The following is a 55188-nucleotide window of genomic DNA, read 5'->3' as shown; positions in this document are numbered from 1 at the left end:
GGGCTCCGGACGTCGTCACCGACGGCACGGCGCCCGAGCGGGTCATCGCCTCGCACATCGCCCGCTCCCCGGCGATCCCGCCGACGAAGCTGCCGGAGGTACAGGCGTAGGCCACCACCTCGGGGGTGACCGCGATGAGCGCGCGGACCGCGTCGCCGAGTGTCTCGTGCTCGCTGACCAGGCGGGCCAGGTCGAGGCTGACCTCGACCGGCACGTACGGCGTCCGGGTCAGGTGCAGCGAGACCTCGTCGGGGACCCAGCGCCACAGCTCGCGGTCCAGCGCGAAGTCGAAGGGGGCGACGACACCGACCCCGCGCTGCGGGCGTGGGCCGCCGAGAAAGGAGATGTCCATGGCGTCCATGACAGGCACCGGCCTCACTCTGGGAAGCGGGAGGACAACGGACCGTACGCGCGCCCGTGTTGACGAAGGTAGGTTCGGGTGCGAGCGTGGTCAATCCGCGCCTGTCAGACGGCCCGCCACCTGGAGATACGGTTCCGTATGGCCGATCCCGCTCCCGTCCCCACGCTCCTGGTCCTCGACGCCGACCCGCTCCCCCGGCTCGGCCGGCTCACCGGCCGGGCCCGGATCGAGCACGCGAACGAGTCGACCCTCGCCGCACTGCTGCCGTACGCGGACGTGCTGCTCGTGTGGGACTTCACCTCGCACGCCGTCCGCGCCGCCTGGCCCGGCGAGGGCCCCAGGCCGCGCTGGGTGCACACGGCGAGCGCGGGCGTGGACCACCTGCTCTGCCCTGAGCTGGCCGCCTCCGAGACGGTGGTGACCAACGCCCGCGGCATCTTCGACCAGCCCATCGCCGAGTACGTCGCCTCCCTCGTCCTCGCGATGGCCAAGGACCTGCCGAGGACCTGGGACCTCCAGCGGGAGCGGACCTGGCGCCACCGGGAGTCGCAGCGGGTGGCCGGCACCCGTGCCTGCGTCGTCGGGTCCGGCCCCATCGGCCGCGCGATCGCCCGCACGCTCAGGGCACTTGACGTGAAGACGGCGCTCGTCGGGCGCGCCCCGGCCACCGGTATCCACGGGCCCGAGGACCTGGACCGGCTGATGGCCCGCGCCGACTGGGTGATCGCGGCCGCGCCGCTCACGGAGACGACGTACGGCATGTTCGACCACCGCCGGTTCGGCGTCATGCAGCCCTCCGCGCGGTTCGTCAACGTCGGCCGGGGGCAGCTCGTCGTCGAGGAGGCGCTCGTCGAGGCGCTCACCAAACGCTGGATCGCGGGCGCGGCGCTGGATGTCTTCGCGGCCGAACCCCTGGGTCACGACAGCCCGTTGTGGCAGGTGCCGAACCTGATCGTGTCCCCGCACATGAGCGGCGACACGGTCGGCTGGCGGGACGAACTGGGCGCCCAGTTCGTGGAGTCGTACGAGCGCTGGGAGGCGGGCAGACCGCTGCCGAACGTGGTCGACAAGCAGCGCGGATACGTGCCGGGACGCTGAGCCGCCCCGCCCCTCACGGTTGGAGAGCGCATGACGGACGACCTCACCGAGCTGACCGCCGGACGACTCCTCGAGGGCTACCGCAAGGGCGAGTTCAGCCCTGTTGACGCCACCCGCGCGGCCCTGGAGCGGGCCGAGCGGATCCAGCCGGAGGTGAACGCGTTCGTGCGGCTCACCGCGGCCGAGGCCCTGACCCGGGCGCGGGCGTCGGAAGAGCGGTGGCTGCGCGGTGAGCCGTCCGGACTGGTGGACGGCGTCCCGGTCACGGTGAAGGACATCCTGCTGCAACGCGGCACACCGACCCTGCGCGGCTCCAGGACGATCTCGGCGCAGGGCAGTTGGGACGAGGACGCCCCCTCCGTGGCGCGGTTGCGCGAGCACGGCGCCGTCTTCCTGGGCAGGACGACGACCCCCGAGTTCGGCTGGAAGGGCGTCACGGACTCGCCGCTGACCGGCATCACCCGCAATCCGCACGACCCGGCCCGCACCGCGGGCGGTTCGAGCGGGGGCGCGGCGGCGGCCGTGGCGCTCGGCGCGGGACCGCTCGCCCTCGGCACCGACGGCGGCGGCAGCGTCCGGATCCCGGCGTCCTTCTGCGGGATCTTCGGCCTGAAACCGACGTACGGCCGCGTGCCCCTGTATCCGGCGAGCGCCTTCGGCACCCTGGCGCACGTGGGGCCCATGACCCGGGACGCGGCCGACGCGGCGCTGCTCATGGACGTCATCGGTGTTCCGGACGCCCGCGACTGGTCTGCCCTCGCCCCGGCCCCGGGCTCCTTCACCGCGGGCCTGTTCGGCGGGGTGCGGGGTCTGCGGGTCGCCTACTCACCGTCCCTGGGCGGTCAGGTGGCGGTGCGGCCGGCGGTCGCGGCGGCGGTACGGCGGGCGGTGGAGCGGCTGGCCGGGCTCGGCGCGTACGTCGAGGAGGCCGACCCCGACTTCACCGACCCGGTGGACGCCTTCCACACCCTCTGGTTCAGCGGGGCGGCCCGAGTGACCCAGCATCTCGGGCCGCAGCGGCGGAAGTTGCTCGACCCGGGGCTGCGGGAGATCTGCGCCCTGGGGGCCCGGAGCAGCGCGCTCGACTATCTCGGGGCGGTCGACGTCCGGATGGAACTCGGCCGGCGGATGGGCCGCTTCCACGAGTCCTACGACCTGCTGGTCACCCCGACCCTGCCGATCACCGCCTTCGAGGCGGGCGCCGAGGTCCCGGCGGGCTCGGGACAGCGCCGCTGGACGGGGTGGACCCCGTTCACCTACCCCTTCAACCTGACCCAGCAGCCGGCGGCGACCGTCCCGGTCGGCTCGGACGGGGACGGTCTGCCGGTGGGCCTGCAACTGGTGGCCGCCCGGCACCGGGACGACCTGGTGCTGCGGGCGGCGCACGCGCTCTACGAGGCCGGCGTCACGTCCGCCGGAGGCTGAGGGTCAGGTCCGCCGGAAGCTGAGGGTCTCCCCCGCCGCGCCCGTTCGCCACAGGTCGTTGCAGCCCTCGGCCATCTCCTCCAGCCCTTCCACCACCTGGCCCCAGACGATGCCGGGGACCCAGCCCACGTCACCGTTGAGCAGGAGGTTGTTGCGTTCGTAGAAGAGCGCCAGGTCGACCAGGGTCGTCCCGGCGTGGACCTCACGGTCGTAGCCGTAGGCCTTCGTGCCCAGTTCCGCGCCCGCGAAGGAGAAATAGCAGAGATCTCCGGGGATCGGGGTGACGGTCGGATTTTCCAGCGGTGGCTCCTTCTCCGCGAACGGCGGGAACAGCGCATAGATCTCGTTGCGCGCGTACTTCGCGTGGTAGACGTCACCGGACAGCGGAAGCGCGTTCCACACGGCGGCGCAGGTGAGCGGCGCGCGGTCGTCCAGCAGCTTTGCCGTACACGTGATTCCACGCCTGACCAGCGAGATTTCCAGATATCGGTCGGCCATGGGTTCCATGGTGCATACATCGCATGCTCTCGGGTAGCGGCGTCGCCATGGCTCCACCACTGGAACATGGCAGACACACATCCGGGCCCGGCCGCCGATCGCTGCTCGCGGGGGTGGCGGCGCTCGGCGCGCTGGGCGCGGCCGGCTGCTCCCGCGTGGCGACCGCGTCCACCACGGAGGGCGGTGACCTCCTCGACCGGCTGCGGGCGCAGGGCGTCGTACGGCTGGGCATCGCGGGCGAGATCCCCTTCGGGTACATCGACCGGGACGGCGAACTGACCGGCGAAGCTCCCGAGTTGGCGCGGGTGATCTTCAAGCGGCTCGGCGTGGACAGGGTGCAGCCCGTACCGACCGAGTTCGGGTCGCTCATTCCGGGACTCAACTCGCAGCAGTTCGACGCCGTGGCCGCCGGGATGTACGTCAATCCCGAGCGCTGCGAGCAGGTCGTCTTCGCGGACCCCGACTACCAGATGCTCGACTCCTTCATCGTGCGGAAGGGCAACCCGAAGGGGCTGCACGACTACAAGGACGTCGTGGAGAAGAAGGCGAAGTTCGCCACCGGGACCGGGTATGCCGAGATCCAGTACGCCGTCGAGGCCGGTTACAAGGAGAGCGACATCCTCGTCGTGCCGGACCAGGTCGCCGGACTGAACGCCGTGGAGGCGGGCCGGGTCGACGTCTTCGCCGGGACGGCGCTCACCACCCGCGAAGTGGTGAAGAAGTCGGGCAAGGCCGAGGCCACCAAGGCCTTCACCCCGATCGTCGACGGCAAACCGCATGTCGACGGGGGCGCCTTCGCCTTCCGGCCGACCGAGACGCGGCTGCGGGACGCCTTCAACGTGGAGCTGCACAAGCTGAAGAAGAGCGGGGAGCTGTTCCACATCCTCAGACCCTTCGGATTCACCGAGGCCGAGATGACCGATCTGACCGCGAAGGAGCTGTGCGGCGGATGACCTCGGGACTCTGGGAACTCGTACTCAAGGGGATATGGACCACCCTCCAGCTCCTCGTCCTCAGCGGCCTGCTGGCCGCCGCCGTGTCCTTCGTCGCCGGGGTCGCGCGCACCCACCGGCTGTGGATCGTCCGCTTCCTCGCGGGCTTCTACACCGAGGTGTTCCGCGGAACCTCCGCCCTGGTCATGATCTTCTGGGTGTTCTTCGTGCTGCCGCCCGCCTTCGGCTGGCAGCTGGTGCCGATGTGGGCGGGCACGCTGGCCCTCGGACTGACCTACGGGGCGTACGGCTCGGAGATCGTGCGCGGCGCGCTCGCCGCGGTCGACCCGGCGCAGCAGGAGGGCGGGATCGCGCTCAGCTTCACGCCCTGGCAGCGGCTTCGGCTGATCCTGCTGCCGCAGGCGGTGCCGGAGATGATCCCGCCGTTCTCCAACCTGCTGATCGAACTGCTCAAGGGCACCGCGCTGGTGTCCGTCATGGGCATGGGCGATCTGGCGTTCAGCGGCAACCTGGTGCGCCTCGCGCTACAGGAGAGCGCCGAGATCTACACGTACGTCCTGCTGATCTACTTCGTGATCGCCTTCCTGCTCACCCGTGTGATGCGCGGACTGGAGAAGCGGCTGAAGGCCGGGGTCGGCAAGGCGCCGGAGCGTGGTGTGACCGCGCATGAACTCAAGCGCGCCGAGACGACCGGCGTGGGAGGTGGGGTCGCGTGAAGTGGGACTGGAACGCGGTCGGTGACTTCATGCCGCTCTTCTGGGACGGGCTGCTGGTCACCCTGCAGGCTCTGGTGCTCGGCTCGCTGATCTCCTTCGCCCTCGGGCTGGTGTGGGCGCTGCTGATGCGGACGCCCTCGCGGTGGGTGCGCTGGCCGGTGGGCGTGGTGACGGAGTTCGTGCGCAACACCCCGCTGCTGGTGCAGTTGTTCTTCCTCTTCTACGTGCTGCCCGAGTGGGGTGTGACCCTCTCCGCGCTGGCCACCGGTGTCATCGGGATCGGGCTGCACTACTCGACGTACACGATGCAGGTCTACCGGGCCGGCATCGAGGCGGTACCGGCCGGCCAGTGGGAGGCGGCCACGGCCCTCAACCTGCCGGTGCGCCGGACCTGGACGGCGGTGATCCTGCCGCAGGCGATCCGCCGGGTCGTGCCGGCGCTCGGCAACTACGTGATCGCGATGCTCAAGGACACCCCGCTGCTGATGGTGATCACCGTGCTGGACATGCTCGGCCAGGCGCGGCTGTTCTCCCAGGAGCACTTCCAGTTCACCGAGCCGCTGACCGTGATCGGCGTGGCCTTCATCCTCATTTCCTATCTGGCCTCCCTTCTGCTGCGAGCCATGGAGCGACGTCTTGTCCGTTGACACCGATCCCCGTCCCGAGATGAACCCCGAGAAGCACACCGGCGAGCTGATCCGGCTGGAGCAGGTCACCAAGCGGTTCGGCGACAACACCGTCCTCGACCACCTGGACTTCTCCGTGGCGGCCGGCAAGCACGTCACCCTGATCGGGCCGTCCGGGTCCGGCAAGACCACGATCCTGCGGCTGCTGATGACGCTGACCAAGCCCGACGAGGGCACGATCACCGTCGACGGCCAGCAGCTCTTCCCGGCCCCCGAGAAGCAGGTCCGGGAGGTCCGCAAGAAGATCGGGATGGTCTTCCAGCAGTTCAACCTCTTCCCGAACATGACGGTCCTGAGGAACCTCATCGAGGCCCCCGTCACCGTCCTCGGCCTGTCCCGGGACGAGGCGGAGGCCCGCGCCCGTGAGCTGCTGGACCTGGTGGGCCTGGCCGACAAGTGCGACGCCCGCCCCACCCAGCTGTCCGGTGGCCAGCAGCAGCGGGTGGCGATCGCCCGCGCGCTGGCGATGCGACCGCAGGTGCTGCTCCTCGACGAGGTGACCTCCGCGCTGGACCCGGAGCTGGTCGCGGGCGTCCTGGACGTGCTGCGGGACATCGCGCGCAGCACCGACATCACGATGCTCTGTGTGACCCACGAGATGAACTTCGCCCGGGACATCTCGGACCAGGTCCTGATGTTCGACAACGGCCGCATCCTCGAGTCCGGTCCGCCGGACAGGATCTTCAGCGACCCGGAGCACGACCGGACCCGGGAATTTCTGAGCGCGGTCCTCTGACTAGGAAGTGAAGCCGCCAACACCCGAGGTCCACGCACTGGGTCATGACGTTGGCATGTGCCAGAGTGTCTTCGCCCCTGTTGAGAGCGCCGCATTCTCGTCAACACCCGCTCCAAACAGGCCTCTTGCCCGTTATCGTGGGTGGTGATTCGCTGTCCGGATTACGGCCCAAGAAGCGAGCGCAGGGGGAAACACCGTGGCGCTGATGCACGAGCCGACCGCGCCGTACCACTCGGCCCAGGACGCCCTGCGCGTCCTGGAGACCGTGGCACGGCACACCACCGGAGTCACCGACGCCGGACTCGCCCGGCACACCGGCCTCAGCCCGGAGCGACTGACCACGCTCCTGAGGATGCTGCGCCGCGAGCGATACGTCGACCAGGGCGCCGACGGGGCGTACGTCACCGGCGACGCCCTCACCCGCCTGGGTTCCACGCACGACCGCGAGGCGGCCCTGCGCGAGAAGCTCCAGGCCACCCTCGACCGGCTGCGCGACTCGATCGGCGCCGCCGTGTACATCAGCAGGTACGTCGACGGCGAGGTCACCATCTCCCAGTACGCGGACGGCCCCGCCACTCCCTCGGTCAACGAGTGGGTCGACTTCCGGCACTCCGCCCACGCCACCGCGCTCGGCAAAAGCCTGCTCGGCCAGCTCGACCACAACGGCCGCCGCGACCACCTCTCCCGGCACAAGATGGCCCGCCTCACCTCGCGCACCATCACCAGCGACCGGCTGCTGCTGTCCCGGCTGGAGTCCCAGCCGCCCACCGTGCCCCACCTGGACCTCCAGGAGTACGCGGTCGGCACGGTCTGCGCGGCCGTCCCGATCACGGCCGGCTCCTCGGTCGGCTGCCTGGCGCTGTCACTGCCCGTCGAGCACGCCCACCGGCTGCGCCAGGCCGCGGACGCGCTGAACCGGAACGCGGCACCGGTACTGCTGTCCCTGGCGATCTAGTGCCCCGACAGGCAACGTTCGCCCCGTCGCGCGGACGTTGCCTGCCGCGGCACCGGTCCGCGACGCACGACCGGATCCGGGCGGCCACGGGGCCGCACCGGAAATGGTCGGGAGCACCCCCGGGCAGCGGGTAGTATTTTTCCGTCGCCGACCGCGAGAGCGGACGGCGAGGGTCACGCGCCGCTAGCTCAGTTGGTTAGAGCAGCTGACTCTTAATCAGCGGGTCCGGGGTTCGAGTCCCTGGCGGCGCACAGAACGAAGGGTCCTCGCGAGAGCGGGGGCCCTTCGGCTATGTACGGGGAGCGGGGCCCTTCGGCTGTCCGGCGAGCAGCTCCGCCCGCCCGTGCTCCCTGTACTCGGCCACCAGCTTCTCCGCGTCCTCCTCCGTCAGCCTCCGGTAGGCGCACTCCCCGGGCGGCCGCCACCACACCGGATCGGCGCAGCGGAAGCCCTCCCGTCTCAGTCCCGCGCGGTGGATCTTGTTCGTGGCGGTCACCGGCATCCGCTCGACCACGCGCACGAACCGGGGGGCCATCTTCGTCCCCAGATCCGGCTGCGCGAGCAGGAACTCGGCGAAGGCCGGCGGGGCGAAGTTACCGGCCAGTGTCACCATCACCTGGTCCCCGGCCACCGGATCCGGCACCGCGTACACGGCGACGGCGGTCGCGCCGTCGTACCGGGCGAGGATGTTCTCGATCACCGCGGCGGCCAGGTTCTCGCTGTCGACGCGCAGGCGGTCGTCGGCGCGGCCGGCGAAGTGGAGGTAGCCGTCGGCGTCCCGGTAGAAGAGGTCACCGGTCCAGTAGCCGCCTTCCCGGCGGCGGGCCGCGTCCGCCTCGGGGTTGCGCCAGTAGCCCTCGAAGGGGTTGGGCCCGCGGTTCACCAGCTCGCCTATGGCCTCGTCCCCGTTGAGCAGCCGCCCGGCCCCGTCGAAGGCGGCGGGTGGGCACTCGACGCCCGTGTCCGGGTCGAGGACCACCAGACCGGGTGTCGCCCGGCCGACCGCGCCGGGCGGTGTGCCCGGCGTCCACTGGATCGCGGCTCCGCCCTCCGACGAGCCGTATCCCTCCACCAGCCGCACCCCGAACCGCCGCTCGAAGGCGGCCGCGTCCACCGCCCCGGCCTCGGTGCCGAAGCCCAGGCGGAGCGGGTTGTCCCGGTCGTCGGGGCGCGGTTCGGTGGCCAGGACGTACTGGACGGCCCGGCCCACGTAGGTGAAGTACGTCGCCCGGTACGCCCGTACGTCCGTCAGGAACCGGGAGGCCGAGAAGCGCCGCCGCAGGGCGACGCCCGCTCCCGCGGTGAGGGCGGGGGCCCAGTCGGCGATCACCGCGTTGCCGTGGAACATCGGCATGCAGATGTAGTGCACGTCCTCCGGCCGCACCCCGAACTGCTCGACGAGCGAACGGCCGGCGGCGGCCAGGCGGCCCTGGGTGCAGATCGCGGCCTTGGGGGCCCCGGTGGAGCCGGAGGTGAAGTAGAGCAGCAGACGGTCGCCGGGAGCGGCGCGGGAGGTGTCCGGCTCCGCGCCGGCGTAGGGCGCGAGGAGGTCGTCGTACTCCTCGGTGCCGGTCACCAGCAGCCGCAGCCCCGGGAGTTCGAGGCCGGCGAGGAGGGGGAGGTGGGTGCGCTCGGTGACCAGGATCCGGCACTCGGTGTGCAGGATGTCCCGGGCGAGTTCGGGGCCCCGGCGGGTGGGGTTGATCCCGGCGACCGCGGCCCCGGCCAGGGCGGCCGCGCTCAACCACAGGGGATATTCGGGGGTGTTGTCGAGGAGGACACCGATGTGCGGTTCGGCGTCCGGTGGCAGCAGGTCCGCGAGCAGGGCCGCACGCGCCGCGGCCTCGGCGGTGACCTGGTGACGGGTGAGCGTCCGCTCCTCGGACCACAGTCCCGGCCGGTGGTCGCCCCACCCCTGCCCGACGAGCTCCGCGACGGTGGTGCGCCTCGTGGACTCCATGGGCGCGCACAGTAGTTGACGTACCGTCAGAAGTGGAGGGGTGTACCGTGCCCGCCCGTTCCCGAGCGGCTCTCAGAAGCCCGAGACGTCGGAGTCCAGGAAGACCACCGTGTACTGGACCATGAAGCCGACGCAGAACACGACGACCACGCCGAGGAAGGCCAGGATGCCGAGGGTGGCCGCCGCCTGCTTGACCCGGCTCGGCTCGTGCGCCGTGGCCACCACGTCACGGCCGTCGGTGTAGTAGACCGTCACGTAGTCGCCCTCCACCGTGGTCGCCCGGCCGCCCTCCTCGTCGAACCGCACGACACGGCCGTCGCGCGCGGTGAACTCGTAGACGTGGTGCAGCGCGGTGCGCACGGACGTGTCACCGCCGCCGCCGTGGGTCGTCGTGAACGCCCGCAGACAGCGCGCCTCCGCGGTGAGCCCGCTGTTCCAGGCGCCGCGCACCTGGAGCCAGCGGCGCACCACGCGGTACGCCATGAACAGGGCCAGGGCCATGATCAGGCCCGGAATGAGGTAGAAGAACACGTCCATTGAGCTTCCCCCGCGGTCAGTTGCTTCCTGTGGGGGGAACCTACCCGCCTGAGCTGCCGGATTGTCTCAAGAAAGGCTCAGTTCCGAGCCACGGCCGGGCGCCGTGCGAGGCGCGCCCGGGCCGTGACCCACGGGCCCTGCCGGACGACGGTCAGAACGTGACGTCGGAGCAGGCGTAGAACGCGTTGCCGGTGTCCGCGATCGTCCACACGGCGACGACGACATGGTGACCGCTGAGCCCGGTCGGCAGCGTGCCGCTGTGGGAGAGCGTGGACGGCGGGCGCTGCCCGTTGTACGGCACCGTCAGGAACGGTGTCGTGTTCAGGTCGGAGCGGGCGAGGTTGTGGTTCTGGTTCCAGCCCTGCCTGGTGACGTAGTACTTGAAGTCGGTCGTGGAGTGCATCGCCGTGAACTGCCAGCGGAAGGTGTAGCCCTGACCACCCGTCACCCTCGTGGTCGGCCAGGCGCCGCCGGAGGGTGTTTTCGGACTGTCGAGCTGTGCGAAGCGCGTGTTGTTGCCGGAACATATCCGGCCGTCCGCCGCGCCGCCGGCCGGGAAGCCCTTCGGGCCCTCGACGCTCTGCGGCTCCCACTGGATGTCACCGCAGTTGGCCACCGTGCCGTTCTGGCAGAGCTTCTGCCGGCTGATGGGGAGATCGGTGTAGCCGTGGCTGCTGGCACCACCGGAGGAGAGCACGAGGGCTCCGGTGGTGGCGAGGCCCACCACGGCGGCATACAACCTGGTCTTTTCGCGCATACTGCCGCTCCTGGAGAACGTGGGGGAGGTTCTGTGAGCCGTGCAGGTCTAGACCAAGTCCCAGATTATTGCGGCCTCTTGAACATGTCCATACCAATCGGAGAACGTGTTCGAGGGGTCGTCAGGGCGCCGGTTCCCCCCGCCCCGAACAGAACGCCACCGTCAGGTCCTTCACCAGCACCTTGCGTTCGTAGTCGTCGAGTTCGACCAGGCCGCGCATGGTCAGCCGGGTCACCGTGTCCTCGACCGAGTCGACGACCGAGGTGAGCACCGTCGCCCGCTGCTGGGCGTCCAGCGCGGCGATACGGCGGCGGGTCATCGCGGCGGCCACCTCCGGGGCGTACTCGACCCGTACCGGCTGCACCGAGAACACCTCGACTCCCACCGGTGCCGCGTCCGCCGCGACCAGCCGGGTCAGCGCGTCCCCGGCGACACCGACGGAACCCCGGGCGGACCCCGGCAGCTCCACCGGCACCCGGACCAGCGCCGCCTCCACACACTCCCGCAGATACGTCTCGTGGTCGTCGACACCCAGCGTGGCCCGCGCGGTGTCCCGCACCCGCCAGACCACCAGGACCACGACCCGCAGCGCGACCCCGTTGCCGTCCGCCGCCGGCATCGGCTCACTGCGCCAGTGCCGCAGCCGTACGTCGACCCGGCGGCGCAGCAGCAGTGGGTTCACCCACATCAGCCCGGTACGCCGGACCGTCCCCCGGTAGCGGCCGAACAGATCCAGCACCCAGGCCCGCCCGGTGCGGCCGCGGGCCAGCCCGCCGAACCCGAAGAGGCCGAGCGCCGCGGCACCCGTGTACGCCGCCCATTGCGCCGGGCCGAGTCCCGCCCCGGCGTACGACGGCAGCCGCAGTGCCCGCGTCGCCAGCGACGGCAGCTCGCCCGCCCACCACGAGACGACCACGCAGCCGGCCAGACCGCAGGCCCCGGCGAGCACGCCCACCGCCCCGGGCAGCACCCGCGCCGGCCGCTCCACCAGAGCGGGGTCGACCTGAGGCACGGGGCGCGTCGTCGCGGCCGCGGGTCGCCGCAGTCGTGGCTGCTCCCCCGTGCCCTGCCGGCGCCCGACGACCGCGGGTCCGAGCGGCACCGTGGTCGAGGGCACGGGCTCGTCACGGAACAGCAGGTGGACGGGGATCTCGGTGGTCGCCTCGTTCTGGATGAGCCGGCCGGTCCTGGCCGGACCCTCGGTGGGCCCCTCGGACTCGGGTGTGTGTGAAGTGGTCGTACTCATGCGTGCCTCCAGCCTCCGCGCCAGATACGCCGTGACGTGAGCGGTTTCCGCGAGACCGCGGGCCGCGGGGTGTGGGGTGGTGCGATGCGGTTCGTTCATGTGCGGGTGGGTTGTCGGGGACCCGGGGTGTCGCGCAGTTCCCCGCGCCCCCTCGCCCCTGAGAGGGGGGCTCTGCTCGGGTGTCGGGTGCGGGTGCGTTGTGGCTGGTCGCGCAGTTCCCCGCGCCCCTGAGGCTGGTTGCCGTGCGGTTGTCGGGAGGGGCTCGCAGTTCGCCGCGCCCCTGAGGCTGGTTGCCGTGCGGGTTGTCGGGAGGGGCTCGCAGTTCGCCGCGCCCCTGAGGCTGGTTGCCGTGCGGGTTGTCGGGAGGGGCTCGCAGTTCGCCGCGCCCCTGGGGCTGGTTGCCGGGTGGGGTTGTTGGATGGTCGGGCAGAGCCCGGCCGGGGGCCCTCGTTTCCTTGCGGGTCATGAGAAGAGGCGGCGCCAGGTTTCCGGGCCTGGGTAGCCGTCCGCCGCGCCGCCCCGCCAGCCCTGGGCGCGCTGGAACGCCTCGACGCTCCGCCGGTCGGCCTCGCTCCAGCGCGGTCCGGGACCGGTCGTGTAGTGCTTGCCGTACCCCTTCTTCACGAGTTGCCGGCCGAGCCGGGTGACGTACTCGTTGGCCGCGCCGGGCCGGAACAGCGCCCGTCCGGGATAGCCGGGCACCCCGTGCGAGGAGGGTGCGGTGGGTCCGGCCGCCCCGGCGGCGATGTTCCTGCCCGTTCCCGTGGCCAGCAGCGTCCAGGTCCGTGGACCCGGGTAGCCGTCCGCGTCCGCTCCCGACCAGCCCTGGGCCCGCTGGAACGCCTGGGTGGCCCGCCGGTCCGTGTCCGACCAGCGCGGGCCGGGACCCGAGGTGTAGAAGGGTCCGGCCCCGTGCCCGACGAGCATCCGGCCGAGCTCGGTGACGTACTTGTTGTTGGCGCCGGGGCCGAAGTAGGCGGCCCCCGGGTACGCAGTCGCCGTCTTCCCGGCGCCCGGTTTCGCGTTGCCGGAGTCGGGCTTCGCGCCGCCGGAGTCCGTTGACGCGCCCGCCGTGCCGCCCGCGAGCCCCTTGTAGCGGTAGGCGAGGTAGTCGTCCGAGTGACTCCAGTAGGCGTAGGGGGTGGACTGGAGGCGGGTGGTGGGGCGGGTCTGCTCGTAGGCGGTGTAGTAGGTGTGGGTGTCGTCCGTCCAGCCGCCGAAGAGGACGACGTGGGAACCCTGCTCCGGGTTGACCGGGTTGTGGAAGAGCAGGATGTCGCCGGGCTGCAGGTCGTCCTTGGCGATCCGGACGCTGTACTGGTCGAGGCTGCCCGTCCACTCGTTCCCCGGCAGGTTCCAGGCCATCGAGACGTAGCCCGAGCAGTCCTGGCGGTAGCCGTCGAACCAGTAGTCGTACATGCTGTACGGCACCTTCGCGGCGACCCAGGTCCTGGCCCGCTCGATGATCTCCGCGCGGGTCGTCGCGGGCGTCTTGACCGGCCCCGTCGGCTTCACCGGGGTGCCGGCCGGACCGTGCAGCGGGGCCTTGCCACCCTGCGGCGTGTCGGGCTCGTCACCTGCGGGAACGGCCGGCCGGTCGGGGGCGAGCGGGACAGCCGCGGCCGGTACCGCGTGCCCGATGCCGAGGGTGGCGGAGGCCGCGGCCGCCAGGATCACGGCCCGGTGGGCCGCCGGGTGGCCGCCGGTGCGGCCGGTCCGGGAGTGCGGCAGTACGCGCCGCCAGTGGACGCAGCCGGGGCAGTCGCAGTCGCTCGCGGGATCGACTTCCTCGAATACCGCAGTCTCCATGCGACGCCCCTTACGCTCCGGGTGGAAATGTCCGCAACTGTGCACGTTCGACAGTTTCCCAACTGTGTTCCCGACGCGCATGCTGACGGTCCGAATGATGTACAGGGACCTGCCGGAGAGGTTCGGCCGGCCGGGTCGACCCCCCGGACGAGTGGACGGAGCACTCTCGGACGTCGGGTAGAGTTGTGCAGGTCAGCAGGCGCCGCTAGCTCAGTTGGTTAGAGCAGCTGACTCTTAATCAGCGGGTCCGGGGTTCGAGTCCCTGGCGGCGCACAGACAGAGCAGGCCCCCCGTTCACCCGGGGGGCCTGCTGCTTTTCGGCGCGGCGTGAGCCGGTGATCAGTTCCGGGTGGATAAAAGCCAAAAGAAGGCACTTCCGTAACTTCTCCGTCCGATCGAACACAAAGGCTCCACAAGCTCCCCACAGGCCCCACAATGAGCGCGTATCACCGGTAAACACCGCGTTTCGCGTCTTGCGATCATGATGGACGCCGTAGAACCCTGGCCTTCAAGCTGCCGTGGATTCGCGGCAGTTGGGGGGACAAGGGCCGGTTGCCGGTGATGCGGGGAAAGGGGCCCCGTTGCCGAAGGATGCCGAGGGGGGCATTCCGCAACCTGCTGGTCACAGTCCGTGTCTCCATGTGCGCGACGTGTGCTGACTGTGGCTCACCGTGGACGCGCCTGCCAGGGCCGAGGGGGGTCCGACCAGGCGTGAGGAACCGACGAACACGCGTTGACCCGCGTGTTGGGGGGATGACTCATGACGTCGACGCCGACGGGCGCCCGGCAGAATCTCGAACCAGCTCAGACCGTTCAGCTCAGCAAGCCCTCGCACCACACCGGAGCATCGCATCGGATCACGACCTCGCTGCCGAAATACGACTACGAGCACTACAGCCGACTGGCGGGACCCCTCACCCAGCCCGATCCGAACAAGCCGTACCGGGTCCGGTACCGCTCCCTGATCTCGCAGGAGCCGCACCGCGTCAGGGTCGCCCTGATGCTGGCCGCCGCGCCGCTGCTCTCCCTGGTCCTGCTCGGCTGGCTGCTCCAGCCCGAACACTGGACCGAACGCGACTACCCGGCCTTTTCCTGGCTGCCCGCCCTCGACCTCGTGATGCTGGTCTCGATCGGTCTGATCGAGTTCTTCCGCTGCATGAACGTGCTGTCGAACGCGCACGCCACCCTGGTCGCCCGCGACCCGGTGCCGGTGGTGCCGGAGACCGGCACGAAGGTCGCCTTCCTCACCTCGTTCGTGCCCGGCAAGGAACCCCTGGAGATGGTCACGCGGACCCTGGAGGCGGCCGTCAGGATCCGCCACCGGGGCCTGCTGCACGTCTGGCTCCTCGATGAGGGCGACGACCCCGGCGTGAAGGCGGTCTGTGAGCGCCTCGGCGTGCACCACTTCTCCCGCAAGGGCGTCGCCAGGTGGAACCGGCCCACCGGCCCGCACCGCGCCAGGACCAAGCACGGCAACTACAACGCCTGGCTCGAGGCACACGGCGACGACTACGACTACTTCGCCTCCGTCGACACCGACCACGTGCCGCTGCCGAACTACCTGGAGCGGATGCTCGGCTTCTTCCGCGACCCGGACGTCGGCTTCGTGATCGGCCCGCAGGTCTACGGCAACTACGACAACCCGATCACCAAGGCCGCCGAGTCGCAGCAGTTCCTCTTCCACGCGCTGATCCAGCGCGCCGGCAACCGGTACGGCGGCCCGATGTTCGTGGGCACCTCCAACGCCGTACGGATCAGGGCGCTCAAGCAGATCGGCGGCCTGTACGACTCGATCACCGAGGACATGGCGACCGGCTTCGAGATGCACCGCGCGAAGAACCCGGTCACCGGCAGGAAGTGGCGGTCGGTCTACACCCCGGACGTGCTCGCGGTCGGCGAGGGGCCGGGCGCCTGGACGGACTTCTTCACCCAGCAGCTGCGCTGGTCGCGGGGGACGTACGAGACGATCCTCAAGCAGTACTGGAAGGGCTTCTTCTCACTGCCGCCCGGCAAGCTCCTCAACTACACGATGATGATCATCTTCTACCCGATGTCGGCGCTCAACTGGATCCTGGCGGCACTGAGCTGCGCGCTGTTCCTGGGCCTGGGCGCCTCCGGGGTGAACATCGACCCGACCGTGTGGCTGATGCTCTACGGCAACGCCTCCGCGCTGCAGATCGGCCTGTACGTCTGGAACCGCCGGCACAACGTCTCCCCGCACGAGCCGGAGGGGTCGGGCGGTGTGGCGGGCATGGTGATGTCGGCCCTGTCCGCGCCGATCTACGCCCGCTCCCTGATGGACACCGTGCTGCGCCGCAAGAGCGGGTTCGTGGTGACACCCAAGGGCGACTCGGCCAGCCCGGACACCCTGTTCGGGACCTTCCGCATCCACCTGTTCTTCATCGCGGTCTTCGGCGTCTCGATCACCGCCGGGTTCGTCTTCGGGCACTCCCACCCCGCGATGGTCACCTGGGCCTCCTTCGCCCTGCTGGTCACCGCCTCGCCGATCCTCGCCTGGCGGTGGACGCTGCGGACGGCGAGGAAGCGGGCGGCCGCCCCCGCGGCGGCTGAACCGCAGGACGCGGTGCCCCCGCAGGTACCGGCTCCCACGGTGGTGGCGCCACCCCCGGCGGGGTCGTCGCCGCCGCCCGGGGGCGCGCCCCCGCCTCCGGGTGTGACCTCGCGGGCCGCGGGTGGGTCGGCGCAGGCTCCGGCCGGGACATCCCCGGCCCCACCGGTGACGTCGCCGTACGCCCAGCCGGGCCCGGCGCGTCAGAACGGCCCCGCGCACCAGCCGAACTGGGCCGCCTCGGGCGGGGCGGGCGATGCGACCGTGCGGATCGCGCTCGGCGGATCGGGGGGACGTAAGGAATGAACGACCGCACCGGACACCGTCGGGTCCGTCGTTTCGCGATCGCCACGGCGGTGGTGCTCGCCCTGGCCGGGACGAACGGGCCGTGGGCCTACCGCTTCGGGACGGAGAAATACCACGCGTACGTGATCAACAAGGCCGAGTACAAGGCGGACAACGGCCACTGGGACGTGCTGGAGTTCCCCGAGGAGTACCGCCAGGACACCATCCACGCGGCCCTTCTGCGCACCGGCAAGGTGCTGCTCATCGCGGGCTCGGGCAACAAGCAGGCCAACTTCGACGCGAAGAGGTTCGACACCCGGATCTGGGACCCCGTCGACAAAACCGTCAAGAAGGTCCCGACACCCAAGGACCTGTTCTGCACCGGCCACACCCAGCTCGCCGACGGCAGGCTGCTGATCGCGGGCGGCACCAAGCGGTACGAGAAGCTCAAGGGCGACGTCACCAAGGCCGGCGGCCTGATGATCGTGCACAACGAGAACCCGGACGGGCCGGTCACCCTGCCCGCGGGTACCCGGTTCACCGGAAAGGAGAACGGCAGGACCTTCCTGTCGAAGGACCCGGTCCTGGTGCCCCGCGCCAAGAAGGTGTTCGACCGGAAGACCGGGAAGTTCCTGCGCAACGACCCGGGTCTGGGCCGTATCTACGTCGAGGCGCAGAAGAAGGGCTCCCAGTACGAGACGGGCACCCAGGACAACTACCGGATCGGCGGACTGAGCGGGGCCGAAGCCCGCAACACCTACGGCATCGCCCAGAAGCTCGCCCTCGACAAGAAGGACTTCCAGGGCATCCGGGACGCCTTCGAGTTCGACCCGGTCGCCGAGAAGTACATCAAGGTCGACCCGATGAACGAGGCCCGCTGGTATCCGACGCTCACCACCCTGAGCGACGGCAGGGTCCTCAGCGTCTCCGGGCTCGACGACATCGGCCAGCTGGTCCCCGGCAAGAACGAGACCTTCGACCCGGCGACCAGGAAATGGACGTACATCCCGAAGATCCGGCAGTTCCCGACCTACCCGGCGCTGTTCCTGATGCAGAACGGCAAGGTCTTCTACTCGGGTTCCAACGCGGGCTACGGGCCCGACGACGTCGGCCGGGACCCCGGCGTCTGGAACGTGGACACCAACCGGTTCACCAGGCTGACCGGGCTCAGCGACCCCGACAGGCTGGAGACGTCCGGCACCGTCCTTTTGCCGCCGGCGCAGGACGAGAGATTCATGGTGATCGGCGGCGGCGGGGTCGGCGAGTCCAGACTGTCCAGCAAGCGGACCCGGATCATCGACCTCAAGGCCGACAACCCGAGGTTCGTCGACGGCCCCACGCTGGAGAAGGGCACGCGGTACCCGCAGGCCTCGGTGCTGCCCGACGACACCGTGCTGGTGTCGGGCGGCTCGGAGGACTACCGGGGCCGGGGTGACTCCGACATCCTCCAGGCGCGGATCTACCGGCCGGACACCGACACCTTCGACCGGGTCGCCGACCCGCTGGTGGGCCGCAACTACCACTCGGGCTCGATCCTGCTGCCCGACGGGCGGGTGATGTTCTTCGGCTCCGACTCGCTCTACGGCGACAAGGGCAACACCAAGCCCGGCGAGTTCGAGCAGCGCATCGAGATCTACACGCCGCCGTACCTCTACCGGGGGGCGCGGCCCGACCTCTCGGGCGGCCCGCGGACCATCGCACGCGGCGGGTCCGGCACGTTCACCTCACGGCACGCCTCCTCGGTCAGGAAGGTGAGGCTGATCAGGCCGAGCGCGTCCACCCATGTCACCGACGTCGACCAGCGCTCGATCGCGCTGGACTTCACGACGTCGGGCGACAGGATCACGGTGACGGTGCCGGGGAACAGAAACCTGGTGCAGTCCGGGTGGTACATGCTGTTCGTGGACGACGGGCGGGGCACGCCCAGCAAGGCGCAGTGGGTGAGGGTGCCGTAGCCGATTCCCCGCGCCCCTGCTGGGGCGCGGGGATCGTGCGTCAGTGCGTCAGCCCTTCAGTGGTCGACCGTCAGCCGTCAGCCGGAGGACTCGGCCAGCTTCCGGGCGTAGGCGGGCCACCACTCCCCCGCCTTCGGGCCGCCCTTGCACGTGCCGTCGGACTCGCCCGGCCGCTTGATCCACAGGTACGCGTCCGCCAGGGCGTCGGCGGTCTTCGTCGTCGGTGTCTCGCCCAGCGCCCGGCCCGGCGGGTTGCACCAGCGTTCGTCCGGATCGCCCCCGGTGTAGGGGCCGTTGCCGTTGCGGCTGGTGTCGACCACGAAGTGTTTGCCGCCGACCTTCGCGGACAGCTGCCTGCCGTACGCGACGGAGTCCTCGGTGGAGTAGAAGTTGGAGACGTTGACCGCGAAGCCGTCGGCCCGGTCGATGCCCGCCCGCCGCAGCGGTTCGAAGATCTCGTCGGGGTGGCCCCAGCCCGCGTTGCCCGCGTCGAGGTAGACCTTGGCGTTCTTCAGGGACGTGAGCTTGGTGACGGCGTCGTTGAGGAGGGCGTAGCGCTCCTCGTGGATGTTTTCCGGGGTGCAGCCGTCCACCAGGTGCAGTACGGCGTCCGGTTCGAGGACCACCGTGACGGGCCGGTCCGCGACGCCCGCCACGACGCCGTCGATCCAGGCGCGGTAGGCGTCCCCGTCGGCGGCGCCGCCCTGGGAGTACCGGCCGCAGTCGCGGTGCGGGATGTTGTAGAGGACGAGCAGCGCGGTACGGCCGACCCGGTCGGCGGCCTCGGTGAAGCCGCGGGCCTCCCGCTCGGGGTTCTCCGCGCCGATCCACTCGCCGGTCGGCTGCTCGGCGATCTTCCGGATCCGTTCCGCGTCGCGGTCCCGGCCGGCCTTCGTGTAGGCCGCGACCTGCTGGGCCGCGTTGCCGTCCGGGTTGACCCAGAACGGGTCGGCCTCCTTGGGCTGTTGGGTGATCCGGGCACCGGCACCCCGCGCACCTCCGCCCTCGGCTCCGGTTCTGCTCCCGCCTCCGCTCCCGGAGAAGCAGCCCGCGACGAGCAGTGCCGCCCCCAGCACCGCCGCGGACGCTCGCGCTCCTGAAGACATGGCGGCCCCCCTGCTGCCGTACATCCAACTCCCCCTCGGGTGTACCGGTTTGGGTGCACCGGTCCGAGTTTCAATCCTGGCATACGTGACGCATGCCCACGAGATCGTCCGGATTTCCGGGGGCGGGGGCGGGCGCACGGAAGGGCGCACGGCCATGTGCCGCACCACCCGGGATCCGGGACGGACGGGAGTCCGACGCCAGGGCCTAGAGGACTGTGCCCGTAAGGTACGCCGACACGATCACGTTCGCCGTGTAGCTGCGGCTCACCCGGTCGAAGGTGCCGCCGCAGGTGATCAGCCGCAGTTCGGCGCGACCCGCCTGCCCGGGCCCGTACGCCTGGCGGGCGTCGAAGCGGTCGCGGGCGACGACCCGGACGTCGTCGACGGTGAACTCGGCGATCTTTCCGTCGTCGCGGACCACCCGGACCGTCTCGCCCGGCTTCATCGCACTGATCTTGTAGAAGACCGCGGGCCGGGTCTCGGTGTCGACGTGTCCCACCATCAGCGCGGTCCCGGCGGCCCCGGGCTTGGCCCCGGCCGCGTACCAGCCGACGACCCCGGGCTGGTCGAACGGCGGCGGCTCGACCGCCCCCTGCCCGTCCAGCCCGCGGGCCACCACCGGTGCCTGGATACCCAGCTCGGGGATGTCGACGCGCTGCGGCACGGCGTCGCCGAGCGGTCGGCGAGCGGGCGGCAGCTTCACGTCCGGCGGCCGTCCGACCGCCGCCATGTCACCGGTGGCCGTTCCGGACATCCCGTCCCGTACGTCGGTCACCTCGCGGCCCCAGAGCCACAGCCCGAGCAGCAGCACCGCCCAGGCCACGCCGGTGAGGAGCCGGCCGGTGCCGGTGGAACGCTCATGATCGGACATGGCCCGTCATTCCGTCCTGCGGCTCCGGCGCACGCCGCGGAGCGCGACAGCCACCGCGGCGATGCCGGCCAGCGCGAGCCCGGTCACCGCGTGCCCGGCGCCGGGACCTGCCGGGCGGGCTTCCGCGGCGGCGAGGTGGGGCGCGGCACCGCCACCGCCCGCGTGCACGGGAGCGATCGGCGAGGAGGGGGCGGACGGCACGTCCGTACTCTGCCCCTGATCCTGGTCCTGTTGCCGGCCCTGGTCCTGGTCCCGGCCCTGGCCGACGGTGATCCTGGCCTTGTGGTCGGAACCACCGCAGCGGATCTTCACGTCGTACGTGCCCGCGGTGACCGTCGAGCGGATACGGCTCTCGCCGACGAGCGTGCCGTCGGCGTCGGTGAGCCTGATGTCCGCGACGAAGGCCGCCGAGACGGCGACACCGGTCTTCTGCGCACAGCCGGTGACACGCATCGCGATGTCACCGCCGGGGGCGGGGGACGCCGGGCTGACCGAGACACCCCCGTCCTGCGCGTACGCCGTCGGCGTGAAGGCGACGGCCGCCAGGATTCCCGTACACAGAGCGACTTTTACTGAACCCATCGTGAACCTCCAGATACCTGGAGGCTCTCCCGCCCGACCGGGCCCCGCATCCCCTGAGCGCCCCCGCTGCTCCGATCGGGTGGCGGCGGGGGGCGGCCGGTTTCGGCTTCGGGGGTCTCGTCCTCGGGCCTGAACGCGGGTGGTCAGATCCGGTCGACGAGGTCCGCGATGGAGTCCACGACCTTCGAGGGCCGGTACGGGAAGTCCTCGACCTGCTCGGGCCGGGTCAGGCCGGTGAGCACCAGGAACGTCTGCATCCCGGCCTCCATGCCGGCCAGCACGTCGGTGTCCATGCGGTCACCGATCATCGCGCTGGTCTCGGAGTGCGCGCCGATGGCGTTGAGCCCGGTCCGCATCATCAGGGGGTTGGGCTTGCCCGCGAAGTACGGGTTCCTGCCGGTCGCCTTGGTGATCAGCGCGGCCACCGCGCCGGTCGCGGGCAGCGGGCCCTCGGTGGAGGGGCCGGTCTCGTCGGGGTTGGTGGCGATGAAACGGGCGCCGGCCTGGATGAGACGTACGGCCTTGGTCATGGCCGTGAAGGAGTACGTGCGGGTCTCACCCAGGACCCCCAAAACGTAGTTTGAGGACGTTCGATTACCCTGACCCCAGAACCGGAATGAGAGAGTCCGCATGGGGATAATAGTCGGCGGCTACGCGCGCATCAGCGACGTAGGAGAGCTGGGCGACGGCCGAGACGGCGAGGAGGGGGTGACCCGCCAGAAGGAGGACGTTCACGACCTCGTGAAGGTGCGGTCCCTGACCCTGCACCGCATGTACGTGGACAACGACCTGTCCGCCTTCAAGCGCCGCGTGAAGCGGCCGGACTTTGACGAGCTGGTCTCCGACCTGGAGACCGAGATCATCGACGGGATCGCGGCGTACAACATCGACCGCGTGACCCGCCAGCCTGGGCAGCTCGAACGGCTGATCGACATCTACGAGCGGGCCCGGCGGCCCATGGTGTTCGCCACCACTGCCGGCGACTACGACCTCTCCACGGACGACGGCCGGTTCAATGCCCGGCTCTACGTGATGATCGCGAACAAGTTCTCTGCCGACGCGGCCCGCCGAGTCGCCCGGCAGAAGAAGGCCGAGGCGTTGCAGGGGAAGCCCCACCGTGGGGTGGCCCCGTTCGGTTGGATGGACGGCGGCGAGAAGGCCGAGCCGTTCGAGGCCGAGCTGATCAGCAAGGCTCATCGGGACATCCTGAACGGGAAGCTCCTGTCCGAGGTGCACGCCGAATGGGTCGAGCTGGAGGTGAGGAGTCGGCAGACCCCGCCCGGCCGGAACATCACCTACACCGCCGTCCGGTACATCCTCACGAACCCTCGCCTCTGCGGGTATCGGGTCTATGTGCCGCAGGCGGAGCGGGAGAAGCGCGGGCGCATCGACCTGAGCGAGTTCGTCCTTGAGCGGTCGGACGGGACGCCGGTCATCGGCGAGTGGGAGAAGATCTGTTCGCCGGACGAGTGGCGGGCCGTGTGCGACGTGCTGAAGTCGAGGGCCATGAAGGGCCGGGGCCGCAAGAAGGGCACCACGGTCACGAAGCGTCTTCTGACTCGCCTGGCGCGGTGCGGCGAGTGCGGCGGTGGCATGCAGTCGATGATGTACACGCGGGGCACCGTGAGCTTCGACCGGTACGGGTTCTTCTACGCCTGCCTCAAGGCCGCGGGCGGCTGTGGCGGGGTCTCGCGATCGGGCCCGCCGGTCGAGGAGCACGTCGAGGGTCTCCTCCTGGGGCACCTGCGGCGCATGTCGAAGGCTCTGCGGTCGGGCACGTCGGAGATCAATCCGGCTCTCGTGAAGGCCAGGGTCGATCTGGATCAGGTGAAGGCGGAGATCGCAGAGGCCCGGCAGTTGCGGGAGTCCGGCGAGTTCCCGCTGAAGGAGTTCGTGCGGGAGATCAAGCGCCTGGACGACCGGCGCGATGTCCTCGAAATCGAGGTCGCGACCCTGAACGTCTCCGGCTTGGAGTCGAGCACCACGGCGGCCGAGCGGATCATCAGGGAGTGGGGAACGTACACGACCCCGATGAAACGCGCTGCGATCGAGCGGTTCATCGAGGCCGTGGTGATCAAGAAGCAGCCGCGGGGCGGTAACCACGCGTTCCGGTCGGACTTGATCGACGTCATCTGGAAGTAGCGGGGCGCGTCATTCATCGCGCTCCAGACCGAAGCGGGCACAGAGCCACTCCACGTCTTCGGGGGTAGGGGTCGGGGCCTTGGCGAGCATGGCCTCGATCCACTCCTCTTTCGTCACGGGGCGACCCTCCCGTTCGCCTGGAAGGCCGCGTACGTGACCGGCATCAGGTCGGCGAAGATTCGCTCGACCTGTTCGGCGCACATCTCGATCTCGCGTTGCGGGTGGGAGGGGAAGCGGGCGCTCTCCTCGCCCGTGCGGAGGCTGAGGAAGTTCATCAGGCTCCGGGCGTTCATCGTGACGTACATGGATGAGTAGATGTTGACCGGCAGGACGGCGCGGGCGACTTCGCGGGCGACGCCCTGTTTGAGCATCGTCTCGTAGAGCCCCCAGGCGACCGCGCACGTGTGGCGGGTCGAGAAGGACACCAGGTCGTATTGGTCCTCGTCGCCCGGCTTGAAGGTGTAGGCGCCCGGCTTGCCGACCTGAACGAGATCGCGCTCCCTGGCGGGGTGGTAGAAGGTCGGCTTCAGCTTGCGGTAGCGGGCGCTCTCCTCGTTGTACGAGGCCATCCGGTGACGCTGCCATTCCCGGATGACGAAGATCGGCGCCTCGGCGTACAGGGTCATGGTGGCGTGCTCGAAGGGGCTGCCGTGCCGGTCCCGCATGAGGTAGCGGATCAGGCCCAGGTCGGCGGGGCCGAGGTCTCCGGCCGGGAGGGACTCGGGGCCCTTCGTGGAGACGCGGGCCGCGAAGACGACATCGGCGTCCGATGCGGAGTGCTTCACGAGGCGGACGGTCATGTCGTCGCGGAAGGTCGGGACGGTCACAGCAGATTCCTTCGGGGTCAAAGTTTACAGTCAGGCCGCGAGGCGCGCGGCGATCTCTTCGTACGAGCGGCGGGACTGCTTCGTGAGGTGCCACATGTCGTACTCGCACTGGTAGACGCGGTTCTCGCGGCTCATCGGCATGTGCACGTCCGTCCGGCTGGCCTGGCGGTCGCGCTTGGCCTGGGCCCGACCGAGGGCCTTCTCGGCGGCCCGGCGGTCGGCGAAGGCTCGCTTCGCGGAGCACTCGCAGTTGTGGAACTCGACGGTCTTCATTGGGTCTCTCCTTCGGGGTTCAGTGGCGGGTGATGATCAGGCCGTTGCGGCGGGCCATGCGCATGTAGGTGAGGACGGTCTGACGCTCGACGCCGAGGTAAGCGGCGAGGTGGCGGGCCGGATTGAGAACGCCGTCGATCTCGGCCTTCAGGAAGTGCGCGGCGAGACGGGCGAGGAACGCGTGAGTGACGCGGCCGGTCCCCCGGAGTGCCAGGAGTTCGGCGATGTCGGCCTCGGTCATGGCGGGGGCGCGGAGGATCTCGTGCTCGGTCATGTCGGTGTCCTTGTGTCATGAGGCCCGGAACTTGTCGCACGGGCAGGTGGGTATCTGGCAGGCGCCTCGGGAGGTGCCGGCGGATGAGTGTGTGAAGGGTGCGTGGCCGCATTCGAGGTGGAAGCAGTAGCCCTTCCAGCCCTTCTTGCCGTCCACGTTGGCGAGCATCACGCCGGGGGCGTAGAGCTTGACCAGGCGGCCGGTCCCCCCAATAGAGAGCTTCTTCGCGAAGGCTTCGGCCTCGGCTGCGTTGCCGAACGGGGCCCAGTTGAGCCCGCGGCTTCCGTCCTTCCAGGTGTGGACCAGGGCCACCCAGTCGCGCATCTGGAGGATCTCGCCGACCTCCTTGATTACGGCCTTGGCCATGTGGTCGGCGCTCTCGAAGGTGGGGTCCTCCAAGAGCGCCTTCACGGCCTCGACCTCTTCCTTCCGGGGTGTCAATCGCATGGTGCCATCTTAACAGCCCGGTTCCATCTTTACACAGCGAGCGGGATGAGCTGCATCACTCGGTCGTGGAGCTGGGCGAGGCTGCCATCGTTGCGGATCACGTCGTCGAACAGGTACCCCGCGAGGGCGTTCTCGCTGACGTGGCCCGGCTCGCCGACCGTCGTCAGGTCCGGCCGCTCGATCGCGACGACCAGGCCGCCACGGGCCCGGATCGCGTCAGCCTCGTTGGGGAAGCGCACGTCCGTGATGACGGTCGGCCCCCACGACTCGAAGTCGCGGAAGAGGGCGTCCACCCACACGTCCTCGCCGAGGTTGTCCCGGCCGCCCTCCGTGCCGAGGCGCTGAAGGTAGACGCGGACCTCGGGGAACACCTCCTTGACCTCCTCCCATCCGTAGGTGTCGACCTCGTACTTCAGGGAGGTGAACCCGTCCCGGTACGAGGAGTCGTCGAGTACGGGGTTCATCGCGTAGAGCATGGCTCGCACGTTGTCCGCGAAGGCTCGGCGGGTCCAGCCCGCGTCGAGGAGGGCCTGTGCGGCGGCGTCCTTGCCGGAGCGGGCCTTGCCGGCGAATCCGATCAGGGGGGCGTTCATTGCGCTGGTGTCCTTTCAATCAGGTCAACATGGGTGAGGCAGATACCGCCCGCGTAGCCGTCGACGGAGACGACGGGCTCTCCGTGGCCGAGCGTCCACGCGGGGGTGCGGGTGGTCGTTTCCAGCCGCTCGAAGTAGTCGGGGAAGCCGTCCTCGGGGCGGGTCAGCGGGTAGGCGATAACCGGCGTCCCGATGGGGTGGCGGGCGTTCCACTCGTCGGCGGTCATCCGAGGTAGTCCACCGAGATCGGCTCGGCCTCGTCGATCGCGGTCTCGAAGGCCCACTCGTCCGCCATCAGCGCCTTGCGCTGCTGAAGGTTGGCGTGCCGGGCCTGGATCGCGCGGAGCATCTCGTCGACCTCGCGGTACTCGCGGGAGATCGCGTTCAGCCGGTCGAGTCGGCGGGAGCGGGCGAGCGTGGCGGCCTTCTCGTGCACGAGGGCGCGGTCGCGGCGGTGCATCTCGATCAGGGCCCTGATGATCTCCCGCGTCCGGGCCGTGGCGCCGTCCGGGGCCGGGTAGTCGCCGATGCCGGTCTGTATGCGGCGGACGCCGAAGCGCCAGTCGGTCTGGTCGGCGTGGACGATGGCGGAGTTCGCCAGGCGGGAGCCGAGGACTTCGAGCGTCCCGGAGACTCCCCCGCGGCTCCAGGTGTTCACGCCGTAGGCGACCTCGAAGGCGGACGGGAGCAGCTCGAAGGCGGTCTCCTCGCGGGCGCCGGGAACGCGCGGCTCGTCGTACTGGGGGGCGATCTCGACGACACCCTTCACGCGGGGGCCGGTCAGCTCGTAGGCGGTGACCCAGGGCTTCGAGGCTTCCACGGTCTCGACGGTGACGGCGCCGAAGGACAGGACAAGTGTGGTGGTCATGCTCGTGTCTCTCTTCTCTGTGGTGGGGTGGCCGCCCCTGCGCGTTCCCTGTACGTCAGGGGCGGCCGGTTGGAAGGTGGGAGGTCAGGCGGCGTAGCAGGCCCGGACGGGGATGCCCTCGGCCTGGGCGTGCCGGATGCAGCCCTCGGCGCACTGAGTGAAGAAGGCGAGGGCCTTCGCGGCGGCGTCGGCGATGGAGTCGGCCGACTCGAAGCGCGGGTCCTGCATGCGGAGCATCTGCTCGCGCTCGCCCCCGCCCCACATCAGGTAGAGGCCCTGGCCGCTCCAGTAGATCCGGCCGCCCCCGTTGGGGTTGTTGGAGTTCTGCTCGTGGAACACCGCATCATCGGTGAGGCCGCGCTCGACGCGGACTCGGACGGTCGCGCCATCGGACAGGGTGGCGGGCTGGGTGTAGCTCATGATGGGTTCCCTTCTCGGGTCAGTTGGAGGTGCCGGCGGACTGCGCGGCATAGAAGCGGAGGGCCTCGCGGGCCTGGGCTCGGGCGTACGGGCCGCCGTAGAAGCCGCCGCAGGAGTCGACCGGCTCCCACTCGGGCTCGTCGGCCTCGGGCTCGTCGGTCTTCTCGATCACGAAGGCCCACACGTCCCCGGCGAGCCATGCCTCGTACTCCTGCATCTCGGCTTCGATGTAGCCCTCGGAGAGGAGGCCGCGGTCGAGGTCGTATATCTCCTCGCCGGTCATGTACCAGAGGGAGCGCGGGCCCTTCTCGGGTGAGGACTCCAGGACGATGCCGCCGTGCATGATGGCGACGTACCGCTCGAAGGTCTCGACGCCCTTCCACTGGTTCCAGGCCAGGCGGCGCCAGATGTGGGCGAGGGGGCCGCCGTCCTTGTCGACCGGCCCGTACTGGCCGAGGTGACTGTCGATCGTGATCACGTGGACTTCGGTGTCGGCGTCCTGGCGGGGATTCTCGGCGTGCTCGTCCTGGACCAGGCGGACGCGGAAACGGCCGTCCTCGGAGGTCGCGAGGGCTTCGGACATGTCGTGTGCTCCTTCGGGGGTTGGGGGGCCGCCCCGGCTTTCCCTGTGCGCAGGGGCGGCCCGTGGTGGTGCAGGTGGTCAGGCGGTCTGGGTGGCGGCCAGGGCCTCGGCGTCCCACGCGGGGATGGGGCGGCCGATCTCGGCGTACCGAGCGGCTCGTCTGGCGGCGTTCGCGGCGCCCGAGTACGGGCAGCCCTTGTGACGGCGGGGCGGCGCGGGGTTGGCGCCCTTCCGGTCCCGCATGTGCGAGTAGTAGGCGGTGAACTCGACGCCGCACAGCTCGTCGACCAGGGCCCAGCGGTGTTCGCTGCCGGGGTATCCGTGGTGGGCGCCCGCGCATCGGGTACGGGTGCAGCCCTCCGGCTCGGGTATCGGGGTCTCGCGGGGCGAGTAGCCCAGCTCGGTCATGCGGGCCCAGGCGATCGGGAGGCTTTCCAGGTTGCGCGGGGTGGCCTTCAGGAAGGGCGAGAGGAACGGGGCGGTCATGGTGTCTCCGTTTCGGGTTGGGATGGCTGGGCGGGCGGGGGAAGGTCAGGCGGTCGCGGGCTCCTCCTCGGCGTGGATCTCGTCGAGCACGGCGTCCGCGTGGCGCTGGAGGATTCCGTACGCGACCTCGTGGGACTCGTAGGCGTCGGCCATGATCCGGAGGATGCGGCCGTAGTTGGCCATGAAGGCGAGGTACGGGCCGAAGGGGAGGGTCTGTGCGCGGTGCATGTCCTCCGTGATCGCGGCCTTCTCTGCGGCGAAGTCCTCGCCGACGACGGAGCGGGTGCGGTAGGGGGAGCGGTAGGCGTTCATGTCGGTTCCGTTCTGGGGGAGTTGGTCAGGCAGCGGGGAGGTAGCCGAGGGTGCCGGCGGAGTCGACGGCCCAGACCTCGCCGGGGTCGAGGACCAGATCGCGGGAGGTGATCTCGGAGCCGCAGTTGTCGCAGCGGAAGAGGCCGGAGGCGGTAGCGCCGAAGGGGGCTCGGCTGCACTCGGAGCAGATGATCGTGATCACGGGTAGCCTTTCGGGGTGGCCCCTCCTCGTTCCCTGTGAGGAGGGGCCGCTCTGCGTGTGGGCGGGTTAGGACTGGCTCTCGCGCTCGATCGAGGTCAGGAGGTCGAGCAGCTCGTCCGAGAGCCTCAGCTCGTACTCACTGACCGGCCGGACCTCCTCGGGCGGGAGCATCTCGACGGGGAGGGCGAAGGCGAGCTTCGCGGCGGCCTCCGAGAGGAGAAGGAGCGTGTGCCATTCGTCGGTGCCGGGGTCGTAGTCCTCGCGCCACTCGTCGACCTGTCGCGTGATGGCGAGCACCTCGCGGGCGGCGGTCTGGATCTGCTCGAAGGCGATCGAGCCGGGGGTGTTCACGGACGGGGTCATGTCTGCCTCTTTCTGGGGGAGTTGGGGTGGCCGCCCCTGCCCGTTCCCTGTGCGGGAGGGGCGGCCCGTGGTGCGTGAGTGATTAGGCGGCGAGGGCTCGGCGTCCGCCGACCCGCGTCTGTCCGAGGTCGGCGCGGCGACCTGCGGCCTCTCCGGCGGCCTTGCCCGAGCCGCCCCGGCGGACGCCCCGGCTGTTCTGGGTCCTCGGGTACGCCTCCGCGAAGCGGGCCAGGGTGACCGACTTACGGTCGGCGAGGACCAGCTCGGCACTGCGGCCGGTCGCGCTCGGTCCGGCCTCCTGGCGGGCGCGGGCCTCGATCTCCTTCAGCCGGGCGTAGACCGTGAGCATGAACCCGGCAAGGAACGACTTGCGGTAGGTGACCAGGCTTTCCCCGTACCGGGGGGTGCCGTGCCGCATCGCGTTGAACGCCTGGAGAGACAGCGAGGTGAACAGCATCTCGACTCGTTCGAGGTCCGACTCATAGCCGAACATGTGGACCTCGCCGCCTCGCAGGTTGATCCCCTTGCAGCCGAGGGCGTCCGCGATGTACCCGAGGAGGTAAATCCGGTCCTTCGCGTACGTGCCGGTGATCTTGATGATGCGGTCGCCGGGCCGGTCCTGCGACGGGTCGGAGTCGGCGAGCATCGCCCGCTCGATCCCGTACTTCGCCATGAGGGCGGCGGCCTTCGCGAAGTAGGTCTCCGCCTCCTCGGGGGTGGCGGCCGGGTCCTCGGCCTTCGCCAGGATGGCGCGGATCTTCGCGAGCTTGCCGTCTTCAGGCATGGGGGTAGCCATGTGCGTGCCTTTCAAGGGGAGTTACTGAACTGCGCTGGATGGCTCATTCAGAGGGGAGGGCCCGCCTCCCGCTGACCTCCTTTCGGAGGTTTCGCCTTTGCGCTGAGGGAAGATCAGGCGCGGGTCTTGACCGTGCTCGCCTGCATCACTGCGGCGTACTGGCCGACCATGAGCGCCTGCCACGTCTCGCGGAACTCGGTGTCCTTCAGCGGGAGGACCGCACCGAGAGCGCGGCACACGCGGTCGAGCAGGCCCGCCATGTCCTCGCGGTCGACCAGGAGGGCGCAAGCGATGCACGCGTGCCATATGCCGTCGTCGTCGAAGAGGACTGCCTCGCCCTTGTCGTTCGCCAGGCCGACGACCGGCCGGTCATCACTGAGCACGTACTTCCATCGGGCGGTACCGGGCAGGTTGCAGAAGTCGCAGTCGCGCATGATTCCTCGGGTTTCGATGGGGGGCCGCCCCGGCATTCCCTGTGTGCGAGGGCGGCCCGTAGGGGTGGAGATCAGACCTGGGCAGGCTTGGCCGACTTGCGGCCCGAGGCGTTCATCGCGTCCCGTACGGCGGTAAGCGCGACCTTGACCTCGGCGAGCTGCGAGGCGTGCGCTACGGCCTGCGAGAGCTGCCAGGCGGTCACCTTGTAGGCCGGGGCATCGGTGTCCTCCCCGTGCGCTTCCAGCCACGTGCGGTTGATCTCCGCGAGGGCGAGGTCCGTAGCCTCTGCGAGGACGGCCGCCCGGAGGAGGGTCTCCCAGTGGGATTCCATCCACAGGGGCTGAAGGTGGGCGCGACGCTCGACCCCGGCGAGAGCGGAGACCGCCCGGCCTTCCAGGTCCCTGCGCTCGTTCGCCATGCTGTGCAGGCCCTTGTCCGAGAACTTGCGGGCCGAGTAGCGCATCTCTTCGCGCTCGGTGTACAGGGCGAGGCTCATGACCTCGCGGTGACGGTCGACGGTGCCGGCGGCGTGCTGGATCGCCGCGACGAGGGGGGACGTGCTCAAGTGATCCTCACTTCGGGTGGTTCGATGCGGGCTGGCATCGTCAGAGGGGAGGTACCGCCTCCCGCTGACGCCCCGAGGGGCGTTTCGCCTTTGCATTCGATGGGGGGGTGTGGCCGCCCCTGCCCGTTCCCTGTGCGGGAGGGGCGGCCGGAAGATCAGGCCCGCGACAGGTCGCGGTTAGAGGTGACCTCCTGCACGGAGATCCCGTGCTCGTGCATCACGCCGCAGTCGTCCTCGCCGCACTCGCACTCCTCGCGGAGGGTCTGTGCGTGCATCTCGGCGCAGCCCTGGGCGTACTGCCAGGCCGACCACAGGGAGGTGAACCAGGACTCGGCGTCCCGCTCGTATCCCTCGCGCTGGGTGACCAGGACTCGCCCGTCGCCCTTGGCTTCGACCTCCCACAGGCCCACGAGGTCGCCGCCCTCGTGCCAGACCCGGACCTCGTGGTTCGGCTCGCACTCGCCCTCGAAGGTGCAGCCGGACCCGTCGCAGTAGCCCGTGAAGCAGTGCCAGGAGTTCGCCGGGTCGCAGTCCTCCTGTCGGCAGGACTCGCACTCGTGAGCGTTCATGATGTGCATCCCGCAGCACTCGCAGTCATGCGCGCCCCGGATGATCTCCCGCGACTCGTCTTCGAGGAGGTCCCAACCCTCGGGGATGAACTCCCACACGTCGGCGGGCTCGTCGTCGAGGTAGTGGTCGATGTACGTCGTCTCGCCTTCGGCGTCCTCGACGATCAACATCAGGTAGTAGGAGGCGATACCGGGGGCAACGATCGTGGACATGTGGCCTCACATTCGGGGGAGTTGGGGGCCGCCCCTCCCGATCCCTGTCAGGGAGGGGCGACCTAGGGTCAATCTTTACAGCGGGGTGTGACTAGACCTCGGACTCGACGAACCCGGACTCCCGGTCGGCGAGCTGTGCCTCCAGTTCGGCGATCCGCTGCCGGGCCTTGTCGTAGGCGAAGGACACCTCGTCGAGGCGGTTGCGCAGGTTGAACGAGATCGACAGGAGGTCGAACCGCTGAACGTGCGACTTCGCCAGGTTGACCGGGCGGGAGGGCTTGACCGCCTCCATTTCGGCGATCTGTCCGGCCGTGAGGAACACGGGGCCGGCACAGTAGGTGCACTTCTCCTCTGCGTCGAACACGTTGACCTCTCGCTCGTAGAAGCTGAAGTCGACGCAGGAGTAGCACCGGAAGTCACCGTGGTACTTCTGGACCCCCACCCGCTTGCCGTACTTGCGGTCGGCGTCGCTGAACACGAACTCCATGTGAACCTACCCTCTCGATCTCCGCAGGGTCAAACTCTACACCCTGCGGTTTCGTAAGCCCGGCCGGTTGGTCGGGCTTGGCTACACCTTACCACATTTGCTGTCCGGTCCGCCTGTTTGGGCTGGTCAGCGCCGGATCTCTCAGAGTCCCGACGCCAGGACCGCAGTCCCTAGGCGCCCCGTCTGGCGTGTGCCGTTCGGTGTGGCTACATCTTGACACATCCCCTGCCCAGTTCGCAACTTGTGCTCTGACCTGCGGGTTTGTGTCTGTGCCTACCGGTCGTCGTTGCCGGGCCGTTCGTTCGATGTGGCTACACCTTAACACGATGCCCGGTAGGCGTGTCCAATCGGCCTCGCATATGCCCTCTGACCTGCGGTTTTCCCGCTGTCTCGGCAGGCTGGCACGACGTACCGAGGGAGGCAGGCGCGTACGCGCCATGCGCGCCATGCGCGACGTGCGTACGTGTGCGTCATGCGCGACGTGCGTACGTGTGCGCAGGTACCCGCGCGTACGCAGGCTCGATGTCCGGTACGCGTGGACTGCCGTGCCTATGCCGTTGCGTGTGTGTCTGGTGTGCGCTGTCTCTCATGCGCCATTACGTGTGCTCCATCGACATGCGTACGCATACCTATGCGTATGAGTCTGATCTATGCATGCGTCATCACATGTCCGTATTGACCCGCGAACGCCGGCCTGTGCGCTCTGTCCTCGATGTCCGATTGCGCATACATCAGGCGACGATGGGCGACGTGGGCGGGAGGGTGGGGGTATGACCCAGCCGGCGTTGGGTTCCCGGCCGCCGTGTCGTAGCAGCTCGGATTCTGCCACGGTTCCAGGGTCGACGGGCATCCCCGCCGGCACCTGCCGCGCCGCTCCATTCCCGCAGGTCAACCCCGCTGCCAGGGGTGTGACGGCGACGGCCAGGCCGTGTGAGAGATCGACCCGCGGCTTCCGCCCGCCATCAGCGCCGAACAGCTCCGCGCCGCCCCGCTGAAGTACGTACGTCCTCGCGGCTCCTCTCCTGGCGCCGCCCGGCAGGGCGGCCCTCCTCGCTGGAGGCTTCCTGAAGGGGCGGCCTCCGGCCGCCACAGCCGCTTGCCAGGCTTCCTGCTGTCCGCCCCTTGGGGCGGCTCTGCCGCTCTGCTCTTACGCCGCTGCCTCACACCGCCGTCGCCCTCTCGGGCGCCGCCGAGAAGTGACGTAGATCACAGGCTTCGGTCTTTCCGGAATCAAGATCAACTAGCGACTTATAAGTGTAAGTACGTAAGTCGCAAGGCTTGCAGGCTTGAGCCCCTGGCGGGGCTCGCCAAGAGGAAGCCGCCTTACGTCTTTCGCGCGTCCGCGAATTGCAGGCTTGGCCCCGAAGGGGCCACCTGAGAGAAGCCGAAGTACGTCGCTTACGTACTTCGTGTGCGAGGGGGTCTCTTGAAGATCCTCGAACTCTGTGCGGGATACGGCGGCCTGGGAATGGCTGTCGCTCCCCTCATAGGTGGACGCATCGCATACGTGGCGGAAACCGCCCCAGGCCCGAGCGCCGTCCTCGCAGTGAGGCACCCGGACGCTCCCAACCTGGGCGACATCCGCGAGATCGACTGGGCTCAGCTCGTCGGCGAGGTCGAGGTAATCACCGCAGGGTTCCCCTGCCAGGACATCAGCATTGCGGGGAACCGGGTTGGAATTCGAGGCACTCGCTCTGGAGTGTGGGTCAACGTCCTTGACGCGATTCGCGTCATTCGACCCCGAGTCGCATTCCTGGAAAACGTCTCGAACCTCCGGACGCGCGGGCTCGAAGTCGTCCTCGCTGACCTGGCCGAGATCGGGTATAGCGCGCGGTGGGTGTGCGTTCGAGCTACCGCAGCTTCGAGCCCTCACCTCCGTGACCGGTGGTTCTGTATCGCGACCCCTGAAGACGCCGACCGCGAACCTGGGCAGTAACGGGGGCGCTCGCCCTCCTGCTGAGCGTCGAGCTGGTGGCCACGGGCCGACCCTCGACGATGAGGTTTGCTACCTCCTCCCTTACTCGGATGCGATCCGGGAGGGGCGGGAGCCTGAACCTGCGGTCGACGGACCGCACTCCCCCGCTCACTGGTGGGGCGAGTACCTCCCCGCCATCCGGCAGTGGGAGGAAGTGACCGGCCGCGCCGCTCCCCCGCCTACCGAGGTGGGCCGGAAGGGCGGGCCGAGAGTCACGGTCGAGTGGGTTGAGTGGCTCATGGGCCTCCCCCTCGGCCACGTAACGGACGTGCCCGGCCTGACACGCGGACAGCAGCTCCAGATCCTCGGGAACGGCGTCGTCCCTCAACAGGCGTCGACCGCTTTCAGGGCTCTCCTCTTGGAGGTGTGATGCCGAACTGGGCAGGCTCCGACCGGCGAGAGAGACTGCCGGCCGACTGGCCGCGCATCCGACTTCGCGTCCTGCGACGGGATGGTCATCGCTGCACCCACCGAGATCAGTACGGGGTGCGATGCGACGAGCCCGCTACGGACGTGGATCACATCGTGCCTGGTGATGACCATCGAGAGACCAACCTACGAGCACTCTGCGGGTTTCATCACCAGGCCAAGTCTTCCCGCGAAGGCGGGCTCGCCCAGGCCGCCAGACGGCGACGCATCAACAACAGGTTTCGGCGGGCGGAGGCTCACCCTGGTCTGCTGTGAAACGCAGCAGGCTGGCATCAATCCCCACCAACTAAGCACACCACAACGGGCTCAGAGGGGCCAATTCTCGTGGTTAAGGAGCGAGATGAAAAGGCCGAAGAATATGGCTATGCCGAGCCCAATCGGCGCTGCGGGGATAGGTGGCTTTTTTCGAGCCACCAGGCACCACAGGGTCATGAGGATGAGCGGCACCCACCCGGCGAGATAGGCAAACCAGGCCAACTCTCCTGTCTGAGGGCCGTCTTTAAACTCAGACATCAGGAAGAGTACGCCAGAGGCGAGACAAAATATTGCAGACGATGCCCACACACTGTCACGCAACTCACTTGCGCTCTTCTTTTCGCCTTCCATGCTTCTTGCCTCTCCTGTTCCCGTTCCGGCCAGGTCGGTGATCAGTTTGATGGATAAAACGGGTGAATGCAGCCGCAAACCCCAGTGATACTACCAATGTTTGCCGATCGTCATATTGAGTAATCTCTACTCGTATTGCTGAATGGGGGTGAGGTCGATTCCGGGGCCCGTTCCGAATCGGGAAGCCGACCTCGCCCGCCCGCGCGAACGCAAGGGCAGCGATGTTCAGCCCGTGACGCGAGGCGTCGCCCGGCCCGCGAAGATCCCGAACGCGGATCGCAACTGGCACCCGATCGCGAAGCGCCTGTGGGACTCCCTGAAGGAGTCCGGGCAGGCCGACTTCTACCAGCAGAGTGACTGGGCCCTCGCCTACTCGCTGTGCGAAGACCTCTCCTACTACAAGAAGAGTGGCAAGCGGTCGGGGCAGATGCTCCAGACCATCTACAGCGCTTTCGAGCGGCTGCTCGTCGCTGAAGGCGACCGGCGCCGCGTGCGCATCGAGCTGCACGAACCAGTGCCCGAGGAGCAATCCGCGGCGGTCCTCGCTATCGCTGACTACAAGAAGGATCTCGGCCTCGAAGCCTGATCTCGGGGGGTGAGTCATGGCCGCAACGGCAGAACTCACCCTCGAAGAGATCGAGGCCCTGGAGCCCGAGTTCCACGGGCCGACCTGGCAGAAGGATGCCTTCGGGCAGTGGAAGTTGCCGGCGCGCACGCTCGGCTGGCAGATCGCCGGATGGTGCGCCGAGTACCTCGACGGCGAAGGCTCGACCGACGAGAAGCGCGTCCCCTGGAAGTTCACCAGGGAACAGCTCCGCTTCCTGCTCTGGTGGTACGCCATCGACGAGGACGGCGAGTTCGTCTACCGGACCGGCGTCCTGCAACGGCTGAAGGGCTGGGGCAAGGACCCGCTCTTGGCCGTGATCTCGCTCGTCGAGTTCGTGGGGCCCTCGCGCTTCTCGCACTGGGACGAGAACGGCGAGCCCGTGGCCAAGTCGCACCCGCAGGCGTGGGTGCAGGTGACTGCCGTCAGCCAAGAGCAGACGACGAACACCATGGGCTACCTGCCGGTCCTGATGTCCGAGAAGCTGATCTCGACGTACGGCATCAAGATGGGTGCCGAGCTGATCCGGGCCGACCGGGGGCGCAAGCGCCTTCAGGCCGTGACGAGTTCGTACCGGGCGATCGAAGGCAAGCGAACGACCTTCACCCTGTTGAACGAGACTCATCACTGGATCTTGGGCAACGGCGGCCACAAGATGTACGAGACCATCGACGGTAACGCCACGAAGATGGACTCGCGGTACCTGTCGATCACCAACGCCTTCATGCCTGGTGAGGACTCCGTCGCCGAGCGGATGCGCGAAGCGTACGAGAAGGTCCGGGCGGGCCTGGCGGCCGACGTTGCCGCGATGTACGACTCGATCGAGGCGCACCCGAAGACTCCGCTGACGGCCGAGGCCCTGCGGATCGTCATCCCGAAGATCCGGGGTGACGCGGTGTGGCTCAAGGTCGAGTCGATCATCAAGTCCGTTCTGAACCTGACGATCTCGGCCGCGCGCTCGCGGCGCATGTACCTGAATCAGATCGTCGCTGAAGAGGATGCGGTCTACGGACCGGCGCAGTGGGAGCCCCTCGGGGACAGCTCGCTCGCGCTGGCCCCCGGAGACGAGATCGTTCTCGGCTTCGACGGCGGCAAGACCGACGACGCTACGGCGCTGGTCGCTCTCCGCGTCTCCGACATGGCGGCCTTCCTGGTCGGCCTGTGGGAGAAGCCGGACGGCCCGGCCGGGAAGAACTGGGAAGTGCCGCGCATCGAGGTCGATTCGGCCGTGCACGACGCTTTCCGTGTGTTCTCGGTGCAGGGCTTCTACGCCGACGTGGCCCTCTGGGAGTCGTACATCTCCGAGTGGGACGAGACGTACGGCGAGGGCCTGGCGGTGCGCTCACCGCTCGGCAAGGACCGGATCGGCTGGGACATGCGGTCGTCGCTGAAGTCTTCGACGATGGCTCACGAGCGCCTGATGCGCTCGATCTTCGACGGCAAGCTCCGTCACGACGGAGACCTCAAGCTCCGCCGGCACGTGCTGAACGCGCGGCGCCGGGTGAACAACTACGGCGTCTCGTTCGGCAAGGAGTCGCGCGAGTCGCCCAAGAAGGTGGACGCGTACGCGGCACTGATGCTCGCGCACGAGGCCCTGTTCGATCTCCGAGCCCGTGGCAAGAAGATCCGCAAGCGGAGCGGCCGGGGCTACTTCATGTAGCGGTGTAAAGATGTAACCAAGGGTGGTGAACCATGGCTGACACTTCGCCTGCCGCCCTGGCGGTGGAACTCCTTGCCATCCTCGGCAGGGACGAAGACCGGCTGAAGCGGATCGACGACTATCGGCACGGCCGACACGACGATCCGTACATGCCGGCGCAAGCCGACGACGAGTATCGCCTCCTCGCGAAGCGGGCCGTCTCGAACTGGATGCCCCTCCTCGTCAACACCCCGGCACAGGCCCTCTACGTGGACGGCTACCGGGCGGGTGTCGACCAGGGCACGAAGGCATCGACCGACCTCGCTTCCCCGCAGTGGAAGCACTGGCAGCGGTCGAGGCTCGACGCCCGTCAGTCCGCCATCTACAAGGGCGCGTTGACGTACGGCCACTCGTTCGCGCTGACCGAGCGCGTCCGAGGGAAGGTCATGACGAAGGGCCTGTCCGCGCTGCGGACGGCCGCCCTGTACGAGGACCCCGCGAACGACGACACACCGCACGCGGTGCTGACCGTGACGGCCTGGGCCAAGGACAAGACGCCTGGCCGGGCCCGGATGTGGGACGGCACCTTCGAGTACGCGGTCACCTTCAAGGCGTTGGACGACGCCGAGGGCGTACGGGTGACCCGAGGGAAGCGCCACGGCGCGAGCGAATGTCCCGTCACCCGCTTCGCGGCGTCGGTGGACCTCGAAGGCCGCACGGTCGGCGTGGTCGAGCCGATGATCCCGCTTCAGAACCGGATCAATCAGACGATCTTTGACCTGCTCGTCGCTCAGACGTACGCCTCGACGAAGGTCAGGACCGTTACGGGCATGGCCCCGCCGGTCCAGCGTGACCCCGAGACGGGCGAGGTCGTCTACGACGAGCAGGGCAACCCGATCCCCCTGCCGATCAACCACAACGCGAAGCGGTTCCTCTTCGCCGAGGACCCTGACACACGCTTCGGATCGCTGGACGAGACCCCGCTCGGCGGGTTCATCGAGTCCATCGACATGAGCATCCGGCACCTGAGCGCCATCGCGCAGGTACCGCCTCACCACCTGCTCGGCCAGATCGCGAACCTCTCAGCCGAGGCTCTCCAGGCCGCAGAGACTTCGCTCTCGCGGATGATCCAGGAGTTCAGGACCCTGTTCGGAGAAGCGTGGGAGCGAGTCTTCCGCTTGGCGGCCGAGCTGGAAGGCACCGGCACCGAGGACGACTTCTCGGGCGAGGTGCTGTGGCGCGACATGGAACAGCGCAGCCTCGCGCAGGCCGCTGACGCGCTGGGCAAGCTGCGCGAGCAGCTCGGCATCCCGGCCAAGGGTCTATGGAAGCGCGTCCCGCAGGTCACGCAAACCGAGCTGGACGAGTGGGACGACCTCGCGGACGAAGAGGACAGCGTGGGTCAGCTCGCTTCGGCACTGAACCGGGCGACACCTGATCCGATCGTGGCTCCGGACGAAGTGCCGGCGGCTGCATGACGGCGAAGACCAGGGCGGCTGAGACCGATGATGTCTCGGCCGCCTTCCACGTTGCGCTGACGCAGATCGGAGCACAGACCACAGCTGAGGCCCTGACCCTCTGGCGGGATGTGCCGGTCGACCTGCGGTCGGCCACGGCTGCCGGGTGGCTGAAGCGGGCGATCACGCTCGTGATGACCCGGCGTCGCCAGTCGAGAGACCTCGCGCGGGCCTACTACCGGCTTGCCCGAGCACTCCAGACCGGGACCACGGTCGCCGACCCGTACCACCCCGAGCCCACGCATGTGACCCTCGCCGACCTTCGGCGGGAGTTCGCCGCGCTGGCCGGTACGTACGTAGCGCCGACCCAGCCTCCGAAGGACTCGCCTCCTCCGCTGGACTCCAAAACCTCGAGTTCCGCCGGCACCGATGACGGCCAGGGCCAGGAGCCCGAACCGCCCACGGACGCCGAGCCGGACGACGAGGAAGAGGACCAGGACGACGACGAGGACCAGGACCAGGACGAAGGCGACGACGACTGGGAGCGCATCCTCGTCGAGGAGCTGAAGGGCCTCCGCGAGGACGAGGAACGCAACGAGCGCGAAGCCGAGGAGGAACTCCGCATCGTGCTGGAGGCCCTCGGGCCCCGCAACCTCGACCGGAAGCTGACCGTCGAGGACGCCGACCCGCAGGACGCCCACCAACGCGCGGGCGCCCAGCAGGCGGCAGCGGCCTCCCGCATCGCCATGAACGGCGGCCGGTCAACGAACTGGACGCACATGATGCGCGACGGGCGGGCCCTCGGGTACGTACGCCTCTCGCGTACGGGAACCCCCTGCGGCTGGTGCGCGATGCTCATCAGCCGCGGTGCCGTCTACAAGTCGCGCGAGTCCGCGACGTTCGCGGACGGCGACCGCTATCACGACCACTGCCACTGCTACGCGGCTCCGATCTGGAATCGGGACCAGTACCAGTCGAGCGAGCTGACCGCGCTTTCGCGTCAGTACATGTCCCTGTGGCCCCAGGTCACGAAGGGCAAGAGCGGCAAGTCCGCCTTGAGCGCCTGGCGGCGCTTCATCCGCCAGAAGCAGAGAGCCGCTGCCCAGGAGGCGCGGGAGTCCACCACTGCCCAGGAGGCGTGAAGTGTCTGACGAGAAGCCCAACGAGGAGACCCCGACCGGCGAGACTCCGCCCGGCCAGAAGCCGGACGACGAGCAGAAGCCGGACGAGAAGACGGGTGCCGGCGGAGAGTCCGGCGCCCCGGAAGACGAGCTGCCCGACTGGGCCCGCAAGGAACTTGCGAAGGTCCGCACCGAGGCAGCCGGTTACCGCACTCGCCTGCGCGATGCCGAGACGAAGCTCTCTGCGGCCAAGAGCCCGGAGGAGTTCGAGTCGGCCCTCGCCGAGGTGAAGACGGAGAACGCTCGCCTTGAGCGATCTCTCCTCGTAACGAAGGTCGCGAGCAAGTACGAGCTTCCTGACCTCCTCACCGAGTCGCTGAAGGGCGAGACGGCCGAGGAGCTGGAGACGCACGCGAAGGCCCTTCAGGCGCTTCTCGACACCAAGGCCCCCGAGTCCCTGGGGGGCGGCCTCAGCCCGTCCGACGAGGACGACGGCGAGATGGACCCTCGCAAGCTCGCGAGGCGATCCCGGCGCTTCTAGCGCCTCCGATGACCCCCCTTACGTTTCCCCCGTGCTGATCCGGCCGGGGGTTTTTTCATGCCCCGGAGGTAAGCCCTAGTGGCCACCGTTCAGCATCAGATCGTCAAGCCTCAGAAGCTCGCCGCGACTGCGGTCGGCATGCTGGAGCAGGAACTCATCATCCCCAACCTCATGCAGAAGCAGGGGATCGACCAGTTCAAGGGAGCGGAGAACGACACCATCTCCGTCCCGGTCGAGGGTGTCCTCCCGTTCCACGACTACGCCTTCCGTAACGACCGCTCGAACCCGATCGTGTTCGACACCTACAACGAGCGGAAGATCCCCGTCACGTTCGGCGGCAACGTCTACTCGGCCGTCAAGCTGACCGACGAGCAGTACGACTTCGACATCGACCAGTGGTCGAAGCTCCTGCGCCCGCAGGTGAAGGCAGTCGCTCGCGGTCTGGCCCGCCGGGCGGTCAGCACCCTGACCGGCACCACCTACAACGTGACCATCGGCAACGCTCAGCAGAACCTTCGCGGTGCGCTGATCGAGGCCCGCCGGGTCCTGAACGCCTTCCACGCCCCGGAGGGCAACCGGTACCTGCTCGTCGGTACCGACTTCGAGTCGGCGCTCCTGAACGACGACAAGATGAACCTCGCTCAGAACGTCGGCGATGACGTGGCCGAGTCCGCGCTCCGCACGGCGACCCTGGGCGACCGGTACGGCTTCCGCATCGTGGTCGACCAGACCATCCCCCCGGCTGCGGCCTACGCCTTCTCCGGCTCCGCGTTCATCTTCCTGACCGGCGCCCCGTCCGTCCCGCAGTCCGTCCCCTTCGGTGCGACGACCTCCTTCGAGGGCATCGCGGCCCGCTGGGTCCGTGACTACGACCCGACCTTCATGCAGGACCGCTCGGTCGTGAACACGTACGCGGGCTTCCAGACCGTGAAGGACGTGCTCGTCGGCTGGGACAACACCAACGGCGTCGAGGTCATCTCCACCGGTGAGCACTTCGTCCGGGGCATCAAGCTCGACCTCGACGCGAAGTCGGACTACCCCCCGGCCGCGTCCGAGCTGGCCACCATCACCGGCGTCTCCGACGCGAAGGTGTGGACTCCGACCGGCTACAAGCCGGAGACCGACCCCTCCAACGTCTGATCGTGAGGCGGGCCGCGTGACCTGGGGCAGACCGGGAGCGCGGCCCGCCCGCCCTTCGAGGAAGGAGGTCGAGCGATGGCGTATGCCTCCCTCGACGAGCTGAAGGGCCGGATCGACTGGGACCTCGACCCTGACGAGGAGCGCATCGCAGCGGGGGCGCTGGACGACGCCTCGGACCTGGCGGCCACGTATGGCCGTGACTGGCCCGAGGACAAGGCGCCCCGGCTGGTGAAGACGCTCGTGCTGAAGTCCGCGGCGAGGTACCTGCGGAATCCCAACGGCTACGTACAGAGCCGGGCTGGAGACGAAACGCTCCAGTGGTCGGACATCGGCCGGGACGCCGGCACCGTCTACTTCACCCGCGAGGAGGTCCGGCTCCTTGAGGAGCTGGGCGGCCGGAAGCGCGGTGTCGTGGGTGTGGCCGTCTCGGCGTGGGGCACGAAGCCCCAGGCATGTGATGCCGGCGGATACGTGCCGGTCGACCAGGGCGACCCCTTCCCGCTGTTCGGGGATGCGGTGAGCCCCTGGTGAGCGTGCAGCGCAGGCGCGGTCAGCCCGCGACCGTGTGGGCGACGAAGGAGATCGTCGACAACCGGGGCAACGCGGTGATCATGCTCGACGAGGACAACCCGATCCCGGTCCGGGCGGCCTTCATCCCGCAGCGGTCCGGCAAGGCCGAAGTCCCCGGCCAACAGCAGATCAACGTGACGCGCATGATCGTGGACGCCCATGTCGAGGGCGTCACCCTCTGGTCGCGCGTTCAGGCTCAGGGCCGCATGTGGGACGTGGTGACTCCGCCGTCCTACCACCACGGCGACCGCCGTACGCGGCACTGGTCGATCGACATTCGGGAGCGGCCCTGATGGCAGAGATCGAAGACGACGTAGGTCGTCACAAGCTGGAGAAGTACATCGCTCTCCTGCCCGGCGTACAGGCCGCCCTCGAAGAGGTTCAGTTCGACGTTGCCGCCAGGGCCGAGGCCCTGCTCCTTGCACATCGCCTCGAAGGTCACTCCTCGATCGATGTCGAGAGGGGCGATGTCGACCGGTACGTGATCCTCGACGACGAGCGCGGCAAGAAGGCCGCCCTGTCGATCGAGTTCGGCCGTGCCGCTGACGTGGTGGTCAAGAAGGACAAGGACGGCCAACCGCACCTCGTCATGCAGAGCGCGAGCGAGGGCCTGTTCATCCTGGCCCGCGCGGCGAACCTGCCCAAGAAGAGGAAGGGCAAGGTGCACCTCGACTGATGGCAGGACTTCCCCCGTCCGTAAAGATGCTGGCCGAGCTGTCGCCGGTCGAGGATCTCCTCCTCGCCGTCCTGCGTGAGGGCCTGCCCGAGATGCGCGTGAAGTCGCTCGTCGACCTTCACGAGAAGTTCCCTCTCGTCCTGATCCGCCGTGACCCGACATGGGGCCAGTGGCAGGGCGACACGCGCTTCACCGACGCGGCCCGCGTCGTCATCAACTGCTTCGCCCCGGACCCCAACGGGGACGAGGACGCGGCGATTCTGAGCGAGGCCGTCCGCGTCGTCCTGCGGAATGCATGGATGAACCAGAAGGTCTATCCACGCCGAGGACACATCATCCGCGTGGATATGAACTCTGCGCCGAGACGGGCAACGGACTGGGCGACCGCTACCGGCCCCGTCCAGTACGCCGACCTCCCCACTGGGGTGTGGCGCTACGAGTCGATTTACGACGTGCAGATCCGCAAGCCGCGGACCCGCCCCTACACCCCCTGACATAACCCCACCACGCAAGGCCCGGAGCTTTCGAGCGCCGGGCCTTTTGCATGCGCGAGTAAGGATGCATCCCCTTGGCGATCAACGATGAGGCAACTCTTGTCGTCGGGTCCGGCAACTACCTGACGGCCCCTGTCGGTACGGCAATGCCGTCCGACCTTCTGTCGCCCACTTCGCCGTGGACGAACGTCGGTCACACCTCTCTGGAAGATGTCTTCGGCATCACCTCCGAGGGCGGCGAGGCGACCACGATCGGGTCTCTCCAGAACAAGTCGCTCCGCACGAAGTACAGCGCGCGGACCGAGACGATGACCTTCACTTTGCAGCAGTTCGACACTGCCGCTCTGAAGCTCTACTTCGGCGCCAACGCCCCGATTCTGCCTGACGGTTCGGTCGGTGTTCCGACCAACCCGGAGCCGACTCAGGCGGCATTCCTGGCGGTGTTCGTGGACGGCGATAACCACTTCGCCTTCTACGCCCCGAAGGCCGAAATCTACCGAGCCGACGACATGTCCATCTCGGACACCGAGTCGCTCGCTGGCCTGCCGCTCGGCGTCAAGCCGATGTCGCACAGCTCGAACGTCTGGACGTACGCGATCACGCCTCTGGGCGGCTCGCTCGCGACCGGCGCGACGGCCGGCAGCCCCGGCACCTTCACCCCGTCCGGCTCCGACGTGCCGGACAACCTCGGCGCCATGGTCGGCGTGATCGCCACCCCGGCGACCGCTTGGACGACCGGTCAGCACGTGCTCCTCGGTGACGCCACGAAGGCGTACTGGAACGGCACTGCCTGGGTCGCTGGCCAGGCGTAACAACTCCCCGGCGCGGGCGCATTGCGGACCCGCCCGCGCCGGGTGACCCCCCCCCCCTTCTCTTCCGGTCCGCTTCTCCCTTTCCGCTTTCTCTCTGGAGGTCCGCAACCCCATGGCTTCTTTCTCCCTCGACGACATCCGCGCCGCCGCTGAGCGCAAGTACGGCTCGACCGACATCGAGTTCGGCGGCGAGACCGTCCGACTCCTGAACCCCCTGCGCCTGCCGAAGGGCCGCCGGGACGAGCTGATGTCCCTTCAGGACCAGCTCGGCAAGGACGACACCGATCAGGCCGAGGTTCTGGCGCAGGCGATCCGCACTGTCGCGGAGTCCGAGAAGGCCGCCGACAAGCTCCTGAAGGAGGTCGGCGGCGACCTGGCGCTCCTCGCCGAAATCTTCGGCCACTACGGCGAGAGCACTCAGGTGGGGGAAGCCTCGGCCTCGCAGGGCTGATCGACGAATACGGCGAGGGCCTTTACCCGGACCTGCTCTTTCACTTCGGCGTCGATCTCGCCGAGGTGATAGCGGGCCGGGGGCCCTCCCCCGCTCTCGTCCTTCTGCTCGTGCAGAGGCTCCCCGACACCTCACTCACGATCGCGCTCGCGTCGGGCGGTCGCGAGTTCTTCGGCTGGGGTCAGGACCGGCATTTGTCCGCTGACCTCTTCGACGCTCTGAACCAGAACACTCGGGCGACCGGCCAATGGGGAAAGAAGGCGCCGAAGATCCCCGCCTTCCCGAGGCCGCAGTCGAAGAGGAAGCCCGAGAAGACGAAGGCCGCCACGAAGCCGCGCTCGGTCGCCGAGATTTACAAGCACTTCCAGCGGAGGTAACTCGGTGGCGGATGACGCTTCCATTGTTGGACGGATCGCAGTCAAGGTCATGCCGGATACCTCCGGCTTCAAGGATGACCTGAAGGAAAAGCTCAAGAAGATTGAGCACGATATCGCCGTCACCCTTCAGACGAAGGCTGACATCTCCGGGGCCCGCAAGGATGTCCTCGAAGGTGTCCGGGCGATCAACAAGGACAACAAGGCGACCGACACTCGCAAGGTCCGCTTCTACACGAAGCTCGACCTTGCCGGCGCGGCGGGCGAAGTCCAGAAGGCCGTACGCGCCTACCAGGAGCCTTTTTCACTTGTACGGCCTGCGGGTGAGCGTCGGTGAAGTGTTGACGGTGGCGTGCCGAACGGGGCATCCCGTTGGTTTGGAGAGTCGCCAGACATAACCTTCACCTGCGGAGATGCCCCGTGTTCTCCTATCCTGCCGGATGCGATGTCGATCCGGAGCTCCTGGAGCTGGTCACGATGGTGATCGCGTCCTGTGAAGCCGGCCGGCGCTGCAGACTGCGTCCGTACGACCGGGCCCGGTGCACCCTGGTCTACCTGCGCAAGCACGACACCCTCGAACAGATCGCCGCAGGCTTCGGCATCAGCACGGCCACCGCCTGGCGCTACGTGAACCACACGATCGGGCAACTTGCGGAGCACGCTCCGTCGTTGACCGAGGCGCTCACCAGTCATCACACGGACGGCTACGTGCTGCTGGATGGCACCGTCGCGGAGACCGACCGGGTCCAGGCGCCGGGGCACTTCTCCGGCAAGGTCCGCCGCGAGGGCGTGAATCTGCAGGTCATTGCGGCAGAAGAGGGCAAACTGCTGTGGATGTCACCCGCCCTTCCGGGCGGCACCCACGATGTGACGGCCGCCCGCGAGCACGCCATCGTCGACACCTGCGCGCGACTGGACCTCGAGATCCTCGCGGACAAAGGGTACGTCGGGGCCGGCGGCACTGTGATCACCCCGATCAAACGACGGCCCGGAACTGAACTGCCCGACAAGCACAAGACGTCGAACAAGGTCCACGCCGCACTGCGTGCTCCCGTCGAGCGAACCATCTCCCGGATCAAGCAGTGGCGGATCTTCCGGCATGCCCGCGTCAGTCCGAACAGACTCACGTCAGTAGCTGCCGCGATCCTCACCCTCATGATCTACACGTGAAAAAGGCTCCAGGACAAGGCCAACAAGCACCGCATCACCTTCAGTGCCACGGGGCGCCAGGTCGTACAGGAAGCGCGCCGGACCCGCCGGGAGGCGGACGCGGCTCTGTCGGACCTGCACCTCGCGGTGAACCTCGACGATCAGGGCTCGGTCCTGGCGGCGGTCGGCAAGGTGAAGGCGGCCCTCGTCGCGCTCGGCGAGACGGACATCGAGGTCGACCTCAACGAGGACTCGCTGAACGCGGCGGCCGACCTGTTCGAGGAGCGTCTCGACGAGATCGGCTCCATCGAGCTGCGCGTCGACAAGTCCTCGCAGTCCTCGGTGAGGTCGGCTATCGCGGCACTCGACCGCGAGTTGGAGCGCCTCGCCGAGGTCGAGATCAAGGTCAAGCTCGACCGGGCCTCGTTGGAGGCGGAGCGCAAGAAGCTAGAGAAGGCACTCCGGCTGGAGCTGAAGGTCGACCCGCGCTCCTCGAACTCGGTGAAGGCTGCCATCGCGCAGATTGACGCTGAGCTGGCGAAGTCCAAGGAGATCGACCTCTCGGTCAAGATGGACGAGAAGTCGCTCAAGAAGGCGCGTGAGCGTCTTGAGAAGCACCTGACCTTGGACCTCTCGGTCGACAAGAAGTCGATGTCCTCCGTCGAGGGCGCGCTGAAGCAGATCGAGGACCAGCTCGACGAGCTGAACCGCGAAGAGATCAAGGTCAAGGTCGACAAGCGGTCCCTCCTCACCGCTCAGGCCCAGATGAAGGCCGTCCTCGACGCCGAGGTTCGGGCGAAGGTCACCGCGGATCGGGCCTCGGCTCAGAAGACGGCCGACCAGATTCAGGCCCAGCTCGACGCCATCAAGGTCAGGCCGGGGCTCGACGCGAAGCGCGTCGCGCAGGTGAAGCGGGAGCTTGAAGCCTCCTTCGAGCAGATGCGCAACCTACGGGCCCAGATCACGCCGGAGATGGACGCGCTCGCGAAGCGCCATGTCGAGCGGCAGATCGACGACCTGAAGGACAAGGTCGACAAGCTGAAGTCGGAGATCGAGCCCGAGGTGTCCCGTACGGGCATCGCGGCCACGATCGCGCACCTGGCGCTCCTCACCCGGAACCGGATCGTCGACCTGATTCCGCGCGTGAACCTCTCGGCCGCAGCTACCGCAACCGCGATGCTCAAGGCCCTCTCTGGCGCCCGCGTGCTGGGCAACCTGTTCGACAGCCTGTGGAACTCGATCAAGAACCTCGACAAGTCCGCACCGCTGATCGGCACCCTGGCGACCGCGATAGCGGGCCTGGGCGCGACCGGCATCGCAGCCGCCGGCAACCTCGCGAGCCTGTCCGCCTCGCTGGCCTCGATCGCCCCTACGGCCCTCCTTCTGCCTGGCCTCTTCGGCGGCATCGCGGTGGGCCTGGGTGTCTCGGTCGCCGCGCTGAAGGACTTCAACAAGCGCGTCCCCGAGGTGAAGCAGGCCCTCAAGGGCCTTCAGGACACGATCTCCAACAACTTCTGGGACAAGGCCGAGAAGCCCATCCGGGCCGTAGTCGACGACCTTCTCCCGAAGTTCACCTCTGGCGTCAAGAAGACGGCGACCGAGCTGGGCGGGTTCTTCGGCTCCTTCGCTACGAACCTGGGCACGTCCCTGGGTCCGGCGCTGGACCAGATGTTCACGGACCTGTCGGACTCGATCGGCATCGCGACGAAGGGGACTGACACCTTCGCGTCGATCATCGCCACCCTGGGCAAGGTCGGCACGAGCTACCTCCCCGACCTGGCGAACTGGTTCGTCAGCATCTCCGAGAAGTTCGACCACTTCTTGCAGAAGAAGGGGGAGAACGGGCTCAAGCTGATGATCGACGAGGGCATTCAGGCCCTCAAGGATCTCGGGTCGGTTCTCTACAACGCGGGCGGCATCCTCGCCGGATTCGCGCGTGCGGCGGAGGCCGGAGGCGGCTCGACGCTCGGCAGCCTGGCGGACGCCCTCGAACATATCCACAAGGTTGTGGATAGCCCTGGCTTCCAGGACGGCATGACGAAGGTCTTCCTCGCCGCCCATGAGGCCATGTCGAGGATCGCCAAGGAGTCCGGCCCGGCGGTCGAGGGCCTGTTCAAGACGCTCGGCGGTCTCCTGACCACGATCCTGCCGCAGGTCGGCACGATCATCGGTACGGCGCTGGGTGCCATCGCGAGCGCGCTGTCTCAGCCCGCCGTGACCCAGGGCGTCACCACCCTGTTCAACGGCATTGAGGGCGCCGTCACGAAGCTCGCGCCTGCACTGGGTCCGGTCGGCAAGGCCCTCGGCGCGATCTTCCAGGTCGTCGGCCAGGCACTACCGATCTTCGCCGAACTCGTCTCCACGGCGATCACCCCGCTGGCCAACGCCTTCGCGCAGCTTGCTCCGCAGCTCTCGCCGATCATCACCCTGCTCGGTGGGGCACTGACGCAGGCGTTCGCCGCGCTGGCCCCGGTCATCGAGCAGATGGTCCCGATGGTCGGCGAACTGCTCGGCCAAGCCTTCGGATTCCTGGCGACGATCCTGCCCCCGGTCGCGGCGATCTTCCAACAGATCCTGGAAGCCGCGATGCCACTGGCCAAGGCGTTCATGGATGCCCTGGCCCCGATCCTGCCGGTTCTCGCTGCCGCGCTCGATCAGGTGATCAAGGCGCTTCAGCCGCTCATCGAGACGGCTCTGAAGATCATCTCGGCCGTAATCGAGCCTCTGCTCCCGATGCTGTCGGAAGTTATCCAGGCGGTTCTCCCGCCGCTGTCCGACGCAATAACGCGGGTGGTCGAGGCGCTTCAGCCGTTCCTTGACGCGCTGCTCGCGGTCGTGAACTTCCTGATGCCGATCCTCGTACCGGTCATTCAGTTCATCGTCGAGTTGTTGGCTGGCGCCCTGGTCGCTGCGATCAACGGCGTGGGCCTGGTCCTCGAAGGACTCAAGGAGTACTTCGTCGGCCTCTGGGAGTACGTCTCCGGATGGTTCCAACTCTTCGTTGACCTGTTCACCGGAAATTGGGACCAGCTCGGGGCGGATGCCAAGAGGATCTGGGACGGCATTGTCGACATGCTCCACGGCATCTGGGACTTGATCCTCGGCGCGCTGGAGGTGTTCTTCAACATCGGCATCCTGGGCACCGCAGGCAAGGCCCTGAAGGGCCTGGGCGCGCTGTTCAAGGCTGGCTGGAAGGCCATCACCGAACTGTTCACGGGTGCCTTCGCGGCGATCCGCGGGTACATCGGTCTGTTCTTCACCGGGGCTAGGGGCCTGGCGCTGGACGGGATGAAGGCGATCGGGAAGTTCTTCTCCGATGGCTGGGCGTCCATTACCGGCGGCGTCCGCCTGTTCTTTACGGGCGCCAAGCAGCTCGTCCTCGACGGCCTGAAGTCGATGGGGAAGTTCTTCGTCGATAGCTGGAACTCGATCCGCACGACGGCGGTGGAGAAGTTCACCGCGCTGGTGTCGACGGTTGGCGAGTGGATCGGCAAGGCCGTATCCAAGGTGAAGGAGTTGCCCGAGAAGGCGAAGTCCGCGCTTTCGTCGCTCGGTTCCACGCTGAAGACCGCCGGCATCGAGCTGATCAAGGGCTTCATCTCCGGCATCTCGTCGATGTTCGGCTCCGTCAAGGGCAAGCTCGGTGAGTTGACCAGCAAGCTGACGGACTGGAAGGGCCCGCTCCCGAAGGACAAGGTTCTTCTCTACAACGCCGGTCAGGAGATCATCAAGGGTCTGATCAGGGGCCTTGAGTCGCAGTACGACAAGGTCAAGCAGACCCTTAACGACCTCACGTCGAAGATCCCGAAGACGGCTTCGGCGACGCTGCGGAAGCAGGTCAACGAATACCGCACCCAGCTCCTCAAGCTGACCGCCCAATGGGACGGCCTGTCAAAGAAGCTGGACGCGGCCAAGGACAAGCTGAAGCAGCTCCAGGACCAGAAGAACGACTACGCCAAGCAGATCGCGGACCGGATCGTCGACATCGGAGATCCGACGAAGCTCGAAGACCAGAGCTTCGAGAACATCGCCGCGAACATGAAGGAAGCAGTCGAGAAGGCGAAGCGATTCGCTGCGGCCCTGAAGAAGCTGAAGGATCTCGGGCTCAATCAGACGCAGATTGACCAGATCGCCAGTGCAGGCCCCGACGCGGGTCTCAAGGCGGCCGAGTCGATTGCCGCAGCCGGTAAGGCTGGCGTCGACCAGCTCAACGAGTTGGAGAAGCAGCTCGAAGGCTTCGGCAAGTCCGCTGGAAACACGGCGTCGAGTGTTCTGTACGACGCCGGAATCAAGGCGGCCGAGGGCCTGGTCAAGGGTCTCGAAGACAAGATGGACGACCTTGAAGACGTAATGCTCAAGCTCGCCGACAAGATGGTGAAGGCCATCAAGAAGGGCCTCGATATCCATTCGCCTTCACGGCTGATGGAGAAGCTCGGCGCATTCACGGGCCTTGGCCTGGCGCGGGGTGTCGAGGGTCAGCGCGGGCGTGTCATTCAGGCGATGGATTACCTCACGGGGGCCATCGCCGGCAGTGCGTCTTCTGGCGTAACTGCGGCCGTTTCCGGGGGGCTTCCCTCCGAGAGGGGCTCGTCCGTCACGAAGGTTCTGAACTACTACGCGGGTTCCGGTGGCTCCCTCTCGTCCGAGGAGGAGCTGTTCGCGGCGACCTCGCGGGCGAGGATGGTCGGCTGGTGAAGCTCGAACTGAGCACACCTTCGGACAGGCTCGACCTGTCCGGGATCGAAACGAATGGAGTTGGGTTCCAGGCCCTTGCCGGGATAACCGGCTTGGGCCTGCCCCAGCTCTCCGTGCAGTGGCTCGAAGGAGCCGGGGACGGCGCCGCCTACCGTGGGCGGCGCGTCCTTCCCCGCGACATCGACGTCCCCCTCGACATCGTGGGACGCGACAGGTCGCACCTCGCCGAGCTGGTGACCCGCCTCGCGCGGGTCCTGGCCGACGACTGCACCCTGACGTACATCGACAGCGAAGGGGTCCGCTGGTCAACTCCCGTCCGCTGGACGGGCGGAGGCGACATTGACCCCGCATCGGGCGAGCGTGACGTACAGACGGTCGTCACCGTGCGGGCCCCGAGCCCGTACTTCCTGGCGGAGTCTCCGCAGACGGTCACGATCGGCGGAGCCACGGCGGCCCCGTTCCTGTCGTCCATGTCGGCGATGCCGGTCTCCTCGTCGCAGGCGATCGGCTCGGCCGAGCTGACCAACGAGGGCGATGTGCCGGCGTACCCGGTCTTCCAGGTCTTCGGGCCTGGCGACAACTTCAAGGCGATCGGGCCGAGCGGTGAGACGCTCTGGTACACGGGCTCGATCACGTCGAACGGAAGCATCACCGTCGACATGGGGACGGGCGTCGTCAAGGACGGCTCGGGCGCGAACGTGTACCGCTACCTCTCCACCGCTCCCCGCTTCTGGTCAGTCCCGCCGGGGACTTCAACGATTGCAGTCTCTCTGCTCAACACGTCGGCGGCCTCGCGGGTCGTCGTGTCGTGGCGGCCTCGTAAGTGGGTGGTGGTCTAGTGCGTCAGGAAGACCTCCTCGTCGAGGTCCGGGACAAGACGCTGACCCGCGTCGGGGCGATCCCTGCGGATCTGCTCACCATGGATGCGGAGGACGTACACAACAACGTCGGCACATGGAAGCTCCAGATCAACGCGGAGCATCCGCTCGCCGCCGTCCTGGCCGCGCCAGGCGCCGGCATCATCGTCACGGGCCCGCTGGACGTGCTGTTCTCCGGGCCGGTCACGAGAGCCGAGAACGCCACCACGGCGACTGACCCCCTGGGCACGCTGTCCGTCGAGGGCGTGGACGACACGGTGATCCTGTCGGACATGCTCGCCTGGCCGGACCCGGCGCAGGGCGACGTGACGAAGCAGTCCAAGGACACGGACGACCGTACGGGCCCGGCCGAGACACTGATGCACGCGTACGTGAACGCCAACGTCGGGCCGGGCGCTCCGTCCAACCGGCGCAAGGCCGGGCTCATCATGGGCACGAACAGTGCCCGTGGTGCCTCGGTCTCGAAGTCGGCCCGCTTCGAGCAGCTCGGCGAGCTGTGCAAGACGCTGGCCGACCCGGCGGGCCTCGGCTTCCGTGTGGTGCAGCGCGGCGCGAACCTCGTCTTCGAGACGTACGCGGTCACGGACCGGACGAAGGATGCCCGGCTCGGCGTCGTGAACAACACGCTCGCCGGTCAGCGGGTCAGCACCTCGACCCCGCAGAAAACACAGGTGCTCGTCGGCGGCGACGGGGACGGTACGAACCGCGTGTTCGTCGGCGTGAGCACCGCTGCCTCGACCCAGGCCGAGACGGACTGGGGCCGCCGGATCGAGTCCTTCGTCGACGAGCGGTCCACGAAGGCCCCCACCGAGCTGACGCAGAAGGGGAACGAGGCCCTCGCGGACGGCGGGGCCACGGTGCAGGCGGCCCAGGCCGTACCGATGGAAGACAGTGCGCTCGACTTCGGGCGTGACTGGTTCCTCGGCGACAAGGTGTCCGTCATCGTCGGCAACACCGAGATGGCAGCCGTCGTCACGGGCATGGTCCTGAAGGTCGACAGCGATGGTTACCGGCTCGGTGCCACCCTGGGCGACCCGACCCCGCTCAATGCCGGCGCAGCCGCGGCGAAGGCCGCGACGGACCTTGCGCTTCGCGTCTCCTCGCTGGAGCGGACGGCGGAGGCCGTACCGCCGGGCGCCCGAGTCGTCCCCACCACCGGTTACACGCAGGCCACGCCGCCTACGAGCTACCCGGCGAACCAGACGATCGAGTTCTACCTCTCCGACACGGGGGCCACTGCCGGCGGTTGGGACTTCGGCGGCAAGTACGGCTTCGTCCAGACGCGTGCATGGAGCGGCGGGGACGCCGTGCAGACGTGGCGCCGGGTGCACTCGTCCACCACTCCGCACGAGATGTGGGTCCGGGGCGGCAACGCTTCGGGCTGGTCGCCCTGGCGTCAGGTGGGTTTCGACACCCAGCTCGCGGCTACCTCGGTCACCCAGACGACTGCGGTCGCAAGCTATCCCGAAGGAACCTCGACCCTCTACCTGACCAACACCGAGTCGACGACCGGAGGTTGGGACTTCGGGGGCAAGTGGGGAATCCTCACCACCCGCAAGCTCCGAGGCGACGCCGTGCAGTCGTGGCAGCGAGCTAACTCGAACTCCACCACCGAGACATGGTGGCGGTGTGGCAGCGGTACCGGGTGGGGGCCCTGGCGTAAGGACACCTTCGAGGACAGGACCCCGAGGGGCGTCGTCGCTCTCCAGATCATCACCACGGCGTCTCCGACGTTCGGCAACGCGGACACGATGTGTTTCACCCAGAGCTTCACCGCCGAGGCGGGCCGCTGCTACAAGGTCAACTTCCGCGCGGGCATCGTCGATGTGGACGCCACGGGCGACACCACGACCCACGGCTCGAAACAGAGCGCGATCGTCACTACCCGCTGGGCCGTAGGCCCCACGGTCGCGACCACTAGCACGAACCTCGGCGGCATCTACCAGAGCACGTTCGACGACGACTCGTTTCTTGCGTCTGGCCTCGATGCCAGTTGGTACCTGAACAACCCGCCCGCCGGTCAGATCACGCTCGGGATCAGTGCGGCATGCCTCAAGCCGGAGGCCACGAACGGCAAGGTCCGCTTCGCCGTCTCGCTCGGCGCATCCCATCTCGTGATCGAAGACGTAGGCGCCGCAGTCTAAGGAGACTTCCCCTTTGGCCATCACCTCTTACCCCTTCGACTCTCAGGCCGTCACCGAGACGCAGTTCTCGCAGATGTTCCGGGAGTTCCAGGACACGGGCGTCGTCGCCTCGTTCGGCGCGTCCTCGGGCTTCGCGGTGTCCGCCGGCACCGGCATGGTCCTGAACGTCTCGTCGGGCCTGGCCTTCGTTCGCGGCTTCATGGCCCAGTCGTCGGCGACCGACACCGTGACCATCCCGGCCGCGAACACCTCGGTCCGTGTCGACCGGGTGATCCTGCGACTGGACCCGGCAGTGAACAGCATCGTCCTGGCGGTGAAGCAGGGCACCGCGGGCTCGACCACTCCGGCGGCCCTGACCCAGACGGACACAGGCATCTACGAGATGCCGCTCGCGCTGGTCACGGTGAACGCGAACGTCACCTCGATCACGAGCGGAGACGTTCAGAGGACCCGTCCCTATGTGGGCTCGCGCATCCTCGTGTGGAACAGCGCCACGCGACCCGCGTCCCCGCGCATGGGGCAGATCGGCTACAACGCCGACACGTCGTCCTTCGAGTTCTGGAATGACACGGCCTGGGTGCCGCTCATCTCCAACGTGGACTGGTCGGGCCTGTCCGGGAAGCCCGCCACGTTCCCGGCGGCCGTCCACACGCACAAGTGGGCGGACATCAGTGATGCCCCCACGTCCCTGCCTCCGGCCGCGCACACGCACGACTGGGGACAGGTGACGGGCAAGCCGACGACTTTCGCCCCCGTTGCGCACGAGCACAACTGGTCGGAGCTGAATCAGGTCCCGACGACGTTCCCGCCCGCGACGCACTCCCACACGTGGTCGAGCATCACCTCGAAGCCGAGCACGTTCACTCCGTCGTCCCACTCGCACTCGACCTACCTTGAGTCGGGGGACACGATCTCGTGGGCCAACGGCACGAAGCGCGTTCACGCGGACAGCGTGAGCGGCTCCGGGACGTACTACGCGGTGTGGGTGCAGGGAGACGGCACCTTCGCGCGGAACACCTCGTCCCGCCGCTTCAAGCAGAACATCCGGGACATCGACATCGACCCCGATGCGGTTCTGTCCCTTCGCCCCCGCGTCTACGACCGGCGCCCGAAGGAAGAGGGCGGGGAGTACCTGCGGGACGAGTTCGGCCTGATCGCCGAAGAGGTCGCCGAGACGCTGCCCGAGATCGTCACCTACGACGAGACGGGGCGCATCGACGCCCTCCGCTATGACCTGCTCGGGGTCGCCCTTCTGTCCGTGGTGCAGGACCAGGCCGACCGCATAGACCGGCTGGAGTCTCAGCTCCGGGAGCTGGGCCGATGAGTTTTGACCCCTCTGTTCAGGTCGCCGTCGTCACCGCCGGCGGAACGGTCGGCGTGGCCCTGGTCGGCGTCCTGGTCGAGCTGGTGAGGCGACAGGGGTCAGCACTCGCCGAAGTGCGTGAGCACGCGCAGGAGGCCCGCGAGCAGGTC

Annotated in this window: 61 protein-coding genes and 2 tRNA genes (2 of these 63 cut by a window edge); 33 read left to right on the top strand and 30 right to left on the bottom strand. The window is 68.4% G+C overall.

What is annotated here, in order from left to right; genetic code table 11:
• Positions 1-352 carry the 5' portion of an aspartate/glutamate racemase family protein gene (locus OG985_RS28960; RefSeq protein WP_371674525.1) on the bottom strand. 464 nt of this gene lie to the left of the window's left edge, so 352 of the gene's 816 nt are visible here — the first part of the coding sequence; it begins with the start codon at positions 350-352; its stop codon lies off the left edge, out of view.
• Positions 353-499: 147 nt separating this feature from the next.
• Here OG985_RS28960 and OG985_RS28955 point away from each other — a divergent pair, with 147 nt between their 5' ends.
• The gene (locus OG985_RS28955; protein ID WP_371671274.1) at positions 500-1459 is read left to right on the top strand and encodes a D-2-hydroxyacid dehydrogenase; all 960 of its coding nucleotides are present in this window, start codon (positions 500-502) and stop codon (positions 1457-1459) included.
• A gap of 30 nt (positions 1460-1489) precedes the next feature.
• Positions 1490-2884 (top strand): amidase, encoded by a 1395-nt coding sequence (locus OG985_RS28950; protein ID WP_371671273.1) that lies wholly within the window; start codon positions 1490-1492, stop codon positions 2882-2884.
• Positions 2885-2887: 3 nt separating this feature from the next.
• Here OG985_RS28950 and OG985_RS28945 read toward each other — a convergent pair whose 3' ends face one another.
• Positions 2888-3382 (bottom strand): DUF3830 family protein, encoded by a 495-nt coding sequence (locus OG985_RS28945; RefSeq protein ID WP_371671272.1) that lies wholly within the window; start codon positions 3380-3382, stop codon positions 2888-2890.
• A gap of 47 nt (positions 3383-3429) precedes the next feature.
• Between OG985_RS28945 and ehuB the strand changes: the two genes are divergently transcribed.
• The 6 genes from ehuB (at position 3430) to OG985_RS28915 (ending at position 7679) form a co-directional block, all read left to right on the top strand.
• The gene (ehuB, locus tag OG985_RS28940; RefSeq protein ID WP_371674524.1) at positions 3430-4335 is read left to right on the top strand and encodes an ectoine/hydroxyectoine ABC transporter substrate-binding protein EhuB; all 906 of its coding nucleotides are present in this window, start codon (positions 3430-3432) and stop codon (positions 4333-4335) included.
• Positions 4332-5051, top strand: coding sequence for an ectoine/hydroxyectoine ABC transporter permease subunit EhuC (gene ehuC / locus OG985_RS28935; RefSeq protein WP_371671271.1), 720 nt, complete (start codon positions 4332-4334; stop codon positions 5049-5051). Before ehuB ends, ehuC begins: the two co-directional genes overlap by 4 nt.
• A complete protein-coding gene (gene ehuD, locus OG985_RS28930; RefSeq protein ID WP_371671270.1) occupies positions 5048-5698 on the top strand; it encodes an ectoine/hydroxyectoine ABC transporter permease subunit EhuD in 651 nt (216 codons plus the stop codon). The genes ehuC and ehuD overlap by 4 nt, the downstream gene beginning before the upstream one ends.
• A 19-nt stretch (positions 5699-5717) precedes the next feature.
• Positions 5718-6473 carry an ectoine/hydroxyectoine ABC transporter ATP-binding protein EhuA gene (ehuA, locus tag OG985_RS28925; RefSeq protein ID WP_371674522.1) on the top strand — a complete coding sequence of 252 codons (756 nt, stop codon included), beginning with the start codon at positions 5718-5720 and terminating at the stop codon, positions 6471-6473.
• 196 nt (positions 6474-6669) lie between these two features.
• Positions 6670-7428: an IclR family transcriptional regulator gene (locus tag OG985_RS28920; RefSeq protein ID WP_371671269.1), complete on the top strand. Its 759-nt coding sequence runs from the start codon at positions 6670-6672 to the stop codon at positions 7426-7428.
• Between the two features lie 177 nt (positions 7429-7605).
• Positions 7606-7679, top strand: a tRNA-Lys gene (locus tag OG985_RS28915).
• Positions 7680-7717: 38 nt separating this feature from the next.
• On the opposite strand, the gene OG985_RS28910 is transcribed toward OG985_RS28915, so the two are convergent.
• The 5 genes from OG985_RS28910 to OG985_RS28890 form a co-directional block, all read right to left on the bottom strand.
• The gene (locus OG985_RS28910; RefSeq protein WP_371671268.1) at positions 7718-9388 is read right to left on the bottom strand and encodes a long-chain-fatty-acid--CoA ligase; all 1671 of its coding nucleotides are present in this window, start codon (positions 9386-9388) and stop codon (positions 7718-7720) included.
• A gap of 72 nt (positions 9389-9460) precedes the next feature.
• Positions 9461-9925, bottom strand: a complete 465-nt coding sequence (locus tag OG985_RS28905; RefSeq protein WP_371671267.1) for a hypothetical protein — start codon at positions 9923-9925, stop codon at positions 9461-9463.
• A gap of 151 nt (positions 9926-10076) precedes the next feature.
• Entirely contained in the window at positions 10077-10682 is a 606-nt protein-coding gene (locus tag OG985_RS28900; protein ID WP_371671266.1) for a lytic polysaccharide monooxygenase, read from the bottom strand.
• Positions 10683-10803: 121 nt separating this feature from the next.
• On the bottom strand, positions 10804-11928 hold the full coding sequence (locus OG985_RS28895) for an SPFH domain-containing protein (RefSeq protein WP_371671265.1): 1125 nt from the start codon (positions 11926-11928) through the stop codon (positions 10804-10806).
• Between the two features lie 462 nt (positions 11929-12390).
• Positions 12391-13737, bottom strand: a complete 1347-nt coding sequence (locus OG985_RS28890; protein WP_371671264.1) for a peptidoglycan-binding protein — start codon at positions 13735-13737, stop codon at positions 12391-12393.
• Between the two features lie 199 nt (positions 13738-13936).
• Between OG985_RS28890 and OG985_RS28885 the strand changes: the two genes are divergently transcribed.
• The 3 genes from OG985_RS28885 to OG985_RS28875 all read left to right on the top strand — a co-directional run bounded on the left by OG985_RS28885 (position 13937) and on the right by OG985_RS28875 (position 18546).
• Positions 13937-14010 (top strand) — tRNA-Lys (locus tag OG985_RS28885).
• A 487-nt stretch (positions 14011-14497) separates the two neighbouring features.
• The gene (locus tag OG985_RS28880) at positions 14498-16612 is read left to right on the top strand and encodes a glycosyltransferase family 2 protein (protein WP_371671263.1); all 2115 of its coding nucleotides are present in this window, start codon (positions 14498-14500) and stop codon (positions 16610-16612) included.
• Positions 16609-18546, top strand: coding sequence for a galactose oxidase-like domain-containing protein (locus OG985_RS28875; RefSeq protein WP_371671262.1), 1938 nt, complete (start codon positions 16609-16611; stop codon positions 18544-18546). Before OG985_RS28880 ends, OG985_RS28875 begins: the two co-directional genes overlap by 4 nt.
• A gap of 77 nt (positions 18547-18623) precedes the next feature.
• On the opposite strand, the gene OG985_RS28870 is transcribed toward OG985_RS28875, so the two are convergent.
• The 4 genes from OG985_RS28870 to OG985_RS28855 all read right to left on the bottom strand — a co-directional run bounded on the left by OG985_RS28870 (position 18624) and on the right by OG985_RS28855 (position 21635).
• Positions 18624-19676 carry a glycoside hydrolase family 6 protein gene (locus OG985_RS28870; protein ID WP_371671261.1) on the bottom strand — a complete coding sequence of 351 codons (1053 nt, stop codon included), beginning with the start codon at positions 19674-19676 and terminating at the stop codon, positions 18624-18626.
• Between the two features lie 181 nt (positions 19677-19857).
• Positions 19858-20523, bottom strand: coding sequence for a class F sortase (locus tag OG985_RS28865; RefSeq protein WP_371671260.1), 666 nt, complete (start codon positions 20521-20523; stop codon positions 19858-19860).
• A 6-nt stretch (positions 20524-20529) separates the two neighbouring features.
• Positions 20530-21105: a hypothetical protein gene (locus OG985_RS28860; protein ID WP_371671259.1), complete on the bottom strand. Its 576-nt coding sequence runs from the start codon at positions 21103-21105 to the stop codon at positions 20530-20532.
• A gap of 143 nt (positions 21106-21248) precedes the next feature.
• Positions 21249-21635 carry an HAD hydrolase-like protein gene (locus tag OG985_RS28855; RefSeq protein ID WP_371671258.1) on the bottom strand — a complete coding sequence of 129 codons (387 nt, stop codon included), beginning with the start codon at positions 21633-21635 and terminating at the stop codon, positions 21249-21251.
• A 100-nt stretch (positions 21636-21735) separates the two neighbouring features.
• On the opposite strand from OG985_RS28855, the gene OG985_RS28850 reads away from it, so the two are divergent.
• On the top strand, positions 21736-23247 hold the full coding sequence (locus OG985_RS28850) for a recombinase family protein (protein ID WP_371671257.1): 1512 nt from the start codon (positions 21736-21738) through the stop codon (positions 23245-23247).
• Positions 23248-23360: 113 nt separating this feature from the next.
• Here OG985_RS28850 and thyX read toward each other — a convergent pair whose 3' ends face one another.
• From thyX to OG985_RS28760, 18 genes are all read right to left on the bottom strand, one after another.
• On the bottom strand, positions 23361-24047 hold the full coding sequence (thyX, locus tag OG985_RS28845) for an FAD-dependent thymidylate synthase (protein ID WP_371674521.1): 687 nt from the start codon (positions 24045-24047) through the stop codon (positions 23361-23363).
• A gap of 57 nt (positions 24048-24104) precedes the next feature.
• Positions 24105-24347, bottom strand: a complete 243-nt coding sequence (locus OG985_RS28840; protein ID WP_371671256.1) for a hypothetical protein — start codon at positions 24345-24347, stop codon at positions 24105-24107.
• Positions 24348-24366: 19 nt separating this feature from the next.
• Positions 24367-24621 carry a hypothetical protein gene (locus OG985_RS28835; protein WP_371671255.1) on the bottom strand — a complete coding sequence of 85 codons (255 nt, stop codon included), beginning with the start codon at positions 24619-24621 and terminating at the stop codon, positions 24367-24369.
• Positions 24622-24636: 15 nt separating this feature from the next.
• Complete coding sequence (locus OG985_RS28830; protein ID WP_371671254.1) at positions 24637-25068, bottom strand: hypothetical protein; 432 nt, start codon at positions 25066-25068, stop codon at positions 24637-24639.
• A gap of 29 nt (positions 25069-25097) precedes the next feature.
• Positions 25098-25661 carry a hypothetical protein gene (locus OG985_RS28825; protein WP_371671253.1) on the bottom strand — a complete coding sequence of 188 codons (564 nt, stop codon included), beginning with the start codon at positions 25659-25661 and terminating at the stop codon, positions 25098-25100.
• Positions 25658-25888 (bottom strand): hypothetical protein, encoded by a 231-nt coding sequence (locus OG985_RS28820; RefSeq protein ID WP_371671252.1) that lies wholly within the window; start codon positions 25886-25888, stop codon positions 25658-25660. The genes OG985_RS28825 and OG985_RS28820 overlap by 4 nt, the downstream gene beginning before the upstream one ends.
• Entirely contained in the window at positions 25885-26529 is a 645-nt protein-coding gene (locus OG985_RS28815; RefSeq protein WP_371671251.1) for a hypothetical protein, read from the bottom strand. The genes OG985_RS28820 and OG985_RS28815 overlap by 4 nt, the downstream gene beginning before the upstream one ends.
• Before the next feature lie 84 nt (positions 26530-26613).
• Positions 26614-26949, bottom strand: a complete 336-nt coding sequence (locus OG985_RS28810) for a hypothetical protein (RefSeq protein WP_371671250.1) — start codon at positions 26947-26949, stop codon at positions 26614-26616.
• A gap of 19 nt (positions 26950-26968) precedes the next feature.
• On the bottom strand, positions 26969-27532 hold the full coding sequence (locus OG985_RS28805; protein WP_371671249.1) for a hypothetical protein: 564 nt from the start codon (positions 27530-27532) through the stop codon (positions 26969-26971).
• 78 nt (positions 27533-27610) lie between these two features.
• Positions 27611-28018, bottom strand: coding sequence for a hypothetical protein (locus tag OG985_RS28800; protein WP_371671248.1), 408 nt, complete (start codon positions 28016-28018; stop codon positions 27611-27613).
• Positions 28019-28063: 45 nt separating this feature from the next.
• The gene (locus OG985_RS28795) at positions 28064-28330 is read right to left on the bottom strand and encodes a hypothetical protein (RefSeq protein ID WP_371671247.1); all 267 of its coding nucleotides are present in this window, start codon (positions 28328-28330) and stop codon (positions 28064-28066) included.
• A 25-nt stretch (positions 28331-28355) separates the two neighbouring features.
• Positions 28356-28532, bottom strand: coding sequence for a hypothetical protein (locus OG985_RS28790; protein ID WP_371671246.1), 177 nt, complete (start codon positions 28530-28532; stop codon positions 28356-28358).
• Positions 28533-28598: 66 nt separating this feature from the next.
• A complete protein-coding gene (locus tag OG985_RS28785) occupies positions 28599-28895 on the bottom strand; it encodes a hypothetical protein (protein WP_371671245.1) in 297 nt (98 codons plus the stop codon).
• 82 nt (positions 28896-28977) lie between these two features.
• Entirely contained in the window at positions 28978-29679 is a 702-nt protein-coding gene (locus tag OG985_RS28780) for a DUF2786 domain-containing protein (protein ID WP_371671244.1), read from the bottom strand.
• A gap of 125 nt (positions 29680-29804) precedes the next feature.
• On the bottom strand, positions 29805-30125 hold the full coding sequence (locus tag OG985_RS28775; RefSeq protein ID WP_371671243.1) for a hypothetical protein: 321 nt from the start codon (positions 30123-30125) through the stop codon (positions 29805-29807).
• 71 nt (positions 30126-30196) lie between these two features.
• On the bottom strand, positions 30197-30691 hold the full coding sequence (locus OG985_RS28770) for a hypothetical protein (protein ID WP_371671242.1): 495 nt from the start codon (positions 30689-30691) through the stop codon (positions 30197-30199).
• 155 nt (positions 30692-30846) lie between these two features.
• Positions 30847-31473, bottom strand: a complete 627-nt coding sequence (locus tag OG985_RS28765) for a hypothetical protein (RefSeq protein WP_371671241.1) — start codon at positions 31471-31473, stop codon at positions 30847-30849.
• Between the two features lie 91 nt (positions 31474-31564).
• Positions 31565-31960: a hypothetical protein gene (locus tag OG985_RS28760; RefSeq protein ID WP_371671240.1), complete on the bottom strand. Its 396-nt coding sequence runs from the start codon at positions 31958-31960 to the stop codon at positions 31565-31567.
• Positions 31961-33386: 1426 nt separating this feature from the next.
• Here OG985_RS28760 and OG985_RS28755 point away from each other — a divergent pair.
• The gene (locus tag OG985_RS28755) at positions 33387-33896 is read left to right on the top strand and encodes a DNA cytosine methyltransferase (protein WP_371671239.1); all 510 of its coding nucleotides are present in this window, start codon (positions 33387-33389) and stop codon (positions 33894-33896) included.
• A gap of 774 nt (positions 33897-34670) precedes the next feature.
• Here the strand turns inward: OG985_RS28755 and OG985_RS28750 are convergent.
• Positions 34671-35048 carry a hypothetical protein gene (locus OG985_RS28750; protein ID WP_371671238.1) on the bottom strand — a complete coding sequence of 126 codons (378 nt, stop codon included), beginning with the start codon at positions 35046-35048 and terminating at the stop codon, positions 34671-34673.
• A gap of 154 nt (positions 35049-35202) precedes the next feature.
• Here OG985_RS28750 and OG985_RS28745 point away from each other — a divergent pair, with 154 nt between their 5' ends.
• The 20 genes from OG985_RS28745 to OG985_RS28650 all read left to right on the top strand — a co-directional run.
• Positions 35203-35556, top strand: coding sequence for a hypothetical protein (locus tag OG985_RS28745; RefSeq protein ID WP_371671237.1), 354 nt, complete (start codon positions 35203-35205; stop codon positions 35554-35556).
• Between the two features lie 16 nt (positions 35557-35572).
• The gene (locus OG985_RS28740; RefSeq protein ID WP_371671236.1) at positions 35573-37234 is read left to right on the top strand and encodes a terminase; all 1662 of its coding nucleotides are present in this window, start codon (positions 35573-35575) and stop codon (positions 37232-37234) included.
• Between the two features lie 32 nt (positions 37235-37266).
• The gene (locus OG985_RS28735) at positions 37267-38691 is read left to right on the top strand and encodes a phage portal protein (protein ID WP_371671235.1); all 1425 of its coding nucleotides are present in this window, start codon (positions 37267-37269) and stop codon (positions 38689-38691) included.
• Entirely contained in the window at positions 38688-39812 is a 1125-nt protein-coding gene (locus tag OG985_RS28730) for a hypothetical protein (RefSeq protein ID WP_371671234.1), read from the top strand. The genes OG985_RS28735 and OG985_RS28730 overlap by 4 nt, the downstream gene beginning before the upstream one ends.
• Before the next feature lies 1 nt (position 39813).
• The gene (locus tag OG985_RS28725; RefSeq protein WP_371671233.1) at positions 39814-40332 is read left to right on the top strand and encodes a hypothetical protein; all 519 of its coding nucleotides are present in this window, start codon (positions 39814-39816) and stop codon (positions 40330-40332) included.
• A gap of 78 nt (positions 40333-40410) precedes the next feature.
• The gene (locus OG985_RS28720) at positions 40411-41472 is read left to right on the top strand and encodes a hypothetical protein (RefSeq protein ID WP_371671232.1); all 1062 of its coding nucleotides are present in this window, start codon (positions 40411-40413) and stop codon (positions 41470-41472) included.
• 75 nt (positions 41473-41547) lie between these two features.
• On the top strand, positions 41548-42003 hold the full coding sequence (locus tag OG985_RS28715; protein WP_371671231.1) for a hypothetical protein: 456 nt from the start codon (positions 41548-41550) through the stop codon (positions 42001-42003).
• Positions 42000-42335, top strand: coding sequence for a phage head-tail adapter protein (locus OG985_RS28710; protein ID WP_371671230.1), 336 nt, complete (start codon positions 42000-42002; stop codon positions 42333-42335). The genes OG985_RS28715 and OG985_RS28710 overlap by 4 nt, the downstream gene beginning before the upstream one ends.
• Entirely contained in the window at positions 42335-42718 is a 384-nt protein-coding gene (locus tag OG985_RS28705; protein WP_371671229.1) for a DUF5403 family protein, read from the top strand. Before OG985_RS28710 ends, OG985_RS28705 begins: the two co-directional genes overlap by 1 nt.
• A complete protein-coding gene (locus OG985_RS28700; protein WP_371671228.1) occupies positions 42718-43212 on the top strand; it encodes a hypothetical protein in 495 nt (164 codons plus the stop codon). Before OG985_RS28705 ends, OG985_RS28700 begins: the two co-directional genes overlap by 1 nt.
• A 74-nt stretch (positions 43213-43286) precedes the next feature.
• Positions 43287-44024 carry a hypothetical protein gene (locus OG985_RS28695; protein ID WP_371671227.1) on the top strand — a complete coding sequence of 246 codons (738 nt, stop codon included), beginning with the start codon at positions 43287-43289 and terminating at the stop codon, positions 44022-44024.
• A 112-nt stretch (positions 44025-44136) separates the two neighbouring features.
• Entirely contained in the window at positions 44137-44475 is a 339-nt protein-coding gene (locus OG985_RS28690; RefSeq protein WP_371671226.1) for a phage tail assembly protein, read from the top strand.
• Positions 44476-44585: 110 nt separating this feature from the next.
• Positions 44586-44852, top strand: coding sequence for a hypothetical protein (locus OG985_RS28685; protein WP_371671225.1), 267 nt, complete (start codon positions 44586-44588; stop codon positions 44850-44852).
• Between the two features lie 4 nt (positions 44853-44856).
• The gene (locus tag OG985_RS28680; RefSeq protein ID WP_371671224.1) at positions 44857-45186 is read left to right on the top strand and encodes a hypothetical protein; all 330 of its coding nucleotides are present in this window, start codon (positions 44857-44859) and stop codon (positions 45184-45186) included.
• An 83-nt stretch (positions 45187-45269) separates the two neighbouring features.
• Entirely contained in the window at positions 45270-46019 is a 750-nt protein-coding gene (locus OG985_RS28675) for a transposase family protein (protein ID WP_331718606.1), read from the top strand.
• Positions 46020-46145: 126 nt separating this feature from the next.
• Complete coding sequence (locus OG985_RS28670) at positions 46146-50693, top strand: hypothetical protein (protein WP_371671223.1); 4548 nt, start codon at positions 46146-46148, stop codon at positions 50691-50693.
• Between the two features lie 92 nt (positions 50694-50785).
• Complete coding sequence (locus OG985_RS28665; RefSeq protein ID WP_371671222.1) at positions 50786-51532, top strand: phage tail domain-containing protein; 747 nt, start codon at positions 50786-50788, stop codon at positions 51530-51532.
• Complete coding sequence (locus OG985_RS28660) at positions 51532-53715, top strand: hypothetical protein (RefSeq protein ID WP_371671221.1); 2184 nt, start codon at positions 51532-51534, stop codon at positions 53713-53715. The genes OG985_RS28665 and OG985_RS28660 overlap by 1 nt, the downstream gene beginning before the upstream one ends.
• 13 nt (positions 53716-53728) lie before the next feature.
• Positions 53729-55039 carry a tail fiber domain-containing protein gene (locus OG985_RS28655; protein WP_371671220.1) on the top strand — a complete coding sequence of 437 codons (1311 nt, stop codon included), beginning with the start codon at positions 53729-53731 and terminating at the stop codon, positions 55037-55039.
• On the top strand, positions 55036-55188 hold the 5' portion of the coding sequence (locus OG985_RS28650; protein WP_371671219.1) for a DUF2746 domain-containing protein. Its footprint extends 195 nt past the window's final position; the window shows 153 of its 348 coding nt (coding positions 1-153); its start codon is at positions 55036-55038; its stop codon lies off the right edge, out of view. Before OG985_RS28655 ends, OG985_RS28650 begins: the two co-directional genes overlap by 4 nt.

This window comes from Streptomyces sp. NBC_00289, from assembly GCF_041435115.1.
Classification (GTDB): Bacteria; Actinomycetota; Actinomycetes; order Streptomycetales; family Streptomycetaceae; genus Streptomyces.
This window is presented reverse-complemented; position numbering and strand designations above follow the sequence as displayed.

What these genes read in the sequence shown, in the direction of transcription:
- OG985_RS28815 (WP_371671251.1), bottom strand. Translation starts at nt 26,529, where the DNA reads ATGACCACCACACTTGTCCTGTCCTTCGGCGCCGTCACCGTCGAGACC.
- OG985_RS28715 (WP_371671231.1), top strand. Translation starts at nt 41,548, where the DNA reads ATGGCGTATGCCTCCCTCGACGAGCTGAAGGGCCGGATCGACTGGGAC.
- OG985_RS28945 (WP_371671272.1), bottom strand. Translation starts at nt 3,382, where the DNA reads ATGGCCGACCGATATCTGGAAATCTCGCTGGTCAGGCGTGGAATCACG.
- ehuB (WP_371674524.1), top strand. Translation starts at nt 3,430, where the DNA reads ATGGCTCCACCACTGGAACATGGCAGACACACATCCGGGCCCGGCCGC.
- OG985_RS28840 (WP_371671256.1), bottom strand. Translation starts at nt 24,347, where the DNA reads ATGAAGACCGTCGAGTTCCACAACTGCGAGTGCTCCGCGAAGCGAGCC.
- OG985_RS28950 (WP_371671273.1), top strand. Translation starts at nt 1,490, where the DNA reads ATGACGGACGACCTCACCGAGCTGACCGCCGGACGACTCCTCGAGGGC.
- OG985_RS28705 (WP_371671229.1), top strand. Translation starts at nt 42,335, where the DNA reads ATGGCAGAGATCGAAGACGACGTAGGTCGTCACAAGCTGGAGAAGTAC.
- OG985_RS28900 (WP_371671266.1), bottom strand. Translation starts at nt 10,682, where the DNA reads ATGCGCGAAAAGACCAGGTTGTATGCCGCCGTGGTGGGCCTCGCCACC.
- OG985_RS28835 (WP_371671255.1), bottom strand. Translation starts at nt 24,621, where the DNA reads ATGACCGAGCACGAGATCCTCCGCGCCCCCGCCATGACCGAGGCCGAC.
- OG985_RS28740 (WP_371671236.1), top strand. Translation starts at nt 35,573, where the DNA reads ATGGCCGCAACGGCAGAACTCACCCTCGAAGAGATCGAGGCCCTGGAG.
- OG985_RS28910 (WP_371671268.1), bottom strand. Translation starts at nt 9,388, where the DNA reads ATGGAGTCCACGAGGCGCACCACCGTCGCGGAGCTCGTCGGGCAGGGG.
- OG985_RS28895 (WP_371671265.1), bottom strand. Translation starts at nt 11,928, where the DNA reads ATGAGTACGACCACTTCACACACACCCGAGTCCGAGGGGCCCACCGAG.
- OG985_RS28875 (WP_371671262.1), top strand. Translation starts at nt 16,609, where the DNA reads ATGAACGACCGCACCGGACACCGTCGGGTCCGTCGTTTCGCGATCGCC.
- OG985_RS28955 (WP_371671274.1), top strand. Translation starts at nt 500, where the DNA reads ATGGCCGATCCCGCTCCCGTCCCCACGCTCCTGGTCCTCGACGCCGAC.
- OG985_RS28810 (WP_371671250.1), bottom strand. Translation starts at nt 26,949, where the DNA reads ATGAGCTACACCCAGCCCGCCACCCTGTCCGATGGCGCGACCGTCCGA.
- OG985_RS28905 (WP_371671267.1), bottom strand. Translation starts at nt 9,925, where the DNA reads ATGGACGTGTTCTTCTACCTCATTCCGGGCCTGATCATGGCCCTGGCC.
- OG985_RS28860 (WP_371671259.1), bottom strand. Translation starts at nt 21,105, where the DNA reads ATGGGTTCAGTAAAAGTCGCTCTGTGTACGGGAATCCTGGCGGCCGTC.
- OG985_RS28795 (WP_371671247.1), bottom strand. Translation starts at nt 28,330, where the DNA reads ATGAACGCCTACCGCTCCCCCTACCGCACCCGCTCCGTCGTCGGCGAG.
- OG985_RS28730 (WP_371671234.1), top strand. Translation starts at nt 38,688, where the DNA reads ATGACGGCGAAGACCAGGGCGGCTGAGACCGATGATGTCTCGGCCGCC.
- OG985_RS28865 (WP_371671260.1), bottom strand. Translation starts at nt 20,523, where the DNA reads ATGTCCGATCATGAGCGTTCCACCGGCACCGGCCGGCTCCTCACCGGC.
- OG985_RS28805 (WP_371671249.1), bottom strand. Translation starts at nt 27,532, where the DNA reads ATGTCCGAAGCCCTCGCGACCTCCGAGGACGGCCGTTTCCGCGTCCGC.
- OG985_RS28880 (WP_371671263.1), top strand. Translation starts at nt 14,498, where the DNA reads ATGACGTCGACGCCGACGGGCGCCCGGCAGAATCTCGAACCAGCTCAG.
- OG985_RS28820 (WP_371671252.1), bottom strand. Translation starts at nt 25,888, where the DNA reads ATGACCGCCGACGAGTGGAACGCCCGCCACCCCATCGGGACGCCGGTT.
- ehuA (WP_371674522.1), top strand. Translation starts at nt 5,718, where the DNA reads ATGAACCCCGAGAAGCACACCGGCGAGCTGATCCGGCTGGAGCAGGTC.
- thyX (WP_371674521.1), bottom strand. Translation starts at nt 24,047, where the DNA reads ATGACCGTCCGCCTCGTGAAGCACTCCGCATCGGACGCCGATGTCGTC.
- OG985_RS28735 (WP_371671235.1), top strand. Translation starts at nt 37,267, where the DNA reads ATGGCTGACACTTCGCCTGCCGCCCTGGCGGTGGAACTCCTTGCCATC.
- OG985_RS28855 (WP_371671258.1), bottom strand. Translation starts at nt 21,635, where the DNA reads ATGACCAAGGCCGTACGTCTCATCCAGGCCGGCGCCCGTTTCATCGCC.
- OG985_RS28850 (WP_371671257.1), top strand. Translation starts at nt 21,736, where the DNA reads ATGGGGATAATAGTCGGCGGCTACGCGCGCATCAGCGACGTAGGAGAG.
- OG985_RS28830 (WP_371671254.1), bottom strand. Translation starts at nt 25,068, where the DNA reads ATGCGATTGACACCCCGGAAGGAAGAGGTCGAGGCCGTGAAGGCGCTC.
- OG985_RS28700 (WP_371671228.1), top strand. Translation starts at nt 42,718, where the DNA reads ATGGCAGGACTTCCCCCGTCCGTAAAGATGCTGGCCGAGCTGTCGCCG.
- OG985_RS28890 (WP_371671264.1), bottom strand. Translation starts at nt 13,737, where the DNA reads ATGGAGACTGCGGTATTCGAGGAAGTCGATCCCGCGAGCGACTGCGAC.
- OG985_RS28780 (WP_371671244.1), bottom strand. Translation starts at nt 29,679, where the DNA reads ATGCCTGAAGACGGCAAGCTCGCGAAGATCCGCGCCATCCTGGCGAAG.
- OG985_RS28825 (WP_371671253.1), bottom strand. Translation starts at nt 25,661, where the DNA reads ATGAACGCCCCCCTGATCGGATTCGCCGGCAAGGCCCGCTCCGGCAAG.
- OG985_RS28775 (WP_371671243.1), bottom strand. Translation starts at nt 30,125, where the DNA reads ATGCGCGACTGCGACTTCTGCAACCTGCCCGGTACCGCCCGATGGAAG.
- OG985_RS28760 (WP_371671240.1), bottom strand. Translation starts at nt 31,960, where the DNA reads ATGGAGTTCGTGTTCAGCGACGCCGACCGCAAGTACGGCAAGCGGGTG.
- OG985_RS28765 (WP_371671241.1), bottom strand. Translation starts at nt 31,473, where the DNA reads ATGTCCACGATCGTTGCCCCCGGTATCGCCTCCTACTACCTGATGTTG.
- ehuC (WP_371671271.1), top strand. Translation starts at nt 4,332, where the DNA reads ATGACCTCGGGACTCTGGGAACTCGTACTCAAGGGGATATGGACCACC.
- OG985_RS28785 (WP_371671245.1), bottom strand. Translation starts at nt 28,895, where the DNA reads ATGACCCCGTCCGTGAACACCCCCGGCTCGATCGCCTTCGAGCAGATC.
- OG985_RS28870 (WP_371671261.1), bottom strand. Translation starts at nt 19,676, where the DNA reads ATGTACGGCAGCAGGGGGGCCGCCATGTCTTCAGGAGCGCGAGCGTCC.
- OG985_RS28800 (WP_371671248.1), bottom strand. Translation starts at nt 28,018, where the DNA reads ATGACCGCCCCGTTCCTCTCGCCCTTCCTGAAGGCCACCCCGCGCAAC.
- OG985_RS28690 (WP_371671226.1), top strand. Translation starts at nt 44,137, where the DNA reads ATGGCTTCTTTCTCCCTCGACGACATCCGCGCCGCCGCTGAGCGCAAG.